This window comes from Lascolabacillus sp. (assembly GCF_028696275.1).
GTDB lineage: Bacteria > Bacteroidota > Bacteroidia > Bacteroidales > Dysgonomonadaceae > Proteiniphilum > Proteiniphilum massiliensis.
The window spans coordinates 77653-127886 of sequence record NZ_JAQVHI010000002.1; the positions used below are offsets into that span (position 1 = coordinate 77653).

Annotated in this window: 42 protein-coding genes and 2 tRNA genes; 19 read left to right on the forward strand and 25 right to left on the reverse strand. The window is 35.3% G+C overall.

The window, feature by feature from the left end:
• The 5 genes from PHO43_RS01305 to PHO43_RS01325 all read left to right on the forward strand — a co-directional run.
• On the forward strand, positions 1–2077 hold a 2077-nt coding region (locus PHO43_RS01305), incomplete at its 5' end, for an SbcC/MukB-like Walker B domain-containing protein (RefSeq protein ID WP_288011030.1).
• A 94-nt stretch (positions 2078–2171) separates the two neighbouring features.
• Positions 2172–3677, forward strand: a complete 1506-nt coding sequence (accC, locus tag PHO43_RS01310) for an acetyl-CoA carboxylase biotin carboxylase subunit (protein WP_045089676.1) — start codon at positions 2172–2174, stop codon at positions 3675–3677.
• Positions 3674–4177, forward strand: coding sequence for an acyl-CoA carboxylase biotin carboxyl carrier protein subunit (locus PHO43_RS01315; RefSeq protein ID WP_045089677.1), 504 nt, complete (start codon positions 3674–3676; stop codon positions 4175–4177). Before accC ends, PHO43_RS01315 begins: the two co-directional genes overlap by 4 nt.
• 11 nt (positions 4178–4188) lie before the next feature.
• A complete protein-coding gene (locus PHO43_RS01320) occupies positions 4189–5721 on the forward strand; it encodes an acyl-CoA carboxylase subunit beta (RefSeq protein WP_045089678.1) in 1533 nt (510 codons plus the stop codon).
• Between the two features lie 165 nt (positions 5722–5886).
• Entirely contained in the window at positions 5887–6231 is a 345-nt protein-coding gene (locus PHO43_RS01325; RefSeq protein ID WP_045090902.1) for a DMT family transporter, read from the forward strand.
• 983 nt (positions 6232–7214) lie between these two features.
• Here the strand turns inward: PHO43_RS01325 and PHO43_RS01330 are convergent.
• From PHO43_RS01330 to PHO43_RS01345, 4 genes are all read right to left on the reverse strand, one after another.
• Entirely contained in the window at positions 7215–7808 is a 594-nt protein-coding gene (locus tag PHO43_RS01330; RefSeq protein ID WP_053826246.1) for an RNA polymerase sigma factor, read from the reverse strand.
• 235 nt (positions 7809–8043) lie between these two features.
• Complete coding sequence (locus tag PHO43_RS01335) at positions 8044–9771, reverse strand: acyl-CoA dehydrogenase family protein (RefSeq protein ID WP_045089680.1); 1728 nt, start codon at positions 9769–9771, stop codon at positions 8044–8046.
• A 49-nt stretch (positions 9772–9820) separates the two neighbouring features.
• Entirely contained in the window at positions 9821–10840 is a 1020-nt protein-coding gene (locus PHO43_RS01340; protein ID WP_045089681.1) for an electron transfer flavoprotein subunit alpha/FixB family protein, read from the reverse strand.
• 50 nt (positions 10841–10890) lie between these two features.
• Positions 10891–11763, reverse strand: coding sequence for an electron transfer flavoprotein subunit beta/FixA family protein (locus PHO43_RS01345; protein ID WP_053826245.1), 873 nt, complete (start codon positions 11761–11763; stop codon positions 10891–10893).
• Between the two features lie 253 nt (positions 11764–12016).
• Between PHO43_RS01345 and PHO43_RS01350 the strand changes: the two genes are divergently transcribed.
• Positions 12017–13063 (forward strand): DUF6340 family protein, encoded by a 1047-nt coding sequence (locus PHO43_RS01350; RefSeq protein WP_154904817.1) that lies wholly within the window; start codon positions 12017–12019, stop codon positions 13061–13063.
• 298 nt (positions 13064–13361) lie between these two features.
• The gene (gene rho / locus PHO43_RS01355; protein ID WP_045089684.1) at positions 13362–15320 is read left to right on the forward strand and encodes a transcription termination factor Rho; all 1959 of its coding nucleotides are present in this window, start codon (positions 13362–13364) and stop codon (positions 15318–15320) included.
• A gap of 103 nt (positions 15321–15423) precedes the next feature.
• On the opposite strand, the gene truA is transcribed toward rho, so the two are convergent.
• The 8 genes from truA to PHO43_RS01395 form a co-directional block, all read right to left on the reverse strand.
• Complete coding sequence (gene truA / locus PHO43_RS01360) at positions 15424–16173, reverse strand: tRNA pseudouridine(38-40) synthase TruA (RefSeq protein WP_053826243.1); 750 nt, start codon at positions 16171–16173, stop codon at positions 15424–15426.
• A 13-nt stretch (positions 16174–16186) separates the two neighbouring features.
• Entirely contained in the window at positions 16187–16957 is a 771-nt protein-coding gene (locus tag PHO43_RS01365; RefSeq protein ID WP_045089686.1) for a 3'-5' exonuclease, read from the reverse strand.
• Positions 16958–16975: 18 nt separating this feature from the next.
• Positions 16976–18103 (reverse strand): DNA polymerase III subunit beta, encoded by a 1128-nt coding sequence (gene dnaN / locus PHO43_RS01370; RefSeq protein ID WP_045089687.1) that lies wholly within the window; start codon positions 18101–18103, stop codon positions 16976–16978.
• A 129-nt stretch (positions 18104–18232) separates the two neighbouring features.
• A complete protein-coding gene (xerD, locus tag PHO43_RS01375; RefSeq protein ID WP_045089688.1) occupies positions 18233–19132 on the reverse strand; it encodes a site-specific tyrosine recombinase XerD in 900 nt (299 codons plus the stop codon).
• A gap of 1 nt (position 19133) precedes the next feature.
• Positions 19134–21626 (reverse strand): ATP-binding protein, encoded by a 2493-nt coding sequence (locus PHO43_RS01380; protein ID WP_288011032.1) that lies wholly within the window; start codon positions 21624–21626, stop codon positions 19134–19136.
• A 10-nt stretch (positions 21627–21636) separates the two neighbouring features.
• The gene (locus PHO43_RS01385; protein ID WP_288011034.1) at positions 21637–22926 is read right to left on the reverse strand and encodes a sigma-54-dependent transcriptional regulator; all 1290 of its coding nucleotides are present in this window, start codon (positions 22924–22926) and stop codon (positions 21637–21639) included.
• Between the two features lie 21 nt (positions 22927–22947).
• On the reverse strand, positions 22948–23280 hold the full coding sequence (locus PHO43_RS01390; protein ID WP_052673158.1) for a hypothetical protein: 333 nt from the start codon (positions 23278–23280) through the stop codon (positions 22948–22950).
• Between the two features lie 61 nt (positions 23281–23341).
• Positions 23342–23653, reverse strand: a complete 312-nt coding sequence (locus tag PHO43_RS01395; protein WP_288008806.1) for an FtsB family cell division protein — start codon at positions 23651–23653, stop codon at positions 23342–23344.
• Positions 23654–23846: 193 nt separating this feature from the next.
• Between PHO43_RS01395 and PHO43_RS01400 the strand changes: the two genes are divergently transcribed.
• The 3 genes from PHO43_RS01400 to PHO43_RS01410 are packed head-to-tail and all read left to right on the forward strand — an operon-like array spanning position 23847 to position 27717.
• On the forward strand, positions 23847–25487 hold the full coding sequence (locus tag PHO43_RS01400) for a dipeptidase (RefSeq protein WP_288008808.1): 1641 nt from the start codon (positions 23847–23849) through the stop codon (positions 25485–25487).
• Positions 25488–25513: 26 nt separating this feature from the next.
• Positions 25514–27262, forward strand: coding sequence for a phospho-sugar mutase (locus tag PHO43_RS01405; protein ID WP_288011036.1), 1749 nt, complete (start codon positions 25514–25516; stop codon positions 27260–27262).
• On the forward strand, positions 27259–27717 hold the full coding sequence (locus tag PHO43_RS01410) for a methylglyoxal synthase (protein ID WP_045089694.1): 459 nt from the start codon (positions 27259–27261) through the stop codon (positions 27715–27717). The genes PHO43_RS01405 and PHO43_RS01410 overlap by 4 nt, the downstream gene beginning before the upstream one ends.
• A gap of 100 nt (positions 27718–27817) precedes the next feature.
• On the opposite strand, the gene PHO43_RS01415 is transcribed toward PHO43_RS01410, so the two are convergent.
• Positions 27818–29944: a S46 family peptidase gene (locus tag PHO43_RS01415; RefSeq protein WP_045089695.1), complete on the reverse strand. Its 2127-nt coding sequence runs from the start codon at positions 29942–29944 to the stop codon at positions 27818–27820.
• A gap of 68 nt (positions 29945–30012) precedes the next feature.
• The gene (locus tag PHO43_RS01420) at positions 30013–31515 is read right to left on the reverse strand and encodes a lipopolysaccharide biosynthesis protein (RefSeq protein WP_231623065.1); all 1503 of its coding nucleotides are present in this window, start codon (positions 31513–31515) and stop codon (positions 30013–30015) included.
• A 190-nt stretch (positions 31516–31705) separates the two neighbouring features.
• Between PHO43_RS01420 and PHO43_RS01425 the strand changes: the two genes are divergently transcribed.
• Both PHO43_RS01425 and bamJ read left to right on the forward strand, forming a co-directional pair.
• Positions 31706–33253, forward strand: a complete 1548-nt coding sequence (locus tag PHO43_RS01425) for a glycine--tRNA ligase (protein ID WP_045089697.1) — start codon at positions 31706–31708, stop codon at positions 33251–33253.
• Positions 33254–33272: 19 nt separating this feature from the next.
• Positions 33273–33815, forward strand: a complete 543-nt coding sequence (gene bamJ, locus PHO43_RS01430) for a BamJ family beta-barrel-assembly machinery protein (protein ID WP_052673159.1) — start codon at positions 33273–33275, stop codon at positions 33813–33815.
• 84 nt (positions 33816–33899) lie between these two features.
• Here the strand turns inward: bamJ and dacB are convergent, their stop codons facing one another.
• From dacB to PHO43_RS01485, 11 genes are all read right to left on the reverse strand, one after another.
• Positions 33900–35339 carry a D-alanyl-D-alanine carboxypeptidase/D-alanyl-D-alanine endopeptidase gene (gene dacB, locus PHO43_RS01435; RefSeq protein WP_288008812.1) on the reverse strand — a complete coding sequence of 480 codons (1440 nt, stop codon included), beginning with the start codon at positions 35337–35339 and terminating at the stop codon, positions 33900–33902.
• Positions 35340–35417: 78 nt separating this feature from the next.
• Complete coding sequence (locus PHO43_RS01440) at positions 35418–36209, reverse strand: polysaccharide deacetylase family protein (RefSeq protein WP_231623064.1); 792 nt, start codon at positions 36207–36209, stop codon at positions 35418–35420.
• A complete protein-coding gene (locus PHO43_RS01445; RefSeq protein WP_045089699.1) occupies positions 36155–37945 on the reverse strand; it encodes a glycoside hydrolase family 9 protein in 1791 nt (596 codons plus the stop codon). The genes PHO43_RS01440 and PHO43_RS01445 overlap by 55 nt, the downstream gene beginning before the upstream one ends.
• 267 nt (positions 37946–38212) lie before the next feature.
• On the reverse strand, positions 38213–38821 hold the full coding sequence (locus PHO43_RS01450; protein ID WP_045089700.1) for a porin family protein: 609 nt from the start codon (positions 38819–38821) through the stop codon (positions 38213–38215).
• Positions 38822–38994: 173 nt separating this feature from the next.
• Positions 38995–40260 carry a M16 family metallopeptidase gene (locus tag PHO43_RS01455; protein WP_045089701.1) on the reverse strand — a complete coding sequence of 422 codons (1266 nt, stop codon included), beginning with the start codon at positions 40258–40260 and terminating at the stop codon, positions 38995–38997.
• Positions 40235–40999 carry a DNA alkylation repair protein gene (locus PHO43_RS01460; RefSeq protein ID WP_074010704.1) on the reverse strand — a complete coding sequence of 255 codons (765 nt, stop codon included), beginning with the start codon at positions 40997–40999 and terminating at the stop codon, positions 40235–40237. Before PHO43_RS01460 ends, PHO43_RS01455 begins: the two co-directional genes overlap by 26 nt.
• 56 nt (positions 41000–41055) lie before the next feature.
• On the reverse strand, positions 41056–42012 hold the full coding sequence (locus PHO43_RS01465) for an NAD(P)-dependent oxidoreductase (protein ID WP_045089702.1): 957 nt from the start codon (positions 42010–42012) through the stop codon (positions 41056–41058).
• A 119-nt stretch (positions 42013–42131) separates the two neighbouring features.
• A tRNA-Asn gene (locus PHO43_RS01470) sits at positions 42132–42205 on the reverse strand.
• A 33-nt stretch (positions 42206–42238) separates the two neighbouring features.
• A tRNA-Asn gene (locus PHO43_RS01475) sits at positions 42239–42312 on the reverse strand.
• A gap of 87 nt (positions 42313–42399) precedes the next feature.
• The gene (gene miaA, locus PHO43_RS01480; protein WP_045089703.1) at positions 42400–43305 is read right to left on the reverse strand and encodes a tRNA (adenosine(37)-N6)-dimethylallyltransferase MiaA; all 906 of its coding nucleotides are present in this window, start codon (positions 43303–43305) and stop codon (positions 42400–42402) included.
• A gap of 60 nt (positions 43306–43365) precedes the next feature.
• On the reverse strand, positions 43366–43929 hold the full coding sequence (locus PHO43_RS01485; protein WP_045089704.1) for an IS1096 element passenger TnpR family protein: 564 nt from the start codon (positions 43927–43929) through the stop codon (positions 43366–43368).
• A 127-nt stretch (positions 43930–44056) separates the two neighbouring features.
• Here PHO43_RS01485 and PHO43_RS01490 point away from each other — a divergent pair, with 127 nt between their 5' ends.
• From PHO43_RS01490 to PHO43_RS01520, 7 genes are all read left to right on the forward strand, one after another.
• Positions 44057–44383 (forward strand): hypothetical protein, encoded by a 327-nt coding sequence (locus PHO43_RS01490; RefSeq protein WP_053826234.1) that lies wholly within the window; start codon positions 44057–44059, stop codon positions 44381–44383.
• Between the two features lie 44 nt (positions 44384–44427).
• Positions 44428–45882 carry an RNA polymerase factor sigma-54 gene (gene rpoN / locus PHO43_RS01495; RefSeq protein ID WP_053826233.1) on the forward strand — a complete coding sequence of 485 codons (1455 nt, stop codon included), beginning with the start codon at positions 44428–44430 and terminating at the stop codon, positions 45880–45882.
• Positions 45883–45891: 9 nt separating this feature from the next.
• Positions 45892–46500: a phosphatase PAP2 family protein gene (locus PHO43_RS01500; RefSeq protein WP_045089707.1), complete on the forward strand. Its 609-nt coding sequence runs from the start codon at positions 45892–45894 to the stop codon at positions 46498–46500.
• Between the two features lie 74 nt (positions 46501–46574).
• Positions 46575–46955, forward strand: coding sequence for a glycine cleavage system protein GcvH (gene gcvH, locus PHO43_RS01505; protein ID WP_045089708.1), 381 nt, complete (start codon positions 46575–46577; stop codon positions 46953–46955).
• A gap of 6 nt (positions 46956–46961) precedes the next feature.
• Positions 46962–47468: a 5-(carboxyamino)imidazole ribonucleotide mutase gene (gene purE, locus PHO43_RS01510; RefSeq protein WP_045089709.1), complete on the forward strand. Its 507-nt coding sequence runs from the start codon at positions 46962–46964 to the stop codon at positions 47466–47468.
• 10 nt (positions 47469–47478) lie between these two features.
• Positions 47479–48111, forward strand: a complete 633-nt coding sequence (locus PHO43_RS01515) for an SIS domain-containing protein (RefSeq protein WP_045089710.1) — start codon at positions 47479–47481, stop codon at positions 48109–48111.
• A gap of 4 nt (positions 48112–48115) precedes the next feature.
• Positions 48116–50179, forward strand: a complete 2064-nt coding sequence (locus PHO43_RS01520; protein WP_053826232.1) for a dipeptidyl-peptidase 3 family protein — start codon at positions 48116–48118, stop codon at positions 50177–50179.
• Positions 50180–50234: the final 55 nt, after the last annotated feature.

Genomic DNA, 50234 nt, shown 5'->3' on the forward strand with positions numbered 1-50234 from the left:
GTATGAAAAAAGAGATGAACTAAAACGTAAAGCTGATGAACTTGATACATTACTTAAAATAAAACAGCTTGATAAAAGTGTAAAGGAACTTGAATCGAGAGTTGAAAAGGGAGCTGATTTCTGGAAAAAAACCGAACGGAATGTTGGAGATTTAAAAGAAGAGAATGACAAACTTGATGTCAACTTAACTGAGTTAAGAAAAAACTTACCTGATATAGCTTTATTATCAAATATCAGAAACTGGTACAATGAAAAGAATTTAATTGAGCGACAGATTTCAGATATTAACAGAGAAATAGATAAGTATAAAGCTAAACAGAATGAATTAATCAATAAGAAAAATATTCTGCTCAAGGACTACATACAAAAAGGTGAGATTTCAGCAGATATGAGTTTTGATGACTATTATCATTATCTCGAAATATCTCTTGATAAAATTAAAAAGAGACAGAGTGAATTAAGAGTTCAGGAAGGTCATGTTTTAGTTAAAGCCAAATTGGGAGCTTATGCTGAAAACCTGCAGGAAAATTCGCCCTGCCCTCTTTGCGGTTCTCTGCATCACCCCGATATATTCAGAAGCGAGGATATAGAAGAGCATCTGGAGAGTATCAATACAGAAAAGACTGAATTAGAAAAAGAGTTTGATACCACTTCCTCAATAATAAGGCAATTGAATTTAATTGAAGCAGGTTACAACGAAACAGTATATCATCTCGAAGAATTAAGTAAATCTAAAAATCAAATTACCAACAACTTATCAGTTCATTTAAAATTATTTGTTTGGGATAAGTTCAGGAAGGTTGAAGAACTTGATTCCGCTTTCAGTGAGATGGAGCTTAAACAGGCTAAGATTAAATCATGTGAACTGGAACTACAAGAGAGAGCCAAAGAAATTAAGAATCTCGAAAAAACTCTTGAGCTTGCAAGGGTGAAGCTTGAAAATCTGAGAAAGGAGCTAACAGAAAATAAGACTGAATTACTGACCTTAAAAGGACAATTGAGGATAATCGAGGTTGAAAAATATAATGAGTTGAATGAAGTTGCGATTTATGAAGAACAGACTAAATTAATTAAAGAGCATGACCGAATTGAAAAAGCTTATACAATAGATAATGACAATCTTCAGGAAGAAAGAAAAAAGAGAGATTTATTAAAAGGAAGACTGGATACTAATGTTATTGAATTAGAGAATGAGAAGTCTGCTATTGTGAAAATAGAGAAAGATATTGATTCGGAGTTGGCAAATTCTGACTTTAAATCTGTTGAAGAGGTTAAAACAATTTTATCTGAGTCAATTAATATTCAAAACGAGAAAAAAAGAGTTGATCAGTTTTATAAAACTCTTTTGGAAAACCGTACTTCATTTGAACATATTAATAAAGAGGTTGGAGGGCAAATATATGATAAGGTTTATCATGATAAATTGAACAGTGAAATCAGGTTGATTAATGATCAGCTGGATATGTTCATTAAAGAAAGAGTTGAGATTGAAATTAATTTGAAAAACTTAAAGAAAAATATAGAAATCCATAATCAATTGCGCAAAGAACTTGAAGATGTTGAGCATAGATCGGAGAATCTGAAGACGATGAAAAGTCTGTTCAAAGCCAGTGGATTTGTAAACTATATTTCATCTGTTTATTTACAAAACCTTTGTAATGCAGCGAATGACAGGTTCTTCCAGTTAACAAGACAAAAACTTAGTCTGGAAATAACCCCGGAAAATAACTTCCAGATAAGAGATTATATGAATGGTGGTAAAGAGAGAAGTGTTAAGACTCTCTCAGGAGGGCAAACGTTCCAGGCCTCATTATCACTGGCTCTGGCTCTGGCTGATAACATTCAGAAGATAACTCAGTCGCATCAGAACTTCTTCTTCCTGGACGAAGGATTCGGATCGTTGGACAGAGAGGCTTTAAGTGTGGTTCTTGACACTTTAAAAACACTACGAAAGGAAAATCGAACTGTAGGCATTATTTCACACGTTGAAGAAATGCAACAGGAAATTGAAGTTCATCTACGCATTGAAAATAGTTCAGAAAGAGGCAGTATTGTTCATTACAGTTGGGAAGAGTAGTACTAAAACTGTATCCGATGCAAACAAATAGTATAAATATTTGTTCATAATATGTTCCTTTAAAAAAAATCATTAAGGCGTATATTAAAAATAAATGATACAGAAAATACTAATCGCAAACCGTGGTGAAATTGCTGTGCGTGTTATGCGAACATGTAAAGAAATGGGCATACAGACTGTTGCCGTTTATTCAGAAGTAGACAGAACATCTAGACATGTAGCCTATGCTGATGAAGCAGTAAAAATAGGTCTTGCGTCTGCTGCTGACAGTTACCTGAATATTGAGAAAATTATTGATGCAGCCAAAAAATTTAAAGCGGATGCTATTCATCCAGGTTATGGTTTTCTTAGCGAGAATGCTGAATTTGCCCGTCGCTGTAAAGAGGAAGGAATTATTTTTATAGGTCCTTCGGCAGAAAGTATAGAGGCAATGGGCGATAAGATATCGGCACGAAAGAAAATGATAGAGGCAAAAGTACCGGTAGTTCCCGGTACATCTGAGGATCTGAAGCCAAAGGATCTGTTCAGAGTTTGTCGTAAAATTGGTTTCCCGGTTATTATTAAGGCAACAGCAGGCGGAGGTGGTAAGGGTATGCGACTTGTTTATAAAGAGAAGCACCTGCAGGAAGCTTACGATGCTGCTAAGTCTGAAGCGATGGCTTCATTCGGGAACGATTCTGTTTACATCGAAAAATATATTGAATCGCCCCACCATGTGGAGATACAGTTTTTGGGTGATACTCATGGTAATGTGGTGCATCTGTACGACCGTGAATGTTCAGTTCAGCGTCGTCATCAAAAGATAATTGAAGAGAGCCCCTCCCCATTTATTGATAAAAAAACTCGCTTGGCGATGGGTGCAATTGCAGTAAAAGCAGCTAAATCTATCAACTATGTGGGTGCCGGCACTATTGAGTTTCTGGTGGATAATGATATGAATTTTTATTTCCTGGAGATGAATACCAGATTACAGGTTGAACATCCTATAACTGAGGAGGTACTTGGTGTTGACATCGTTAAAGAACAGATAAATATAGCAAACGGAAGAAAAATCAGCTTCAGACAGAATCAGCTGCATCAGCGTGGCCATGCGATTGAATGCCGAATTTATGCTGAGGATACTGAGAACAATTTTGCCCCTTCACCTGGCGTAATACACTCTATTCAAACTCCCAAGGGTTTAGGGGTACGAATTGATACACATATATATGCAGGTTACGAAATCTCTATCTTCTACGATTCAATGATAAGCAAACTTATAGTATGGGCAACCAACAGAGATGTCGCACTAGAACGTATGAGAAGAGTGTTGTATGAATATAAGATTACCGGTGTTAAAACCAATATTGATTATCTGCGTCGTATTATGGACAATCTTGAATTTGTACAGGGAAATTACACCACCCATTTTATAGATGAGAATACCAATAAACTTCAAAAAGGGAATGTACTGGAAGATGAGATAGAGGATATGGCTATTATTGCAGCTTATATTGATTATGTAGTAAACAATAACGATACACCAGTTGCTGCAAATGACAACCAGCCCATAAGTAAGTGGCGTGCATTTGGAAAACAAAAAGGAGTTTTAAGAATATGAGAGCCAAAATTGAAAACAGGATACGTGATGTTGAACTGATATCCAAAGATGGTAATAAGGTGGAGATTTCTGTAGATGGAAAAATATATGATATTGATGTTGTAATGTCAGAGAGTGGATTTTGTTCAATAATTCATGAAGGGAGATCTTATAATGCTGAAGCTGTCAGTCATTCAGATGGTAAATATACAATAACCACTAATTTTCGTCATTTTGACATTGAACTGTCAAATCCTCAGAAAAAATATCTCCGAGGCAGGCAGTCCTCAACAGATGAAGTACAGGAGACGATAATCTCTCCAATGCCAGGAAAAGTGATTAAGATTTTAGTGTCTGAAAATATGGAGGTTAAACAGGGAGATCCACTAATTGTTGTAGAAGCAATGAAGATGCAGAGCACTTATACTGCCGCACAGGATGCTATTGTTGAGAAGATCCATATTGAAGAGGGTGATTCGGTAGTCAGAGATCAGCTGCTCATTACTTTTAAAACCAATTAAAAAGATTTATAATGACTTTAGAAGATATATATAAAGATTTTAAAGAAAAAGATAAAGCTGCCGAAAATGGAGGCGGTGAGAAAGCCATAGCTAAACAGAAGAAAGCCGGAAAGCAGACAGCGCGAGAAAGAATCAACATGCTTTTAGACGATGACACTTTTGTTGAAATTGACAAGTTTGTACTGCATGACTCGCACAACTATAATATGCAGAATAATAGGGTTCCAGGCGATGGTGTTGTTACAGGATATGGAAAGATTGATGGGAGAATTGTTTACGTATATGCATACGATTTTACAGTTTATGGAGGTTCCCTATCTCGAACTAACGCAAATAAAATTGTAAAAATACAGAAGTTGGCTCTAAAAAACGGAGCTCCGATTATTGCATTGAATGATTCAGGTGGTGCCAGAATTCAGGAAGGTGTAATGGCACTAAGCGGCTATTCAGAGATTTTCAATAATAATGTAAAATCATCAGGAGTAATTCCTCAGATATCCGCAATACTTGGTCCCTGTGCCGGTGGTGCCTGTTATTCACCGGCATTGACCGATTTTATTTTTATGGTCAGGGATGAGAGTTATATGTTTGTTACTGGACCAGATGTAGTAAAAACTGTTACTCATGAGGAATTGACAAAAGAAGAGCTAGGTGGTGCTTCTGTACATTCTTCAAAGAGCGGTGTTGCGCATTTTGTTGGGAACGATGAAGAAGAGACTCTTATGATGATCAGAGAGCTGATTAGCTTTCTTCCATCGAACAATATGGAGGACCCTCCTATGACTTCTACTCGTGATACTAATAATCGAAAGACTCCGGATATTCATAAACTGATTCCTGAAGATTCAAATATACCTTATGATATTAAAAAGCTTATTGAGGAGGTTGTAGATGAGAACTATTTCTTTGAAGTAATGCCTCAATTTGCTCAAAATGTAGTAGTTGGATATGCAAGAATGGGAGGAAAGCCTGTTGGTATTGTTGCAAATCAACCAGCTTATCTGGCAGGGGTACTTGATATTGACGCATCTGACAAAGCAGCAAGATTTATTCGATTCTGCGACTGTTTTGATATTCCTATAATCACTTTTGTTGATGTGCCCGGATTTCTACCGGGAAGAGATCAGGAGCACAATGGAATTATTCGTCATGGTGCTAAGATTATGTATGCATATGTAGAGGCAACCGTTCCAAAGATAACTTTGATCACACGCAAAGCTTATGGCGGCGCTTATGTTGTGATGTCATCCAAAGAGTCAGGTGCAGATATCAATCTTGCCTACCCTAATGCTGAGATTGCCGTTATGGGTGCAGAAGGTGCAGTAAATATTCTTTACCGATCATCTGTTGGAGAAGATCGTCAGAATGCACTAAATGAGTATAAAGAACTGTTTTCGAACCCATACAGAGCAGCTGAGAAAGGTTACATCGATGAGATTATTCTTCCTGAAAACACACGTTTTAAACTGATTCAGGCATTGGAAATGACTGCTAACAAAACTGCAAGCAATCCTCCAAAAAAACATGGTAATCCTCCTTCTTAGAAAATTATTGGCAGGACTATTTTACTAAAAGACACTGTACTGGATAAAAAGCCCTATGAAGGGCTTTTTACTTTTGTATGTAACTATTTCAAAATTATAAAGATTTATATAATTATCTTTGCATGATTAATATAATAGTAATCAGTTAATAACTTCAATATGAACTTGAATTGGGTAATTTTAATTATTGGTGGCATATTTGAATCCCTCTTTGCCTTAAGTCTTGGAAAGATGCAGCAAACCACCGGTAAAGATATGTTAGGGTGGTTAATTGCCTTTATCCTATTTGTTTCTTTAAGTATGTTGCTACTTTTTAAATCGATGGGTGGTGAACATCCTATTCCCACAGGTACAGCTTATGCTGTTTGGGCTGGAATTGGTGCAGTGGGAACAGTTGTGCTTGGAATATTAGTCTTCAAAGAACCTGTTACATTTTGGAGAATCTTTTTTCTTAGTACACTTATATTATCAATAATAGGTTTGCAGTTAACCTCTACAGTAGCAAAATAAAGTCTTCATTATATTTTAGTTGTGGTTATATTTCATTTGATTTGAGTATTAATCTTAATTAATATGATACTTATTCTCGATTGATGTGAGTCCTGTAAATGATTTGAAGGGGCTTGTTGATAACTTGTTGATATGTTGTTAACAACCTGTTTATATGTTGTTTATAATTACAAGTAAAAATATTTGCTTTATATTTTGTATAAATATTATATTTGCCATGAACAAAAACGATAATGAGTTCGTTTATATTCAAAAGAAATAGGAGTTCTTTGACATTTTGTACAAATCAGTTAGATTCTTATTCTAGAGATGAATAAAAGTATTTATCCAGTGATGGATATAATATTTGTTCAATCTCCAATGTTTATGAAGTAATAAACTGAAAAGTTTAATACGTATGGACTGAATAAAAAATCTATTGCAATTGTGAACTTGTAACTACAGTTGTTTTTGGCTTGAGATGCACTATAGGATTTAAAAAGTTTTGTTTTATATCAAAAGTATAAATAGCTGTTTGTAAGTTCTTTGAGTAAATCGAAAATTAGAATATATTACAAACTCGTACTTATCTCATTATTGGGAGAAAACGACAGTAATAAATTCTAAGCTGAATATTATTTTACATTAGTATAATTCATTCTGCTTCACAATTTAGAAATTTATTATCAAACGATTAATTGTTATCGATCCGAATGATATATAATACTTCTCATAACTGTTTAATCAGCTTCAAACACTGATTAGGAAGTAATTAGAAGTATCTGAATTCTGAAGTATCCGCTCACAGATAAGTATTGAACCTCAAAGTTCAATTTCTAATCTTAGATTTTCGAGAAATTCTAAAGAATTGAATACATCTTCATAATTTGCGCTGAATGTGCAAAAAGAAGAGAACTCCTTCCATATAATTAAAAGCCCCTGTAAAAAGGGGCTTTTTTTATGAATTAGATTTAGATTTTGTATTGGTAAATTATTATCTGTATCTAGTTTATTGTTAGTATCATACGGTTGTCAGTTGCCATTTTTCGGATATTTAAAATTGCATACCGCATCCGACCAAGTGCTGTGTTTATACTTACACCGGTTATATCTGCAATTTCTTTAAAACTTAAATCCTTATAATAACGCATCTCCAATACTTCACGCTGTTGTTCCGGCAGATAACATATAAGTCTCTTAACATCCTCAAGTACTTGCGTTTTAACCATCTTTGATTCGATAGTTTCCTCGCAGAAAGAGGGATTGTTAAACAAGTCAGCCTCATTCTCATCATTGGAGATAATTTTCTCATTCTTTTTCTGCCTGAAATGGTCGATAATAAGATTATGAGCAATTCGCATTATCCATGATTTAAATCTGCCTGATTCAGTATATTTACCCTGCTTAATTGTTATTATTGCTTTGATAAAGGTATCCTGGAATATATCTTCTGCCAGACCGTTATCTCTAACAGTGTGATAAATGTAGTTGTAAACTAATTGTTTGTGCCTGTTTAATAGAGTGTCAAACGCTATATCATTGCCCTCTGAATAAGAAACTACCAGTTCCTCATCGGACATTTTAGAATAAATATCCATGCTTTACTTATTAAATTGTTATGTAAAATTTAATTGTGTAAAGAGGACTTATAGGCTATTAATTTTTGCGTTTGTTATTTATCTGTAACAAAGAAAAACAAAATAAATTCTAATTCCAAGAAAGAGAAATAAAAAAAACATATCGTATTGCAGCATATAGAGTGTTGAAAAAATAAAAAGGGGCAAACTTAATTGTTGCCCCTTATATTTAATTTAACTGTTTAAAACAGTTAATCTATTTTACTTCTGCCAGATCAGCAGGCTTATAGTATGCTATATCCTCTACTCTGGCTTCTGTAATAAATTTGTGGTTCTTTATAACTTCTATATGACCAAAGTGAATGTATACTTCAGCACTTCTACGGAACAGATCCTGATTTTTATTAGCATCCTGAAGAAGAAGATGCCCACAAATAATATGCGCAGCACAATCAACTAACCTGCGAGCGTGGAAATCAAGATATTCATCATCTTTTTGTGAAGTTACTAGCTCAGTGAGTTGTTCGTACATCTGAGTCATCTCAGCAAGCGTTCTCTTTAATGGCTCTAATTCAGGGACAACCGTCATTGCTTCATATTCTTTTATTCGTTGAAGGTACGTACCTGTTGTAACATGTCTGATAGCTGCTATAACCTGTAGTTGTGTTGTACCTTCGTAAATATTGGTAATACGTGCGTCTCGATAGAGTCTTTCACACTTATAGTCTTTCATATATCCTGATCCACCATGAATCTGAATTGCATCGTAAGCATTCTGATTGGCATATTCACTGCTCATTCCTTTACCCAGAGGTGTGAATGCATCAGCTAAGCGGGAAAAATATTTCATTTCATTCCTCTCTTCAGGTGTTAGCTTGCGTTCTTTACTAATATCCTCAAGTGTTTTATACATATCAACAAAACGACTTGTTTCATAAAGCAATGTGCGTGAAGCATCTGTTTTAGCCCTCATATTTGCAAGCATTTCATACACAGGAGGAAAGTTTATTATGGCTTTACCAAATTGACGACGCTCCATTGCATAGTTGTATGCTTCACGTGTTGCCGCTTCAGATATACCAACAGATTGAGCCATAATTCCCAGACGTGCGCCATTCATTAATGACATTACGTAGCGTATGAGTCCTAATCTTCTACTGCCAACAAGCTCTGCTTTTGCATTCTTATAAACTAGTTCACAAGTTGGTGCACCCTTTATACCCATCTTATTTTCTATACGACGTACATTAACACCTCCGCTGTTTTTGTCGTAAATAAACATTGATAAACCACGTGCATCTTTAGTGCCATCTTCCGAACGGGCTAACACCAGATGAATATCAGCATCACCGTTTGTGATAAATCGCTTAACACCATTCAGATACCATTGATCTTCTTTCTCGTTATATGTAGCCTTTAGCATTACTGCCTGCAAATCAGAACCTGCATCTGGCTCAGTTAGGTCCATAGACATGGTTTCTCCTTTGACTACACGAGATATATATTTATCTTTTTGCGCTTCGTCTCCAAATTCGTAGATTGTTTCACCACAGTCCTGCAACATCCATATATTCTGAAAACTGGCATCAGCACGACTTACTATGTCTGCACTCATCATATAAGGGACCATAGGAAAATTTAGTCCACCATATTTGCGTCCGAAACGCATCCCCATAAGCTCAGCTTTAATAAGCACATCAAGATTTTCTTGTGTATTGGTTGCATAAGTTACCCTTCCATCTGAAACAGTGGGACCAGTGTGATCTACCTCTTCAGCATTTGGATCAATTACTTCTCCACATATTTCTCCAACTACCTCAAGTACTTTGTCGTAACTGTCCATTGCATCTTCAAAGTCAATTGGTGCGTGATCGTATGTTTCGCTTTCAGTGTAATTTCTCTCTCTCAGTTCCACAATTCTCTTCATAAGTGGGTGCTGAAGATAGTGACGAAATTGTGGTGTATCTGTATAAAAGTTTGCCATATTTGTTTTTTGTTCAATTTCTTATTTCTAAGGTAAGATTTAGGTTTTCTTACTTACTGTTTTTCTTATAATATTTAATCATCTTAGGGATGACGTTTTCAACTTCACCTGTAATAACATAATCTGCAATCGAATTAATAGGTGCACTTGGATCATTATTTATAGAAATAATGATGGAGCTCTCTTGCATACCGGCAATATGCTGTATCTGACCAGAAATTCCGCATGCTATGTATACCTTAGGACGAACTGTAACACCCGTTTGTCCAATTTGACGTTCATGTTCAGCAAATCCTGCATCAACTGCTGCTCTTGAAGCTCCTACTTCGGCACCAAGTAAATCAGCAAGTTTATAAAGTAAATCGAAGTTCTCTTTAGATCCAACTCCATAACCTCCGGATACTATTATTGGAGAATTCTTGATATTAACTTTTGACTTCTCTATATGACGGTCGATTATTTTTACAATTAGATCTTTATCATTTACATAATCATTTACATCATATTTAATTGTTTCGCCCTTATAGAATGGATCGAAGATCTCTTTTTTCATTACACCTTCCCTTACCGTTGCCATTTGAGGACGATGATCCGGATTTACTATATTTGCTACAATATTTCCGCCGAATGCAGGCCTTATCTGATAAAGTAAATTCTCATATACTTTACCCTCTTTTTTGTTTTCATGATTACCAATCTCAAGTGAAGTGCAGTCGGCAGTTAGACCACTACCTAAAGAGGATGAAACGCGAGGACCTAAATCTCTACCAATTATAGTTGCTCCTAAAAGACAAATCTGAGGTTGTTCTTCTTTAAAAAGTTTCACTAAAATTGATGTATGCGGCAAGGTTGTGTAGGGTGCTAGTCGCTCATCATCAAAAACATGCAGCACATCAACGCCATAAGGGAAAATCTGTTCTCCCACTTTCTCGAGATTAATACCGGCAGCAATTGCTTCAACCTTGCACCCAAGTTGATTTGCAAGGGAACGCCCTTTGGTTAACAGTTCCAGGCTGACATCAGCTACTATGCCATCTTCAATCTCTAAATATACAAATAAGTTATTCATTCTTACTTTTTCTATAGTTTTCTGATTTTTTTACTAATTAAACTCTTTGCTCAGCCAATTGTGTGATTTTCTAAAAGTTCTTTTATTAGTTCTTCTATTTCAAAATCGCTGTCGGATATATGTTTACTCTCCTTAGTTTGAAAGACAACATTCTCTGTCTTCTTTACTTTAGTAGGTGAGCCTGATAATCCACACTGAACAGGATCAGCTTCAACATCTGCCACACTCCATTCGGTTAGATTTAGGAATGGGCGACTATCATAAATATCGATATAATCTAGATTTTGAACCTGACGTTCTGTAACTGTTTTTGCATGTTTGTACTTAAGCAACAACTTAGCATTTCTTGGTCTGCATGAACGCGCAGAACCGTTTACAGTAATGAGAACCGGAAGAGGACATTCAACAATTTCTACTCCGTTATCTAATCTGCGTTTAATTCTTATGCTTTTTTCTTCTATATTTTCAATACTCTCAGCATATGTAATTTGAGGAATGCCTAATTTTTCAGCAACTTGTGGTCCTACTTGAGCGGTATCTCCATCTATTGCTTGACGACCAGAAAATATAAGATCAAATTTCCCTATTTTTCTAATTGCCATAGATAAAGCATAAGAGGTTGCTAAAGTATCTGCACCTGCAAAAGCTCTGTCTGTTAATAGTACTCCATCATCTGCTCCTCTAAAAAGCCCTTCGCGCAAGATGTCTGCTGCACGCCCCGGTCCCATTGTAAGAATAGTAATTTTTGTTCCGGGAAAACGATCTTTTACTTCAAGAGCCTGTTCGAGCGCATTGAGATCTTCGGGATTAAAAATTGCTGGCAATGCAGCTCTGTTCACTGTACCATCGGCTTTCATAGCATCCTTCCCAACGTTGCGGGTGTCGGGGACCTGCTTAGCCAACACAATAATGTTAAATGCCATCTTTAAGATTGTTTCAATTATAAGTTTTTCATAAAAGTACAAATATACAAAAAATCACTTTTCATAATGTTCTTTTGATGATATAAATCAGTTAAAATTAAAGCAAAGTGCGAAGAAAAATAACAATTTATCAGGTTAGAAATATTATAAATAATCTATACCTGATTACAAAAACCTTTACTTCAACAAATATGTTAATTAAATGTGATATATTTGTTGTATTCTTTTTGTGCTTAACAGATCAACAGATAATATGAAAAAGATTTCTCACTATATTTTATTTTCAATCATAGGTATTTTGCTTTCAAGCTGCTCAGGCTTGAAATATTTAACAGTGGAAACACTTGAGCCGGCTCAGGTAAATCTTCCTGATAATATTCTAAGAGTAGCCGTCGTAAATAATGTTGTTCAGCAGCCAGATGAAATCGGTCATGATCTAATTAAGTTAGGTAGCAATAGTACAGAAAGAGAAAAAGCTTCATCCGACAGTATAGCAATTTTCTATACAGAAGCTCTAACTCAATTTCTTGATGAGGCAGATTATTATCAGCGTGTAACATATTATAGTAAACCTCTGAGAGAAGATTCTGATTTTTTTATGGAGAAACCCCTATCTCCTGAAAGGATGAATGAAATTAAAAGTGAAACAAGATCAGATGCTGTTATATCTCTTGATAAGCTTATTATTGAAACAAATAAGAGAGAGCATTTCAGACAGTTTGGATCTACATATGCTGATTTGAAGGGTAAGATTTATTCAATAATCCGCGTATATTTACCTACAATGAATGGGAAAATACCTGCTGTTCAATACACAGACAGTCTATATTGGGAAGGTTTTGATCTGCAGGATAATATAATGTTTACAGAAGTAAAACTGCCTTCAAGAGAAGAGGCGATGAAGTTATTAGCAATCCATGCAGCAGAAAAAATGAGCAATGTTTTTGCTCCTCATTGGGAAATGCAAGACAGGTGGTATTATACAATGCCGAATAAATATATGCGTGAAGGTGAAACTTATGCTAAAGTTGCAGACTGGAATAATGCTATAATTAAATGGGAATCGTTTTATAATTTACAATCAAACAAAACTTCAAAAGCTAAAGCAGCAAGTAATATAGCTCTTGCCTATGAAATGTTAGACAATATGGTAGAAGCATTTGAATGGGCTAAAGAGGCAAATAAACTTTTCAATGAATCAACCTCACCTAATTCACTGGAAAGAAGAAGGTCACAGTTGTATATGAACGAAATTGAAAGAAGGCGAAGTAATTCCAACAGGATTGATTTATGGGAATAATAACTTCCATTTTTACTAACGTTTGCTGTTTATCACATTTTACGTTAAATTAAGGCAGTTAGAAAAAAAATAAGTGAAGTTCTTACGTGAATTAAAAAAAAATGGTACCTTTGTCTTTGAATCTGCGACAGTAAAATAAACTCATACTACTGTTAATTATTTACAAATTCATTCAAAACTCAATTATATCCACCGAGCTTTTTTACGTTTTATGGAATAGATACCTCCGTAATTAAACCGGGATATAATTCGAACATATCATTTATTCAATAACCATAACGAATTTCAAATAATCTACATGGCTTATAACATTATTGAGCTTAATGAAAAGCTTACAACAGAATTACGGGTCCTTGCAAAAGAGATGGGAATAAGACGCCCTGATGCATATAAAAAAGAGGAGCTAATCTATAAAATTCTTGATGAGCAAGCAATTGCTGAAACTAAAAAACTAACCTCTGACAGTGGTTCCAGACAAGGTAATAAAGGAAGAAATGCTTCTGACAATAATACAAAGAACCAAAAAAACAGAGATAATAAATCTGAATCAAAATCAGCTTCAGTAAAAAAAGTAGAGTCAAAAAAAACTGAACCTGAAAAATCTGAAACTAACAACAAGGATCTGATTAAAAGTCAAAATCAGTCAAATAATGTTTCTGTTCAAACTGAAAAGAAAGATAACCAGCAGAGTGTAAAAAACACACCGTCAAAAAATATATCTCAATCTCCAAATAAAGCGGTAGAAAAAGTGGCAGAAAAATCAACACCTGAAATCATTAAAAACACAACTGCCAATAGCCAGGATAAAAAGGAGAATGTGAAGGAAATTAAGGATGACTCTGTACAAAAACCAACTGGAAGGCCAATTCAGCTGGTATTTAGATCATCTAAACATCGTAATGAAGAAAAGAAGAGTGCTCCTGCTCCAGTAACATTGCCACCTGTTGTAGCAGAGGACCCCGAGGCTGAATCAGAAAAAGCAGCAAGTGCTGCAATCCCACCAGTTGAAAAGATGTCAATTCTGGATCTTATAACACCATCCCCAATTCAGTCTAAACCTCAGCAACAAAATCAACAGACAAAGTCTCAATTAACTACTCAACCACAGAAACAGAAAGAAAAAGAACCATCTTATGATTTTGATGGAATTTTAACTGCTTCTGGCGTTCTTGAAATTATGTCTGACGGTTATGGATTTTTACGTTCATCTGATTACAACTATATGTCATCACCAGATGATATATATGTCTCTCAGTCGCAGATCAGACTGTTTGGGCTTAACACAGGGGATGTTGTAGAGGGACCAATTCGCCCTCCAAAGGAAGGTGAAAAGTTTTTTCCACTGGTTAAAGTAGATCGACTAAATGGACGCAACCCTGATGCTGTACGTGACCGCGTTCCGTTTGATCATTTGAAACCATTATTTCCGGATGAGAAATTCAATTTAACAAAAGGTCATAATGACAATCTTTCATGCAGGGTGGTTGATATGTTTACGCCGATAGGTAAAGGTCAGCGTGGATTAATTGTGGCACAGCCTAAAACTGGTAAAACAGTTCTTCTGAAAGATATTGCCAATGCAATTGCTGACAATCATCCTGAAGTGTATATGATTATACTGCTAATTGATGAAAGACCTGAAGAGGTAACTGATATGGAGCGTAGCGTTAATGCTGAAGTTATTGCGTCTACCTTTGATGAGCCTGCAGACCATCACGTAAAAATTGCTGAAATAGTACTTAACAAAGCAAGACGATTAGTTGAATGTGGTCATGATGTGGTAATTCTGTTAGACTCTATCACTCGTCTAGCAAGAGCATATAATACAGTTCAACCGGCATCAGGTAAAGTACTTTCAGGAGGTGTTGATGCAAATGCATTGCACAAACCTAAACGCTTCTTTGGAGCAGCAAGAAATATTGAAAATGGTGGTTCACTAACTATAATTGCTACTGCTCTTACCGATACAGGTTCTAAAATGGATGATGTAATATTCGAAGAGTTTAAAGGTACAGGTAACATGGAACTTCAGCTTGATAGAAAATTATCCAACAAGAGAATTTTTCCTTCTGTGGATATTATAGCTTCAAGTACACGTCGTGATGACCTGCTACTATCAGAAGAAACTCTTAATCGTATGTGGGTATTACGTAACTTCCTTTCTGATATGAACTCTGTTGAAGCAATGGAATTCTTACTTAATAGATTAAGACGTACATCTAACAATGAAGAATTTTTAATCTCAATGAATGATTGATAATCAAGTAAACTAACACTTTTATAAAAAAAATAACGCGGTAACTTTTAAGTTTTCCGCGTTATTTCTTTTTACTCAAAAACCTGTCCAACAATTTCTTATTTTATCTCCATATATCATCTGGATATTGCACATTATCCAAAAAAAGTGCATTTCCGGGAACAGAATCACCAGCAACTTGTCTGTTTTTAGCATTTATAATTCTAATGAGACCTTTCTCGTCGAGTCGTCCTCTGCCAGCTTCCAATAATGTTCCTACAATTGCCCTTACCATATTGCGTAAGAATCGGTCTGCTTTTATTTCGAAAACATATAAATTACCCATTCGTTTCCAGACGGCATATTCTATACTGCAAATATTTGTTTTTACATCAGTATGAAGTTTACTAAAACTTGTAAAGTCCTTTGTTTGTATTAATAATGGACAAAGAGCATTCATCTTATCAATATCTGGAATAAAATTCACTCTATAGGTAAGTTCATGATGAAAAGGATCTTTCTCTGTTGTTATATAATATTTATATGTTCTGGAAATAGCGCTAAAACGTGCATGCGCATCAGGCTTTACCTCATTTATTGAAAAGATTGCAATATCTTTAGGTAGAAAACTATTTAGTTTGAAAACCAAATCTTCAGATGAGAAAGGATCTCCAACCCAATCAAAGTGTGCTATCATTTTACTGGCATGTACACCTGCATCTGTTCTGCCTGCACCCACAACTTCAACTTCTGAACGAAGAATTGTAGATAGTGCATATTGCAGCTTTTCCTGCACACTTAAACCATTAGGTTGTATTTGCCAACCAACATAGTTTTTCCCGTTATATGAGAGTGTTATAAAGAAACGCGCCATTGAAAATTAATAATTAACCATTCATCTCTCTCAAACGGATCTTAGTAAGTACCTGTTTGGTGTTAAGCGTAAAATCTCCATCCATCATCCAAGAGTAGTAACTCGGTTCATTTTTTAACACTTCAGAGACAGGTTTCCCTTTGTGTTTCCCAAAGTTAAACACTTCTACCCCACTCTCGTTTAAAACGATACGACCTGCCAAGTCAACATTATTATTAAAACTTGAATATTCTTTTGATAAAGAATCCACACTATTCTCAAGATCAGGATATCGATCCAATTGAGACTTTAGAACCTCATATGTAGCAATTACATCAGCCTCAGCAGAATGTGCATTCTCTAATTTTTTATTACAATAGAATGAATATGCTGCCTCAAGAGTGCGTTGCTCTTTTCTGTGGAAAATTATTTGAACATCTACAAATTTTCGCTTACTTATATCAAAATCTACTCCAGCCCTCAGAAATTCTTCTGCTAACATTGGAACGTCAAAACGACTGGAATTAAATCCTGCCATGTCACATCCCTCCAACATTTCTGAAAGTGATTTAGCAATTTGTTTAAATGTAGGACAGTCCTTAACATCCTCATCTGTAATACCATGAATTGCAGTTGATTCAGGCGGGATAGGCATTTCCGGATTAATACGTCTGGTTCTCGATTCTTCTTTCCCGTTAGGATAAACTTTTAACAGAGATATTTCGATAATGCGATCACGTGTTATATTGATCCCGGTAGTTTCTAAATCAAAAAACACTAACGGGTTTTTCAGCTTTAATTCCATTTTAACGTTTTAAATTGATTAGTCATTTAACATCATCGGCATTAAAAGAGTCAGCATATCTTCATTAGTCTCTTGTTCTACAGGGAGAATAAGTCCGGCTCTTGATGGATCAGACAATTCAATTCTAACATCGGAACTTGGAATGTTATCTAATATTTCTATTAAAAAAGCAGCTTTGAAACCTATATTCATTACATTTCCTGTGTAAGAACATACTATTGTTTCCTCTGCAGCTGTGAGAAAATCAATATCTTGTGCAGTTATTACTATTTTCTCTTCTGATAATTGCAATTTAACCAATCCTATTGATGGATTTGAAAATACGGACACCCTCTTTAGTGCATTAAGCAGAGTTAATCTGTCTAATGTAACAGTATTGCTGTTATTTTGAGGAATCACTGAGTTATAGTTCGGATATCTTCCTTCTACAAAACGACAAATCATTTTATAATCACTCATTGTGATATATGCATTATTTTCATCAAAGTTTATTGTCACTGTACCTGTTTCCTTTGGTAAAAGAGCCTTTAATAGGTTAGCAGGTTTCTTAGGTAGAATAAAAGAAGATCGACCTTCACCCTTTGCTTCGGTGGTTGTAACTCGAACTAATTTATGTCCATCTGATGCTACAAATGTGAGGTTATCAGATGTTATATCAAAGTAAATTCCGTTCATTACAGGGCGGAGTTCATCATCAGCAGTTGCAAAAACAGTTCTGTTAATTCCAGACATTAGCATATCTGCTTCTATTGTGAGACTCATAGAAGTCTCTTCTTTCAAAGGTTTTGGTTCAGGATATTCATCACCTTTTAATCCTACAAAATTATATTTTCCGTTATGGTAATAAATAAAGACCTCCAGAGTTTCATCATTTATATCAAATGTTAAAGGTTGATCAGGAAGCTCTCGTAAAGGATCCAGAAGGTTTTTAGCATTGATTGCAAGACTACCTTCTCCTTCTGCATTATTCACTTCAATCCATGTTTCCAGACGTGTTTCACTATCTGCAGCAGTCAATGTAAGCTTATTACCCTTTAACTCCAGCTTAAAGCAGTCCAGTATAGGTAATGTACTTTTGGAATTAATGACTCTACTAATTGCCTGCAGATGATTCAACATCGTAGCGCTTGATGCTATAAATTTCATGTCAGTATGTTTTTTTTAATTCTTTAGCAAATATATGAAATATTCTTGGAGCTCCGGCTGTTTTAAGGATTTCTTTTTTTCTGTACTTCTCTCTTTAAATGCTCCTTTTTATTTTGATTTATTCATCTATTATCTTCTGTTTCTTGGATGATGTTCAATTATTTCCTGCCTTAAAAAAGTTCTGTCTATATGAGTATAAATCTCTGTTGTTGCTATTTTCTCATGTCCAAGCATTTCCTGAATTACTCTTATATTCGCACCTCTCTCTAAGAGATGAGTTGCAAAGGAGTGACGAAAAACATGAGGACTAACATCTTTCCTGATACCTGCAGCCTCTGCATACTGTTTAATAAAATAAAAAACAGTTATACGTGACAATGCAGTACCTCTTCGAGAACTTACAAAAACAATATCTTCATAACCCTTCTTTATATAGATCTGACCTCTATATATCAACCAATTATTTATCTCTTGAATTGCTGTTTCAGATATAGGAACAAGTCGCTGTTTATCACCTTTCCCCACTACCCTTATAAATCCTTCATCAAAATATAAGTCAGAAAAACGCAGATTAGTTATTTCAGAAACTCTCAGTCCGCAACTGTAAAGTGTTTCAATGATAGCATAGTTGCGTGTACCCTCCAAGGTTGAAACATCAATCACAGAAAGAATCGAATCTATTTCTTCAATTGATAATACAACTGGCAATTTCAATCCAGTTTTAGGTGAATCAAGCAAATCTGTTGGATTATCTTCTCTGTAATTATCCAGCATAAAATACCTAAAGAATGATTTTAGTGCTGAAATAACCCTTGACATGGATCTTGGAGAAAGATTATTATCATATAATCCAGCTAGAAACTCCTCCAGATCGGATGTTTTTATTGAAATAAGAGATAACTTTTCTTCTTCTATAAATAATAACAACTTATTTAAATCACGGATATATGCTTCAATTGTGTTTTTAGATAATCCTTTCTCAAAAAGTAAATATCTTCGGTATTTATCTGTGACATTTTTTAGATTCATATCATTTATTAATTAAATGACTGCTTAGTTCAACTCCCTCTTCAATACTATATTCTATAGCATTCATTAAGTAGTTTATATCTTCCTTACTTACATGTTTATTCCTCTCTAACTGTTCCATAATGCCGACTACCTTCTCATGTCCTATCATGCGAAACAGAGGCAGCATTTTATGTGAAATTTTGCTGATACTCACAAAATCATTATCCTTTATTGCATTCTTCAGAATCAACTCACTTTCCTTGGTTTCATTGATAAATGATTTTAGTATTTCACTTGATGCATCAATATCATCTTTTACAAACTCAATTAATGCACTTACACCATTTAGCTTAAGATTATAATCCTCAGAAGAGTTTATAAAAGAACTGTTTATATATTTTGAAATCTTTTCGTAAAGTTGATTAAAGTTGAAAGGTTTACTTATGAAATCTTTAAAACCGGCAGCTTGAATCATCGATATAGAAATATCAGATCTGGCAGAAAGTGCCAAAACAGGAATTTCGACATTTTGATCTCTAAGCTTTTCATTGACACTTCTCACCAAATCAAAGCCTGATTTATCTCCTAATTGAATATCTATGAGAATGATATCAAAATTATTACTATCTATAATACCTAATACATTATCCGGATTTGATTCAGTTGTACAATTAATTTCTTTCTTCTGGACTATCTCTGACATCATTTTCAATTGAACAGGATCATCATCAACATAAAGCATTGACACATCTTTCAAATCATCATATTTTGAAAACCCTTTCCGGTCTTTATCTCTATCTGTAATAACATTTAAAGGGATTTCAACAACAAATTCAGATCCCTCACCTTTGGTTGAAGTAAAACTAATCTCACCGTTGACAACCTTTACGAATCCTTTTGTAATAGCTAGCCCCAAGCCACTACCTTCAACATGTTCTCCTTTGTTATTATTTTTTATGAATTGCTTGAACTCGTTGAAAATATCCTCCTGATCTTCAATGTCAATTCCCTCTCCTGTATCTGCAACTGCAAAATTTAGAACTGTTTTTGAATCTGTCTCATGTGTATTAGCAAGAATTGTAATTTGACCATGAGAGGTGTATTTCACTGCATTTGAAATTAGATTACTGAAAATATGCCATAAAACGTAATTATCACCAAAACATAGCATGCCTTCGGGTATCTTATTTTCAACTTTAAACTCGAGACCTTTTTTATCAGCCAAGGGCTTGAAGCTATTTGTTGATTCCTCAATCAGAGAGTATAAACTAAATTCTGATTCCTGTAATTGCCAGCCCCCTTTATCAAGCTTATGAAAGTCGAGTAATGTTGAAACAAGCTGTAAAACATTTTGGGCTGATAATTTAATATTCTGGAGATAAAAATTGCTCTTCTTATTATCCTTTTCCTCAATCATAAGATCGATATAACCCAATATTGAACCTGTAGGAGCTTTAATGTCGTGGGATATTGTAAGCATCAGCATCTCCCTGTAGCTAAGCAAGTCCGTTATACGTTTATTGGATTGCTCCAATTGCATGCGATATCGATGACTTTTATTGATATCAATTAAAAATAATACTGCGAAAATTATTGCAAAAATTATAGAAAGCAAAGAAACAACAAACATTGTATTTTGTGACCTGGATATTGCTCGAGACCTCTCACTGATTAATAATAGTGATTTTTTAATCTCTTCATGTTCAATATTCTTTAACAATTCATCTATTTGAGAGGTGAGCATTCTGTTGGTTTGACTCATTACCTCCTGTCTTCTGATCAAATCTGTATGAATCTCTCTTTGTCTTCTTAAATCAAGTCTTTCTGAATAAATAACTTTATTAATAATTGTATCCACAATAAGTCGGAACTCTACATCAGGTACCAGGGTTTTGTTTTCAATTACTATTGTAGAGTCCTGTTTAGCATTAAAAACATCGCGGACACGATTAATAAAACTTTTTCGCTCACCTGTAATAACAATTGTATCACTTCTTGCTATATTTGGATTACTTATATTTATCTTTTCAAGATAATCTGAGATATCTCTGTTTAATTCTTTTGGAACATATCTACTATCAGTCTCTCTTATAATATTTGGAGATTTACTAATAGAGTCAAGTAATGAAGAAATATCTAATAAATTCTCACTTTTGATTTTCATTAAAAGACTGATACTGTCAAGTTTATTTTTTCTAATTTCATCATCAGTGTACTCTTTTAATCTTTCAAGGTTCTTTTTCACAGCAGGTATCAGAGAATCATATTTAGCATAATACTGTTCAGCTCCCTCAGAAGTCAGCAAGTCCTGCTCACTTTCAACCTCATAAAGCATAGAGAGAATATTACCTACTATAATCAATTCAGAGGTATCTTCATTTCGTACTTTCTTATTAGAAAAATCCACCAGATTATTATATAAAGCTATCAGACCTGTTATCATTACAGAAACAACTAAAAGATAGCTTAATATAACACTCACTTTAATATTTGAAGCCCCTTTTTTCTTCATTACATAAGGATTATACCTTTACATTATATAGCTTTATTTTATTATACAATGTTTTTCTGTCAATATTAAGAATAGAAGCAGCCATTGTCTTATTTCCTTTTGCCAATTCAAGTGCCTGACAGATTTTCTCTTTCTCGTAATACTCCTTTCTCAGACTTTGGATACTTCCTTTAATTGGCTTCTGACTTTCATCTTTCGATTTTTCATAATTAAAAAGGTCATCTATTAAATCAGCTTTTATTACGCTTTCTTCAGTTAGCAAAGCTGCTTTTATAATAATATTTTTAAGCTCTTGTATATTACCGGGCCAATCATACTCAACAAGTTGCTTCTGAATTACAGGGTCAATTTCTGTGATTTCTTTGTTTAATGTAAAATTTGCAAATCTGAGGAAATGTGTAGCAAAAAAGATAATCTGTTGCGCTCTTCCTTTAAGTGAAGGTAATATCACACAATCCTCTATTATGAGATTGTATAGTTTAGGTATAAGTATCTTTTGCAGATCTTCAGGCTTTTTCTCAGAACTCAAAATAACCTGAGTAAACTCTTCATCTCTGCTCTGTCTTGTAATTATTTTTAATAAATCATCCTGCAAAAAATTATTCAGCTGATCTATTTCTCGTACATAAAAGAGACCACCCTTTGCATTTTCAAACTTCTCCTTCAGTTTTAATTCTCCCTCTTTTATCTGACTTTTATTACTCTTTTTGCTAACAATATCATTCGCATCCAAACAAACAAGCGGTTTAGATCCATTAATCCCTTTTTCGTATATATATTTTACTGCTGAAAACTTCCCTGTACCTCTATCACCTAATATTAACAGGTGTGTGTTATTTTCTGCTGTATTGTTTAGTTGTCTGAATAGTTGTTTATAATCTTCATCTGGAGGTGTTATATAGTCATTCTTAGCAGGATTATTTCGATTCGAAATTTCAAGCTTTAAAAAAGCTTCATCAATTTTATTGAATAATTTCTCCGGATCAATTGGTTTTGATATGTAATCCACTGCACCGTTTTTCATTGCTTCAACTGCTGAATCAATATCTGCAAAACCTGTCATCATGATAACAAGAATATCCGGATCATATTTTTTAACCCACTTTAAAAATGCAAACCCGTCTGTATCTGGCATCATTATATCACTAAGGATCATGTCATATGGGGACTCCCTTACCTTCTCTTTAGCTTCTTCGGCATGAGAAGCTGTATCAACACTGAATCCTTTTTTAACTAACCAGGATTTCAACATCAGGCAAACGGTTAAATTATCATCAATTACAAGTATTGTTTTATTCATCTTTAATTAAACATATGTAAATTACCCCTTTTTTTCTTTTTCGAGCTCTTTAGGTAATACATAGGAGGAATATAACAAGAATATTCCGCCTGCCACCATAACTAATACCCATTCATTCCTGTTTTTAAACATCAGATAGGTAGCAGCAATCATTAACAGGCATGATAATATCTGGAAGTTATAAAGTCTTTTTCCTCTTATGCTCTTGCCGGAGTAAGGACTGGTAACTGTAATTACTGAAAACAGTGCAACAGAAAATGCCATAACCCATGAAGCCGCTAAAGGGTAAAACATAAATAGTAATGCAGATAAAAGGATTAATATCCCTGATATTTTAAATAAAATACTTTTCATAATTATTTATAGCTGATTCATATTTTCAAATCTTCAATGATCAAATGCAAAAGCTACTATTTTATTTATGATCAATAATAAAAATTTCTTCGTTTTCTTTTTTCATGAAATAATTCTCACGAGCAAACTTTTCAAGGTCATCTGTGTTTGATTGTAATTCATCTAATTTCTCTTTGTCTGACTTTGACTGGTTCTGATAAAATTCAATCTGTGCTTCCAGGTCTTTTATTTGAGATTCATTCCTTAATCTTTTTAGTATATTACTATCACTAAAAAAGAAGAGCATAAGAATAAGTACCAAAAGAATGATAATTTGAGTTACAGTTAATCCTGCCACTCTTTTAGTCCCAAATTTTTTAATATTATCTTTCATTCAGACTTGTTCACTGAAGGTTTGATTTATAAAACAAAAATAGATTTTTTTTTCTACTTTTGCTAATCAATGTGTGATAATTATCTAAAATATCACTTGTGCAGTTTAGGCTGTTTGCACAATAAAAAGTATCTTTACAGGCTAGTTAATAATTTTAGCTACAAAACAAGTTTAATATATATTTAAATTCAGCATGAGAAAAGTTTCTTTGATTATTCTTCTGGTTTTGTTTACCACAACCTTAACATTTCCATGTACTAATTTATTGGTAGGAAAGAAAGCATCCACAGATGGTTCAACAATTATATCCTATGCGGCCGACTCATATGGGCTCTATGGAGAGTTATATCACTGGCCTGCAAAAGAGTATAAACCTGGTGAAATGCTAAAAGTTTATGAATGGGATAGCGGTAAGTATTTAGGTGAAATTCCTCAGGTTCTGAAAACATACAATGTTATTGGTAACATGAATGAACATCAGCTGGCAATAGGTGAAACTACTTTTGGAGGAAGAAGTGAACTTACTGATTCAACCGGAATCATAGACTATGGCAGTCTGATTTACATTACGCTTCAGCGTGCAAAAAATGCCAGAGAAGCAATAAAGATTATGACCAGCCTTGTAAGCGAATATGGATATTATAGTTCAGGAGAGTCTTTTTCTATTGCAGACCCAAATGAAATATGGGTTATGGAGATGATTGGAAAAGGTCCGGGAAACAAAGGTGCAGTATGGGTTGCAGTCAGAATTCCCGATGATTGTGTAACTGCTCATGCTAATCAGGCACGAATCCAGCAATTTCCATTGAATGACCCTGAAAATTGTATCTATTCGCCTGATGTAATTACTTTTGCACGCGAAAAAGGGTATTTTACAGGAAAAGACAGCGAGTTCAGTTTTGCAAAAGCGTATGCACCACTTGATTTCGGAGCATTAAGATTTTGCGAGGCACGAGTTTGGTCGTTCTTCAACAATGTCAATAAAGATATGGGTAAATATGTTACCTATGCACAGGGATTAACTACAGATCCAATGCCTTTATATATAAAACCTGATAGAAAACTAAGTGTACAAGACATTCAGAATCTGATGCGCGATCATTATGAAGGAACTGAATTAGACTGGCGCTTTGACGTTGGTGCGGGACCTTTCAACTCACCCTATCGATGGTCTCCACTTACATATCAGGTAGACTCTGTTGAATATTGTAATGAAAGACCAATTGCTACACAGCAGACTGCATTTTCATTTGTAGCTCAAATGCGTTCATGGTTGCCTAATGAAATTGGTGGTATACTTTGGTTTGGTATAGATGATGCGGCTCAAACTGTATATTACCCATTTTATTGCGGTCACAACGAAGTACCTCATGAAATGAAGATTGGTAATGGTGATTTGCTTACCTTCTCATGGACATCCGCTTTCTGGATTCACAACTGGGTTTCAAACTTAGTCTATACCCGATATAGTGATATGAGCGAAGATATGAAAAAGGTGCAATCAGCTTTAGAAAATAGTTTCCATGCTTCACAACCTCAAATTGAAGAAAAAGCATTAAGTGTACTTGAACAATCAAATCAGGATGCTGTAAAATACCTCACCAGTTACACCAATAATCTCGTAACTGAAGGTGTAGCAGAATGGAAAAAACTTGGTGAATTTCTAATGGTTAAATATATTGATGGCGTAATTAAACAGGAGGAAAATGGTAAATTTAAACGAAATCCATATGGCCAACCTGCTAATCCTTTACGTCCAGGCTACTCTAACGAATACTACCAAAAAATAATCGATCAAACAGGTGATAAATACAAAGTTCAACCTGTAGAATAAAAAGATAAACATAATACATTTTTTATATGAAAAATGAGACTTTAATATCACTAGTAACGGATAAAGCTAATTCATGGCTGGAGGGTGATTATGATGCTGATACAAAAAAGGAAATTCAGCAATTGCTTGACAATGAAGACAAGAGCCCTCTTATCGATGCATTTTATAAAGATCTGGAGTTTGGAACTGGTGGACTACGAGGTATTATGGGTGCCGGTAGCAACAGAATGAATATTTACACTGTCGGTACTGCAACACAGGGACTTTCAAACTATCTTAAAAAAGAGTTTGCAAACCATGATCAAATTAAAGTTGTAATTGGACATGACTGCCGCAATAATAGTCGCAAATTTGCCGAAGTAGCAGCAGATATCTTCAGCGCAAATGGCATAAAGGTTTATCTGTTTGAAAACCTGCGCCCCACTCCTTTAATCTCTTATGCAATCCGTAAACTGGGATGCCAGAGCGGAATAATGGTAACCGCCTCTCATAACCCTAAAGAATATAATGGTTATAAAGCTTACTGGAATGATGGTGCACAAGTATTGGCTCCTCATGACAGAAACATCATTGCTGAAGTAAATCGCATTAAATCCAATAGTGAGATAAAATTCAAAGGTGATAAGAAACTCATCGAAATTATTGGTAAGGATATGGACAACGCGTTCATTGAAGAGGTAAAGAAACTTGTACTATCACCGGAATCAATTCAAAGAAACAGCGATATTAAAATTGTATATACACCTATTCATGGTACAGGTGGTACATTAGTTCCAGATGCACTGAAAGCGGTTGGTTTTACAAATATAATTCATGTACCCGAACAGGATGTCATAAGTGGTGATTTCCCCACTGTAGTTTCTCCTAACCCGGAAGAGCCTGCTGCTCTTGACCTTGCAATAAAAAAAGCAAGGGAGACTGATGCCGACCTGGTTATGGCCACCGACCCTGATAGTGATCGCATAGGAACTGCAATACGTGATGATAAGGGTGAATTTATTCTTGTTAATGGTAATCAGACACTTCTATTATGTCTTTACTATCTGATGACCCGGCGTGAAGAGCTGGGACTTCTCACAGGTAAAGAGTTTATTGTAAAAACTATTGTATCTACTGAACTTGCCAAAGTAATTGCCCAAAGCAAAGGTATTGAGATTTATGACAGTTACACTGGTTTCAAATGGATAGCTGATATAATCCGCAAAAACGAAGGAATAAAGAAATATATCGGTGGAGGTGAAGAGAGTTACGGTTTTCTTGCAGGTGATTTTGTCAGAGACAAGGATGCTGTATCCGCCTGTACACTATTTGCAGAGATAGCAGCATGGGCAAGAGATAACGGAAAATCTGTATATGAACTGCTTCAGGATATTTATCTTGAATATGGTTATTCAAAAGAGGTAGGAATATCTCTCGTTAAGAAGGGAAAAGAGGGTGCTGAAGAAATTGAAGCTATGATGAAAAACTTCAGAGCAAACCCACTCACCTCTCTTGGAGGATCTCCTGTTACACTAATAAAGGATTTTGGAAAACTTGAAGCGGTAGATTTTGTACGCGATGAACAGATAGCTCTCGAAATGCCTACAACTTCTAATGTAATACAGTACTTCACTGAAGACAATACAAAAATGTCTATTCGTCCTTCAGGAACTGAACCAAAAATAAAATTTTATATTGAAGTAAAAGGCTACGCTAAAACAAGAGAAGAATTAGAACAGGCTGAAAGAAAAGCAGATGAAAAAATAAATGAAATACGTGAAGAATTAGGTATATGAAACGAAAACTTACAATTGCACTGGTAGCACATGATCATCGAAAAGCAGATATGGTAGACTGGGTTATATATAACTCTGATTTCCTGTCTAATCACCATCTTGTTTGTACTGGAACAACAGGAACACTGGTAAGAGACGCGTTAAAAAATGAGGGTGTTAACCCTGAGTTCACAATAATGAATTCTGGTCCTATGGGAGGTGATGCCGAAATAGCAGCTAAAGTTGTTCGAAAAGAAATTGACCTTGCAGTATTTCTTATAGATGATCTCAACGCACAACCTCATGAAGCAGACATTATGATGCTGCTCAGACAGTGTAGGGTGCATAATGTACCTATCGCATGTAACAGGTTTAGTGCAGACCTTATGATAACAAGTTCTCTGTGGGATGATGAAAATTATGTACCATCTCCCCCGAGGTATGAAAAGTTCAATAGGGATGAATATCTTTTTTAGTCATTGATATTTTATATTAAACATTAATTTAAAAACCCCTCAAAAGCATTAACTTGCAAATGAGGGGTTTTCTGTTATTTTATTGATTCAATGCGATCTATTAATCTACCAGATTCAATTCATTAACTATATGTGGTGCTTCCATAACTTTATCCAGCATATATAAAACATATAATATATCAACACTGATCATACGTTGCATTTCAGGCTCGAATAATATATCTCCACTAAGAGACTCCCAGTTTCCATCAAAAGCCAGACCAATGAGTTCTCCTTTTCCATTAATAACAGGGCTTCCAGAATTTCCACCGGTAATATCATTTGTAGACAAGAAGTTTACTCTCAATTCACCATTTTCATCTGAGTATCTGCCAAAATCCCCAGAAAGGATAGCTTTAAGAATATAATCCTGAACATTAAACTCAGGGTCTCCTGGTTTCTGTTTTTCCAATATACCCTGTGTGGTTGAGTAATAATTATACCAAACAGCATCACGAGGCTGATAGCCCGCAACAGAGCCGTAACTCAAACGCTGTGTAAAATTAGCATCCGGATAAAATGCTTTGTCAGAATCCATTTCAATTAATGCTGCCATAAATTCACGCTCACCTCTCAGTACATTCTCATAAAAAGAGATCATCTTACTTGATAATTCATAACCCATATCTGCAGCAGATAGTGCGAGCTCCATCGCAGGATCTTTACTCAACACCTGTGTGTCTGCAGTCTGCAATAAAACCAGTAGCTCTTCCAAAGAAGTAAACTGAGTGTTATCAAACAGCCAGTCGGCATATCTCTCATAATCACCTTCAAAAAGAGAATCAATCTTTTGATAAATATCAGGCTGATATTCTTTCGGAACTCTGTCAGCATAAAGCTTCATCAATGCCGGTAAAACTTTTCTATCTAGTTTTGGTTCATAATTTTTATATGACTCTACCAATCTCTCGTTAATAAAATCCTGTTTATCCTGTTCTGTACCTTCTGCGTCAAATTGCAAAATAGTATTGGCAAATCTGATCAATTCAATTCCATTATTGAATGTTTCAAGGTAGTAAGTAGTATATTTAGCTAAATCACCAGAATTTGAATACGCTTCATTTAATATATCAAGTGTATTTCCGTATTTCTCTTTATTCACAGGATTACTATTTATCCATTCCTGTAATCTGTTCTCCAGTAATTTTTTCTTCTCTATCACTCCAAGGTTGGCTATTGCCTCATTCATACCCATAGAATTCTTCCAGTAGTTTGAGCTGCCTGCATATTTGTTAGCATACTTAATTCTTATAGTATCGTTTTGAGTCATTGCTTCCCACCAGATATCCTGCTTCACTCCCCTAACCTCTACACGTGGTTTATTTTCCGATTCCACACGCTGCTGAATACCCCAGGAGGACATATAACGCTGAGTGCTGCCAGGGTAACCAACTGTCATAGAAAAATCACCCTCCTTCACTCCATTTAGTGATACAGGTACTACATATTTGGGTTTATATGGTTTATTTGTATCACTATAATTTGCCGGTTTATTATTCTCATCAGAATAAACCCTGAACACTGAAAAGTCACCTGTATGACGAGGCCACATCCAGTTGTCGGTATCTCCTCCAAACTTGCCAACCGACTGTGGAGGAGTTGCTACCAATCTTACATCTCTGAACACATCATATAGTACAACATAAAATCTGTTCCCTGAATAGAAAGGTACAAAACGTGCACTTGTGAAAGGATCATTTTCATACTCTTTAATCAATTCGTTAGACAAAGAGTCAATAGTTAGTTCACGCTGAATTTCACTCAAAACCGATGGAAGATATGGTATTATTTTGTCAGTCACCTCCTCCATTGATCTTAAAAAAGATACAGTAAGTCTGTCGGCATACAGCTCATCATCCTGATTAGCAGCAACAAATCCATCTTTGAGATAATCATGCTCAACTGAACTCAAACGCTGAATTGAGCCAAACCCGCAATGGTGATTTGTGAATATAAGTCCTTGCTCCGATACAGCAACACCTGTACATCCTCCGCCAAATATAACAACTGCATCCTTTAAAGAAGGATTGGTATTGTGATAGAGCTGATCTACAGGTAATGTAAATCCCATCTCCTGCATTCTGGCAACACTCTGACTATTCAACTCCTTCAGAAGCCACATTCCTTCATCGGCATTAGCGGCCAAAGTCAAACAAAATATCGATATCGATAAAAAAAGTTTTCTCATAATTGATTCCTAATTCATTAATTATATTGTAAATTTTAATACTATATTATTTTATATCAACCACTTGATTAAATATCAGTTGGATTATTCTTTTTTAAGTAGTTCCCAATCACCGGCCATTCTGTCAATGGCAGCTCTTTTTTTATTACCACAAGCAGATATAATAATATTAAAGCTGTACTAATAGAGAGTCTGACCCAAAGATTGTCAACACAAGCGTAGGAAACGGTAATCCCTGCAAATAATAACATTGACAACATAAAGAAAAATCCGGCCGATTTCAAGTTATATGGTATAGGATAGTTTTTCTGACCCATAAAATATGAGATCACCATCATTATAAAGTTGGCAAAAAAGGATGCCCATGCACAAGCCATATAACTGTAAGCTGGTATAAATATAATATTTATTGCAATGGTTAAGATAAAGCCGAATATAGAGATATACGCACCCCATTTAGTTTGATCTGTCAACTTATACCACAACGACAAATTAAAATAAATACCAAAAAACAGTTCCCCCATAAGTACAATAGGAACCACCTTTAATCCAACATGATACTTTATTGGAAGTAGAAATTTAATAATGTCAATAAAGCCAATTGTAACTAAAAATATTAGTAAACCGAATATAATAAAATACTTTGTGGCGTCGCTAAACGACTGCTTATCATCATAGCTCCCCCTGTTTCTCGCAAAAATAAATGGTTCAAAAGCATAGCGAAATGCCTGAGTAAACATCACCATGATAACTGCAATCTTAAAATTCTGTCCATATATCCCCAGTTCGGTAAATGCAAAATCATTATTCGGATAAAACCATGGAAAAACAATCTTATCTACGGTCTGATTCAGTATTCCTGCAATTCCCAAAATAAGTATCGGAAAAGAGTACTTAAGCATCTGTTGTAATAACTGCTTATCAAAAATGAACTTAATTCTCAGCTCAGGTGAAACCATTAAAAACTGTATTACAGATGCTGACAGGTTCGAAATAAGTATATAGTCTACCCCATTATTTATGTCAAACCATGAGAATGCACCCGGAAATTTTGATTGAAGCCATGGACAAGCAAGAAAAAAGAAAAGGTTGAAAAGTATAGTCAAGACAACATTTAATATCTTGATCGTAGCAAAACGAATAGGTCTTTTCTTAAATCTTAATTTGGCAAAAGGAATGGTCCCTATAACATCTATACAAAGAATGGTAATCAGTAAGAGCAGCCAATGAGGTTTCATTTCTGTACCTCCTAATACAAACGCTGCAGGTTCTAAGAAAAACAGAGATATAACAAAGAATATCAGTGTAGTAGATAATATGCTGATAAAAGTTGTTGAAAAAACCTTTTCTGGGTCCTTCTCTTTATTGGCAAACCTGAAGTAGCCGGTTTCCATCCCATATGTAAGAGTCACCTGCAGCAGAGCCACCCATGCATAGAAGTTAGTTAATACTCCAATATCGGAAATTCTTGGCAACACGAATGCCCAATAAAGAGAAAGCAGCCAGCTAAGGAGTTTAGGCAGTACACTTCCAACACCATAGAAAATGGTTTCCTTAGCCAAATTTTTCATTCCGCCAGACATATAAACACTGTTATTCTGAGATTAGAAGACCGATAGTCATATATAGCTACAAAAGTACTGATTTTTCCGCTAAGACATAACCTGAAAGGGAGTCAATTATTTATCTTTAAGAAGAATGATTGTCAAAATATCGAAAAAAACCCTTTACTTTGTATGTTGAATCAGATAATTATTACACATGGCACTACAGGAAGAGGTATTTAAGAAAATAATATCACACAGTAAAGAGTATGGGTTTGTTTTCCCTTCAAGTGAAATTTATGATGGATTAAGCGCGGTATATGACTATGGTCAGAATGGCGTTGAATTAAAAAACAACTTAAAAAAATATTGGTGGGACAGTATGGTTCTGCTGCATGAGAATGTTGTTGGTATAGACTCTGCAATTTTTATGCATCCAACAATATGGAAAGCTTCAGGACATGTGGACGCTTTTAATGACCCGCTGATCGACAACAAAGACAGTAAAAAGCGTTACCGTGCCGATGTATTGATTGAAGATCACCTGGCTAAACTGGATGATAAGATTGAAAAAGAGGTTCAGAAAGCTGCAAAACGTTTCGGAGACTCTTTCGACGAGCAGATGTTCAGGGAGACCAATCCTCGTGTTCTGGAAAATCGTCAGAAACGTGATGAGGTTCATTCTCGCTTTGCAAAAGCTCTTAATGATAACAATCTCGAGGATTTGCGTCAGATTATCCTGGATTGTGAGATAGCTTGCCCTATAAGCGGTACAAGAAACTGGACAGAGGTAAGACAGTTCAATTTGATGTTTTCTACAGAAATGGGAGCAACCTCTGATGGTGCAATGAAGGTTTACCTTCGACCCGAATCTGCCCAGGGTATCTTTGTTAACTTCCTTAACGTTCAGAAAACAGGTCGTATGAAGGTTCCATTTGGTATTGCACAGATTGGAAAAGCCTTCCGCAACGAGATAGTAGCACGTCAGTTCATCTTCCGTATGCGTGAATTCGAACAGATGGAGATGCAGTTCTTTGTTGTTCCGGGAGAAGAATTAAAATGGTTCGAACATTGGAAGAAATTAAGAATGGAATGGCATCAGGCACTTGGATTTGGTGCTGATAAATATCGCTTTCATGATCATGATAAGCTTGCACACTACGCCAATGCGGCTACAGATATTGAGTTCGAAATGCCGTTTGGCTTCAAAGAAGTAGAAGGAATTCACTCACGTACAGACTTCGACCTTAGTCAACATGAGAAATTCTCAGGCAAAAAAATGCAATACTTCGATCCTGAACTTAATAAATCATACACTCCATATGTGGTTGAAACATCAATCGGTGTCGACCGTATGTTCCTTTCTATTCTAGCAGGTTCATATTGCGAAGAGACACTTGAAAATGGTGAAACTCGTGTAATGATGAAATTTCCTGCTGAGTTAGCTCCTGTGAAGCTGGCAATTTTGCCATTAGTAAGAAAGGATGGACTGCCTGAGAAAGCTCGTGAAATTATGGATGATCTTAAATTCAGTTTCTCTTGTCAGTACGACGAAAAAGACAGTATTGGTAAACGTTACCGCCGTCATGATGCAATAGGCACACCATTCTGTGCAACTATCGACCATCAGACACTGGAGGATAACACTGTTACTGTGCGTTACCGCGACTCAATGGAGCAGGAAAGGGTTGCTATCGACTCTCTTCAAAACATTATTGCACAAAAGACTGATTTGAAAAATCTATTGAAAAAACTTTCAGTATAAAGATTATAAAACCACAACAATGAAACTAAAACTATCATTACTCCTCAGCCTTTTTGCATTCATTTTGTTTTCTTCATGCAATGAAGAAGAAACATTTGATGAAAAGTGGAAACTCGATAACGAAGCTCAGTTCTCTAAAATATCTTCTAACTCTGAATACTCTAAGATTAACTCCACTTCAGGTATTGGATTTATAATGTATAAGGTGATTGAGTCTGGTGAAGGTGAGGTCTCACCCATATTTACAGATGTAGTAAAAGTACGTTACACTGGTTGGTATAAATCTGATTGGACAAAACCTGACAAATACAATGATGACAAAGGCAATGTAATCATCAACAAAGTTGTATTCGATACTACTTCAAAGAATGATGTTCCCAGAAGTTTCAGTGTGAACGGGGTTGTTGATGGTTTCTCAACTGCATTACAACATATGAAAGTAGGTGATAAATGGGAAGTATGGATGCCCTGGAGACTTGCTTATGGTGTGACCGGTAAAGGAAATATCCCAGGATATACGACTCTTGTATTCGAAATTGAACTGGTTGAAATAGTTGAATAACTCAAACAAAAAAGGAAACTCCAAAAAGAGTTTCCTTTTTTATTGTGATCAGTTACTCAGTACTCAAAACTATTGAATAAAGATCTATAAACTCAATAAGAATTGCTCAATTATTCCTCTGACTTGTGTATTAGTTGTATTAAACTTGTTTACCATTACCGCAAAAACATACTTTTTATTGCCATCAATTAAATAACCGGCATAACACTGTACTCCACCAATGCTGCCACTCTTTGCAATTATTTTTCCACTGTACTTTGTATTACGCATAAAGTTACGTAATGTTCCCTCCTGACCCGCTTTTGGCAATGAACTGATAAATGCTTCACTGTACCTGCTGTCATTATGCATATATGTAAGAATATCCGTAAGGAATTTTGGACTTACAAAATTTTGTGGTGCAAGACCGCTGCCATCGTGCATTAATAAAGATGAGATTTCTACTCCTTTACTTTTCCAGTATTCAGCTGTAACTTTAATGCCTGCATCCAATGCATTCTCATTAATATCTTTAACATCGTTTCTTCCAATTGTTCTTATAAGATGTTCAGCATAGTGGTTGTTGCTCTCAACATTAACCTCTCTTACAATTTCATACAAGGGATGGGATAATTGGGTAAATATCGACTGCCCTACTCTATAATAGGAGTACGTTTTCTTTGGTGAACAGAGTCTTTTTAAATAATCCTCCCTTGCCGTTTCAACATTGTTGACTTTATAACCTGCCTTATTTAGATAATCAGCTAAGGTCTCTCCTAAAAGCATCCCCGGATCCGGGATATCGCCTTTTATGCTAAATGATGTTCTACCGGCAGGAATATCTCCTCTTAAAGTTCTTTCGTATGAGAAAGGGGCACCATAAATATATCCGTTGTCGCGACCAGTATTGTTAAGTTTAAGTTCATTATTAAAAGTTAGTCTTTTAATTACAGGTTCTGTTCTCAAGATAACCGGACAACTATTTTTATCAACTGTATTAAAAAACAGGCGGTAACTATTGTCAAATATACTTATTCCATATGTGCCGGATGCATAATAATTACCAATATCAATCCATGTCCATTCAGGTGAAACACCCTCATAACCAAACAGATCATCTACGATATACAGTGAATAGTTTTGATTTTTCGAAAGAGTTTTACTCAACAACTGTACGCTATTTATAAAGAAACCATAACGATTTTCACTAAATACCTCACTACCTAATGTAGGGTCACCGGACCCAATTACCAAAATTCGTGAAGGATCATCAACATCAAGAGCTACTTCTGTACTATATCTGTAGTTATCACCCAGTGTCTCTAATGCAGTAGCTGTTGTAACCAGTTTTAATACCGAAGCAGGAGTTAGTGATTTCTCTGCATTATGAGAAACTATGCTTTTACCTGTTGTAATATCAACTACAGAGATTCCTACTGATGCATGTCTCAATAATGGATTATTTACTACATTTTGCACATTCTGCTGAGAGTAAACCAGACAGCTTATGGAAAATATAAATGTTGTATATAATATTCTCAACATATTTTCAAATTTTGAATTGATTTTAGACAACTTTAAATATCAGCTATTTACATGATAATAAAACAATTATATTCAATTTTATTTATTTGAGTCGGTCTTCCCAAGCAGATCATCAATTCTGACAAAATCATAACCTCTCTTTTTAATTTCGATTATCAGATCATCCATACGATCATATAGTTTATCCATTCTCTTCGGATCTGTACCAATATGAATCAAAAGTATAAAACCACTAAGCCCATTTTCATCCTTTTCTTCATATTTCAAAATATTATTATAGATTGTTTCAGATGACATATAGTTATTCATATCAGGTGTGGTATAATCAGCATTAGATGTTGTACCGGGAGTAAAATTAACTACCACTACTCCCATTTTTCCAGCCCATTCACTTATTTCTTTGTTATACCATTCATAAGGAGGCATAAAATATCTAGGCGACTCAATCGACAACCCAATGCTCTGCATTGCTAAATAGTTATCTTTCAAATCACTCTCAAACTCTTCACGTGTTACTAATGTTGAATCACGCTTTGTCCAATCGGCATAAAGCAGATGTTTGTCTGAGTGAGGTGCCATATAGTGTCCAAACTTCTGAAGTTTTCGGGAGATTTCTGGATACAACCTATAAAATTCACCAGTAAGAAAGAAAGTGCCTTTAATGTCATGTCTCTTTAAAACAGTCATTATTGTTTCTGCACCATCAGCAAATTCATGTCCTGTAAAAACGAGTGAAAGGTTTTTTATATTTCTATTACCTCGGATTATTCCGCCCTCAACTAAGGTTACTGCATTACAAGGACTAACGTTTTCAACTAATCTTTTTTTTTTGCATGCGATGCCAGATAGCCAAAATAATAGGTCATACATGCTGTACCATCCATAGTGGGTTCGTTGGTCGAATAATCAGCAAAATCATCGTGATATACAACATGGTCTGACTGAAACTCGGCATATTGATCATCATTTGCAAGATAAATACCTTTCAGACTACCAAAAATAGAACTGTAAATTGGTCCGTCAACAATACCCCCAGTTATAGGATAACCTTTAAGTTTTGTGAATGCTGAATGAGTATCTACAGGATAATCCCCATTTTCAGGATATCCAACAATCATCGATGTACCCCATGGATTGCATCCTAGCAGCCAGTCACGCATAGCAGTTTCAATTTCAAGATATGTATCATCACCTGTTAGTTCGTTATACAACCTGCACTGAGTAATGAAAGCAAGAGTCAGGTTATTTGAGCACCATATAAAAGGAATGCCATTCATAAAAGCATTTCCTTCGGCTCTGTCCATAACACGCTGTATACCACTCTTCATATTGCGGATAAATTCACTGCTGGCTTTCTTATCTGTGTCTTGAGCCGCAATCTGATAGTGACCCATATTAATAAAAGGATACCATTGATAGTGACGGGCAGAATCAGCGCCCATCCATGGTGTTACAGGTTCCTTGCGACCATAATTTATTGCATCGGTAAGATATTTATTTTCTCCCGTAGCTTTGAAAAGTTCTGATGCAGCAAGCTCCATATCATCAACCCAGTTGTCCTCTTCATAAAAATAGGGAGCACCACCGGGAGCAGTCTGACTTACCCCAGGATTAGCAGCACCATTGTTATACGCATCAAGGGATTTCTGTTTCAGCAGTTCTGAGAATTCCGGATAATATTCAGCCAGAATCTCTGCACCTAAAGAAAATGAGGAGGAGTACTTCCCTAATGTTGAAGCCATACCTGTACTCCTGTTTTTATAATTAAACAATCCCTGTGGCTCAGGACTAACAAAGTAGATAGCTCTCTCCTTTCCGGGACCCCAACCATAATCGGCCATCTGCTCACTTGGTATTGTAAAACCAATATGATCCCTGTCGTCAGCAAGCTGATTGAAGTAAGTATCAGAATCTGGATTCATCTTCACCAGCCAGTCTAATCCCCACTTTGCCTCATCCAGAATATCTGGAATTCCATTGGCCCCCTCATCACCATTTGCATCGTAATAGTCACCAAATGTGTCAGGATATTTGGAGTAGGCAAAAAGCATCTGGTAAACAGCATTAGCTGTTGTTGCTACATATTGCAGGTAATCTGATGCATCATGCCATCCACCTATGGTATTGTAATATAAACCATTCCTTTCACCTTTAGGGTCACCAACTGTAATACCATCATGAACATGACAGGAGTCTTTTAAAAATGGATTGTAACCACATCTTTGCTGACGCATATATTTCAGAGGAATCTCTGATGCATCAGCATATATATCATCACCAATTCGGAATGGAACAGATTGGATATTATTAATTCTGACAAAATACTTACCCGGTTTAGTAAATTCCGTAAAATCGAGTCTGGCCGAAGAATCGAAACCCCAGGTTTTACCAGTATTTCTAACTTTTGTTCCTTTGTATACAATCTCATTTGTGCTGTAATCAACAAGTTCAAATGATTTTTGGGTGACATCTGATTTGCTGATGAAGACTGCAACTTTAATGTCGTTTTCGAGATATCCAATCTGATTAACACGGATCCAGCTGTTTTGAGAAAATAAAACTGTTGTTATAATTGAAAAGAATAAGGTAATAGATATATTTTTCATACAAAGTAGAGTTTAGAATCTATATTAAACTACTATATTAATTGTTGCAAATATAACAATTAAATATTAATAAGGTATTTACCATAAAAAGACTTCTCAACATTCTTGTTTTACTCTTACATAAACCTAACTTATATAAGGAATATAAGAAGCAGATAAGAGTCAGTAAAGAACTAAATAAAAGTCAAGTTTACATTATAAGTAAACTTACAAGCACAAAAAAACCTGCATAATTATTTATGCAGGCTCTCTAAAATATCTTATAAATTAGAATTTGTATCCAACAGATAGGTAGGCGTTTTGATTTTTCACGTTTCCATTACTGGTATTCGAAATATTTACCAATCCCATATCCCATCCTAAGTCTACTAGAATTGGTCCGAATTCAGCTCCAACACCAAGGCCAAGTCCTGCATCAAAAGGTTTGTATTGTAACATTCCATCACCAAATATTTTATCTACTTCCAATGAACCTAATTCTCCTGCATCCAGTTTTCTACTTCCACCAACTCCATATGCAGCATAAGGTCCTGCATGAAACACAACTCTTGTTCCGGGAGTAACATCAATTTTATATGCATAATGAACAGGCAGCTGTATATACATAAGGTTTTCTGTATAGTCTAAATTTCCTGAATCATACTTATACCCTTTTGTAGTAAAAAACAAACCAGTTTGAATTGCCGAATTGAAAGAGAAGTCGATGTCAGCTAATAAGCCAACATTAAACCCAATTTTCACATTTTCATTATCCAGTTCATCTCCATATAAGTTGGACATATTAATTCCACCTTTAACACCTAAACTCACCTGAGCACTTACAGCTGTTACCATTGCAAACAATGCTAGTACCAGCATTAATTTGATTTTTTTCATAATTAAAATTATTAGTTAAGTTTGTTTGTTCGAAGATATATCTTCAAATACTGTTATAAAACACCTCCTGTAGGTTATTTGTTCATTAATAGAGAGATTTAGACTCAACAAAAAGTATATAGAGAAAATGTATAAGTTGATGCTATTTTAACAGTTTACTGTAAAACAGACCATTAAATATAGACAAGTTCGAATTCTCCGGTATTGAAAATTTCATTAGCCATTTCTAAAATCTGTGCTGATGTTACATTGTTTATTTTTGAGAAAATAATATCCAGAGAAGACGATTGGTTGAAATGCAGAAAACTCTTAGCCATAACAAGTGAGTTGCTTTCATTATTCTCAGCTGATATTCCCATCTGTCCCATCAGCTGACGTTTAGCCACGGTTAGTTGCATCGGTGTAAGTTCTTTGGTCATTAATCTCTTTATCTCTTTATTAATTAACTTTCGGCACTTTTCCCTGTTTTTAGGATCACATGCATAATATATAGACAAAAAGCCTGTGTCGGTATATAATGTATGATTTGATTCAACATTGTAAACCAGTCCATGTTTTTCCCTTAAGGAGCTGTTTAGCCGGCTATTCATGCTCCCTCCTCCAAGAACGCTGTTAAGCAGATAGAGTACATACTTATCAGGATTATACATGTTCATTGTTTTCCAGCCCAAAACAACGTGCGACTGTGTAGTATTCTTTTGAATTACCCTTGAAATTGGTTTTAAATAACCGGGAGACAGTCGTTTTTTTACTTCAGTATTCAAAGCACCAAAAACATTCTTTTTAAATGCAAAGTGTTTTTCAGCCTGCTTAATTACCTTTTCAAAAGGAGTTTTTCCAAAAGAAAAAAGAACCATATTCTCCATCTTATACTGACGGTTCACAAAATTGAGGATATTGTCTGATTTGAAACTGTTAAGAGTTTCTTGATAACCTAATATATAGTGACCAATTTCATGACCTTCAAACATAAGATTTTCAAAGTCATCAAATATCAATTCGGCAGGAGAATCATCATATGAGTTAATCTCATCCAGTATAACCTCACGCTCTTTACTTATCTGGTTTTCGGAAAACTCAGAATTGAAAATTATATCACTTAGCAGCTCCATTGCACGTGGAAAATGTTCCTGCAGGAAAGTAGCATATATAAAGGTCTCTTCCTTTGTAGTATATGCATTCAGGTCACCTCCTACATTCTCCATCCTATTCATTATATGATGTGCTCTGCGGTTTTTTGTACCTTTAAACAACATATGTTCCACAAAATGAGCCATACCATATTCTGATGGATACTCGTCACGAGTTCCTGTATTTATAACCAGTCCACAATAAGATATCTCCGATGGAAACTGTCTGTGAATTATTCGCAAGCCATTTTCCAGTTTATAGCTATTTAAAGTGTTTAGTATATTATTTTGTTCTGAAAACTTGTTCATTTTGTATTCTTGTCCCCTCTACCTGTTTTCCTATCTGTCTGTAGCTTAAATAATATTTTCTCAACTCATCAGGAAATTTCTCAATCGAGTATCTGAGCATTGTACGTGGCATAATAGCTGCATGTTTATTAAGAAAGTGTAACAATACAGCCTCATCTCTTTTCCCGACTTCTCGCAACATCCATCCACAAGCTTTATGCATAAGATCATGTTGGTGTGTGAGAAACATCTCTGATAATTCTAATGTATCATTAAAATCGTTATTTCGTATAAATGTTAATGTTGAAATTACTGCTATACGTTGATCCCAGAGCAGTTCGCTTTCTGCAAGTTGATATAATAGAGACCTATCTTCTCTGTTTTTGAGCCATTCGCCCACTATCTTATATGACGAAACATCAACCAGATCCCAGTTATTTATATGAATTGTATTTGCTAAGTAGTAGTTAAGTATCTCATATTTAACTATTTCATTGGCCTTTTTAAATTGATGTGTTAGAATTACCAAAGCACATAATCTGCACTCATGTAATTCATCTTCAAGCAACTTTTTATTTTCAGATAAAGGTAAGTCGGGATATTTATTTGCTACACTTCGAGTTTCAGGCACAGTGCATCCTATAAATTTATCACCATATCCATACTCTCCTTCGGCAGTTTTAAAGAAATAAGCAGAATGATTTGCTCTTTCGGGACTTCCTAATGCAATAAGTTTGTTTTTAATTTCTAGTGCGGACATATATACAATATTATTTATTACATATATATAAACAGATTGGATAATTTAATATGATTTTAATTTACACGTGAAATAGGATATGTACCTTCATAGAAACCTACAATATTCTGTGCCATCTCTACCGACATGGCAATTCTGTCCTCTAAAGTTTTAGTTCCTGCATGAGGTGCCAGCAGCACATTATCAAGCTCTAACAACTCGGGAAGAATATGGGGTTCATTCTCAAAAACATCAAGAGCAGCAGCCCATATTCTGTTCTCTTTTAATGCTTTTAACATTGCCTTTTCATCAACCATATCACCACGTGCTGTATTGATAAAAACTGCTGTTTGTTTCATCATATTAAACTCTTTCTCTCCAATCATATGATATGTCTCAGGAGTTGAAGGGGCATTGAGTGATATAAAATCGGCAGTTTTCAACAATTCGTCCTTTGAAACAAAACGGGCAGAATATTGCTTCTCTATATCCTCAGCCAGCCTGTTTCTGTTATTATATATTATATTCATACCTGAAGCAACTGCTCGTCGTGCCAGAGACTGACCAATTCTACCCATCCCTATTATTCCAAGAGTTTTTCCAAAAACAGGAAGACCAGCATCTGTATAAGTACCCCAGCTTACACCTTGTGGAGTACGAATCTTTCGGTCATAATACCCTATCCTTCTGGCTGCTCCAAGAAGAAGAGCAAAAGCAAACTCAGCAGTTGGCTCTCTTGTGGTTTTTGGAATATTTGTTACCACTATTCCCTTTCTTGTTGCATAATCTACATCAATATTATTGAACCCGACTCCAAAATTAGAGATTAATTCAAGATTTACACCTCTGTCCATTATTTCCTTATCTGTAAAAAAACTAAAATTTGGTACTAATACATCATATTCCGGTATTAATTCAAGAACCTCTTCTCTTGAAAAAAAAGATCTATCTTTGGGAAGGGTGAGCTCATATTTATCATTTAAAACAGTAAGCCCTTCAGGTTTCAGGCGGTAAGTAATTAACACTCTCTTCATCTTGAATTGTGAATTTAATTAGGAAATAGTTTGTCAACCGTTTTAACGGCAAAATAGCCGATTTTGTTGTAATTAATAATATAAAACAAAAAAAACGAGCCTTTTGACTCGTTCTTTTGCTCTTCCTCTTGGACTTGAACCAAGGACCCTCTGATTAACAGTCAGATGCTCTAACCAACTGAGCTAAGGAAGAATATTTCACTTTTTAATCTTAAATCTTTTTTTGCTCTTCCTCTTGGACTTGAACCAAGGACCCTCTGATTAACAGTCAGATGCTCTAACCAACTGAGCTAAGGAAGAATTATTTGCTTTTCTAAAAAGTGTTGCAAAAGTAGTACAATTTTCCGAATGTTCCAATAGTTATAAGAAAAAAAATACATATGTATTTCACTGTGGCAGCAAGTTCAGTATTCTTTCTACAACCATATCTTCTGAGTTTGACAGATTTATCCAATTTATATCTTTATCTTTTTTAAACCAGGTTATCTGCTTTCTTGCATAATTTCGTGAGTGTTGTTTAATCTTATCAATTGCAAAATCAAGTGTACACCTTCCATCAAAATATTCGAAAAGCTCTTTATACCCCACTGTATTTAATGAATTAAGATGCCTGATAGGATAAAAACTGCGCGCTTCTTCAATAAGACCTTCTTCAACCATATTATCAACGCGCCTGTTTATTCTATCATATAGTTGTTCTCTATCCATATTAAAACCAACCTTTACAATATCAAAAGGGCGTTCCTTTTTTGAATTAGTACGTAATGAGGAATAGGGTTTTCCTGCCATCAAACAAACTTCAAGAGCATGAATTACTCGTTTTGGATTTTTCAGATCTACTTCGGAATAAAACTGTGGATCCAGAATTTTCAGTTGCTGGCGAATAGGATCGAGGCCCTCTTTTTTATATAACTCCTGAATATCTTTTCGTAATGAACTATCAATAGTAGGTATATCATCAATACCATTACAAACAGCATCTATATACATCATAGAACCTCCAGTCATAACAATAACTCTATGATCTTTGAAGAGCTTCCGGAGCATTCCTAATGCCTCCTGCTCATATATACTTGCACTATAATAATCTTCGGGAGATAATATTTCAACGAAATAATGTGGTACGCGCTGCATCTGTGCTTGAGTAGGTGCGGCTGTACAGATACTCATACCCTTATAGATCTGCCTTGAATCGGCTGATAATATCGGACTGTTTAATTTCTCCGCCACGTTTAGACTCCACTCGGTCTTACCAACACCTGTAGGACCAAGCAATACGAGGAGGATATTCATTATAATTTTTGGATTTAAAGAGTTTAATATTAATAGATTAGGTAATAATATAAACTTAATTTAATAAATATCAGCTGAATCAGTATTTGATGAAATGTCGATCTCGTCCAAACCATCAAAACCTTCCTTATCTAATTCATCCAGATCAAAGTTTTCATCACCATAAAATGATTCGCCCAAATCAAAAGTTACTCCTTCATGCTTTACATCCTGTATTTCAGTAATCTGAACAGGTGGTTCACCTTCAGAAACAGTGCAGATAGCTTTTTTTAGATTTTTCCCGGGTATTATTTCTGATAACTCAATATATAAAGCACGTTCGGTCAGATATTCAAACACGAACATAAGTTTTTGTTTTTCATCCTCAAGAAAATCACTTAATACACACTCATCCATTGTAAATGAATCTTCATCTGAATCGGTATCCATTTCAACCAGAGTAATTTCCTGCTTCTTTCGCCATTTATTATCAGTGAGAAAAAATGAAGCCATCTCTTTATCACTATAACCGGTGCAATCCAATATGGATTTATATAAATCCAGGAATGTTGCATCAGCATCTATTTTAATTTCCCTTTTGAAGTTGTCAACTTCATCCGACAGAATTAGAAACTTGAATATCATTTCGATCTTTTTTTAAACATTGTTGACGTTTCAAAGGTAATAAAAAGTTTCAAATTCCAACATTCAACAGAACAATAAATAGGTGAACCTAATAAGTGGGAAATTGTTTTATACTTAAACAAAACTGATGAAAATAATGAGACCAAGATACTTGCCAATAGATCCGGAATACTTCGAAATTATTGAGGAGCAGATGAAAAAAGATGAAACAAGAGTGATTTATTTTACTTTTTCGGATGAGCCTGAACTGGGGGAGTCCAACGGCAGGATTATTAAAATCGAGAATAACAGGGAAGAAGGAGATTTCCTTATTTTCGAAAATGGAGAAAAAGTGAGATTGGACCGGATTGTGGTTATTAGTGGAATACCCGGACCTGCATATGATGAATATGATTCATATGCATTGGCACCATTAACCTGTAAGGCAGGATATGACGACTCATTTTGTGAGTAAGTTCAGAAATAATTATCTTTGCCATAGAAATTATATTCTCGTATATGGCTTTAAGGCAGCAACAAGAACTTAAACAGATACAACGGCTATCACCTCTTCAGATGCAGGTGATTAAGCTGATTGAACTTAATAATGTTGAAGTAGAGGATCGGATAAAACAGGAAATTGAAGAAAATCCGGCACTTGAAACAACTGATAATGACCTGTCTGAAAGTTCAGTTATTGATGATGAAATATCCGAAGCAGATAATTTGACCCAGGATGAAATGATTCTGGGTGATTATTTTTCAGATGATGATATTCCCGATTACAGACTTAACAAATCAGAGAGAAAGAGTGATACTGACTTTTTCGAGATCAGCTATTATGATGATAAATCATTGCATGATTATCTGTTTGAACAAATCGGACTAATGGATTTGGACTCAGAAAAACAGACAATAGCTGAGTATATTATAGGCAATATTGATGAAAACGGTTATCTGCAAAGAGATTTGCAATCTATTTCCAACGACCTGCTTTTTCAGCAACAGCTGGATGTAACTCCTCTGCAACTTGAGGATATATTATACGAAATTCAGGATCTTGACCCGGCAGGTATAGGTGCACGTGATCTTCAGGAATGCCTGCTGATACAACTCGGTCGAGAAAAACAATCTGAAGAGGTTGAAATTGCAACCACTATAATTACGGATTATTTCGAGGAATTTTCCAAAAAACATTACGATAAAATAATACGTCTGCTAAACATCACTCAGGAAAAATTAAAAGATGCAATTGAAGTAATTATTTCTCTTAATCCAAAACCGGGAAATACTCTTGGAGGGACAATGCAGACTGCAATGAATAATATTACTCCCGACTTTATAGTCGATTCGTATAACGGTGAAGTGACAATTCAACTGAATAACAGCAATATACCTAACCTAAGAGTTAATCGTAATTTTTCAGAAATGCTAAAGGGATATACTGACAACAAAACCAGTATGTCATCAGATGATAAACAGGCAATACTTTTCATGAAGCAGAAGGTGGATTCTGCAAAATGGTTCATTGATGCAGTAAGACAAAGGCAAAACACTCTGCAACGTACAATGGAAGCAATAGTAAGCATTCAGTATGATTTCTTTCTCACTGAAGATGAAACTATGCTAAAACCAATGATTCTAAAAGATGTGGCTGAAAAAACCGGATTTGATATTTCTACTATTTCAAGAGTCAGTAACAGCAAATATGTACAGACAAATACTAATATTTATCCACTGAAATATTTTTTCTCTGAAGCAATGCAAACCGTAGATGGCGAAGATATTTCATCGAGAGAAGTAAAATCTATATTAATGGAGAGTATAGAAAATGAAAATTCTGCAAAACCTCTTACAGATGAACAGCTTACAAAAATACTTAATAGCAAAGGCTATGTTATTGCCCGTAGAACTGTTGCAAAATACAGAGAACAATTAAATATTCCCGTGGCACGTTTGAGAAAAAAACTTTAACTTTGTCCGATGAAATCGATAGCACATGTAATCTCCACAGTTTTCCAGCCATTATTGATGCCGGCGTACAGCATTTTACTACTGTTCGCTTACACCTATTTTGGTGCAATTTATTCTCATAAATTCTGGCAAATAATTACTCCCGTACTGTTCTTTTCATTTATTATTCCGGCAGTACTTATAACTATATTATATAAACTGGGTATAATTTCGGATCTGTCACTTAAAGTTCGAAAGGAGCGTATTTATCCATATTTAATCACACTTATCTCATACACTGTAATGATTATATATTATTACAGAATGAATATGCCTACCTGGTTTATGATGATTATGGCTTCATCTGTTGCCATTATGATAATTGCCATACTTATTACATTTATATGGAAAATAAGTGCACATATGTTTGGCATTGGAGGTCTGACTGGTGGTGCAATGGCTGTTTGTTATTTCGTAGAACGCTCCAACCCCTATATTATGTTTATGGGTTTGTTTATTCTTGCAGGATTAATAGGTACATCCAGACTTATCTTAAAACGACACACACTTTCGCAAGTTATAGCCGGGTTTCTACTTGGTTTTATTGTGTCTTTTACGTTTGTTTGGATCGGCACATAAGCAAGCTTTTGTAATTAAATTATTATATTGTACATTTACAATTATTATTTATAAAATAAAAAAAATAGACTACTATGAATTTTCCTGAAAACTTAAAGTACTCTTCCGATCATGAATGGGTGAGAGTGGAAGGCAACGAAGCTTTTATAGGTATTACCGATTTTGCTCAGGAAGAGCTGGGTGATATTGTGTTCATTGATGTATCTACAGAAGGTGAAACTCTCGAACAGGGAGAAGTGTTTGGAAGTGTAGAGGCCGTTAAAACTGTATCTGACCTGTTGATGCCTGTTAGTGGTGAGGTTCTGGAAATAAACCCTGAACTGGATGACGCTCCTGAGATGGTTAATCAAGATCCATATGAAAAAGGATGGATAATAAAAGTTACAATTGAGAAACCAGAAGAGTTAGATGGCTTAATGTCTGCTGCTGACTACAAAAGTTTTATCGGAAAGTAAGATTATATGAAGCCTATAGTAAGTATCATTATGGGAAGCACTTCTGATCTTCCTGTAATGGAAAAAGCAGCCAAGTTTCTTGATGAGATGGAGGTGCCATTCGAGATAAATGCACTTTCAGCTCACAGAACTCCTGAAGAGGTTGAAATATTTGCAAAGGGTGCTGCAGAAAATGGTATCAAGGTGATTATTGCTGCAGCAGGTATGGCTGCACATTTGCCCGGAGTAATTGCTTCAATGACATCAATACCGGTTATCGGTGTTCCAATTAAAGCATCACTGGAAGGGATTGATGCACTGCTTTCAATTGTGCAGATGCCACCTGGAATACCTGTTGCTACCGTTGGTATAAACGGATCCCTTAATGCTGCTATACTTGCTTTGCAGATGATTGCCACAGGAGATGAGGCATTGCAAAATAAATTGGTAGAATATAAAATTTCACTTAAAAATAAGATCAAGAAAGCTAACGAAGAGTTGGCTCAGGTTTCATATAAATATAAAACCAATTGAAGTTCGTAAAATGACGTACGAAGAAATACAAACAATCCTAAAGAAGGAAACAAACGCAATTCTTAATATTCCTATTACTGACCAATACGAGAAAGCAATCGATTTAATTGTAGAGTACGTACATGAAAAACGAGGAAAGCTTGTTATTAGCGGTATGGGTAAAGCAGGACAGATAGGACAAAACATATCAACAACCTTCTGTTCTACGGGTACACCATCAATTTTCCTGCATCCCAGTGAGGCTCAGCATGGTGATCTTGGAGTACTGCAGGAGAATGATCTTCTGCTTTTAATTACAAATTCCGGTGAAACACGTGAGATTATTGAGTTGGTTGAACTTGCCAGAGGATTATACGAGCAAGTACCAATTATTGTAATTACCGGAAATAATTCAAGTGTACTGGCAAAAAAAGCAGATGTATTTCTGCTTACCGGAAATCCTGCTGAAGTTTGTCCATTGGATCTTACCCCTACTACATCTACAACAGTAATGACTGTAATGGGAGATATACTTGTTGTAGGTACAATGAAGAGAATTAATTTCAGTATTAGCGAATATGCAAAAAGGCACCATGGGGGTTATCTGGGAGATAAATCCAGAAATGCAGAAATTCGTGTTAAAGAACTTAATAAAGAGAAATAATTGTATGAAAAAAGTAGTTTTTATGCTAACAACACTGTTACTGCTTGCAGCCTGCAACGGCAAAAAAGAAGCAGGCTCAAAACCGGCAGCCGACGATGGTATCGACTCAACATTTGAATATAAGGTCGACCGGTTTGCAGATATTGAAATATTAAGATATCCTGTTCCAGGATTCAACAGTCTTTCACTAAAACAGAAGGAATTGATTTATTACCTATCACAAGCTGCTCTTGAAGGACGTGATATCTTATGGGATCAGAATAATCGTTATAATCTAACTATACGCAGAGTATGTGAAGGTGTGTATGAGAATTACATGGGTAACAAATCTTCCGATGACTGGAAACAATTTGAGACTTATCTTAAACAGATTTGGATGGCAAACGGTATCCACCATCACTATTCTGAAGATAAAATCATACCACAATTCTCACAGGAGTATTTTGTTTCTCTTGTAAAAAGCGTTGATCCGGGAAGAATGCCTTTCCGTGATGGTATGGCTGCAGATGAAACTTTAAATGAAATACTTCCTGTTATGTTTGATCCGGCAGTTATGCCAAAAAGAATGAATCAGACACCGGGAAAGGATATTATTCAGACTTCTGCCGTAAACTTCTATGAAGGTGTAACTCAGAAAGAGGTTGAAGATTTCTATAACGCCATGAAGGATCCGAATGACAACACACCAGTATCATACGGTCTTAATAGTAAAGTAGTCAAAGAAAACGGTGTAGTTACCGAAAAAGTTTGGAAGCTTGGTGGAATGTATGATAAGGCAATTGAGCGTATAATTGGATGGTTAGAAAAAGCATCTGAGGTTGCAGAAAATGACCATCAAAAAGATGTAATCAAAACTCTTATCGAATATTATAAAACAGGTAATCTTCAAACTTTTGATGAATATTCAGTTAAATGGGTAACTGATACAACTTCACGTGTTGATTTTATTAATGGTTTTATTGAGACGTATACTGACCCTATGGGACTGAAAGCCACTTGGGAGTCACTTGTTAATTTTAAAAGTATTGAGGCATCAGAGCGCACCAGAATTATCAGTGAGAACGCACAGTGGTTTGAGGACAACTCTCCAATAGACAACCGTTTTAAGAAAGAAGAAGTAAAAGGTGTTTCTGCTAAAGTAATTACTGCTGCTATTTTGGGTGGTGATACATATCCTTCAACTCCAATTGGTATAAATCTGCCAAATGCAGACTGGATAAGAAGAGATCATGGATCTAAATCAGTTACTATAGATAATATCACTTTTGCATATGATAAAGCTGCAGAAGGAAATGGGTTCAAGGAAGAATTCATGTGGAGTGAAAAAGAGATTGAGCTTACTAAAAAGTATGGAACATTAACTGATAATCTGCACACCGACTTGCATGAATGTTTAGGTCATGGTTCAGGTAAGTTGCTTCCAGGAGTTAGCTCTGATGTTCTTCAGGCATATGCTTCACCACTGGAAGAAACACGTGCCGATCTGTTTGCACTTTACTATCTGGCTGATCCGAAGCTAGTTGAACTTGGTTTATTACCTGACAATGAAGCTTATAAAGCTGAATACTACTCATATATTATGAATGGTGCTATGACTCAGCTTACCCGTATACAACCAGGAAAGGATATTGAACAGGCTCATATGCGTAATCGTGCTACTATATCTAACTGGGTAATTGAGAAAGGTAAGGCTGAAAATGTGGTAGCTTTTGAAAAGAAAGATGGTAAAACCTACATCGTGATCAACGATTATGATAAGTTACGTCAGCTTTTTGGAGAATTGCTTGCTGAAGTACAGCGTATTAAGTCAGAAGGGGATTTTGAAGCAGGTAAAAACCTGATCGAAACTTATGGAGTAAAGGTGGACAAGAATCTACATGAGGAGGTTTTATCAAGATACGAAGCTCTTAATATTGCACCTTACAAAGGTTTTGTTAATCCTGTTTATAAGCTTGTAACTGATGAGAATGGTAAAGTAACAGATGTGACAATATCTTATAAAGAGAACTACATAGATCAACAATTACGTTATTCTAAACAGTATTCTGTGCTTCCACTTAAAAACTGATTTTAATCAGACTACATACTTAGGATATTTATATTTTAGCACTGAGTATTGAATA

Excerpts from the sequence above, each read along its gene's own strand:
- xerD (WP_045089688.1), bottom strand. The coding sequence starts at position 19,132 with ATGAATCTAAAAAATGTCACAGATAAATACCGAAGATATTTACTTTTT.
- PHO43_RS01425 (WP_045089697.1), top strand. The coding sequence starts at position 31,706 with ATGGCACTACAGGAAGAGGTATTTAAGAAAATAATATCACACAGTAAA.
- gcvH (WP_045089708.1), top strand. The coding sequence starts at position 46,575 with ATGAATTTTCCTGAAAACTTAAAGTACTCTTCCGATCATGAATGGGTG.
- PHO43_RS01465 (WP_045089702.1), bottom strand. The coding sequence starts at position 42,012 with ATGAAGAGAGTGTTAATTACTTACCGCCTGAAACCTGAAGGGCTTACT.
- bamJ (WP_052673159.1), top strand. The coding sequence starts at position 33,273 with ATGAAACTAAAACTATCATTACTCCTCAGCCTTTTTGCATTCATTTTG.
- PHO43_RS01380 (WP_288011032.1), bottom strand. The coding sequence starts at position 21,626 with ATGAAGAAAAAAGGGGCTTCAAATATTAAAGTGAGTGTTATATTAAGC.
- PHO43_RS01385 (WP_288011034.1), bottom strand. The coding sequence starts at position 22,926 with ATGAATAAAACAATACTTGTAATTGATGATAATTTAACCGTTTGCCTG.
- PHO43_RS01420 (WP_231623065.1), bottom strand. The coding sequence starts at position 31,515 with ATGAAAAATTTGGCTAAGGAAACCATTTTCTATGGTGTTGGAAGTGTA.
- PHO43_RS01340 (WP_045089681.1), bottom strand. The coding sequence starts at position 10,840 with ATGAATAACTTATTTGTATATTTAGAGATTGAAGATGGCATAGTAGCT.
- accC (WP_045089676.1), top strand. The coding sequence starts at position 2,172 with ATGATACAGAAAATACTAATCGCAAACCGTGGTGAAATTGCTGTGCGT.
- PHO43_RS01345 (WP_053826245.1), bottom strand. The coding sequence starts at position 11,763 with ATGGCATTTAACATTATTGTGTTGGCTAAGCAGGTCCCCGACACCCGC.
- PHO43_RS01395 (WP_288008806.1), bottom strand. The coding sequence starts at position 23,653 with ATGAAAGATAATATTAAAAAATTTGGGACTAAAAGAGTGGCAGGATTA.
- PHO43_RS01485 (WP_045089704.1), bottom strand. The coding sequence starts at position 43,929 with ATGATATTCAAGTTTCTAATTCTGTCGGATGAAGTTGACAACTTCAAA.
- PHO43_RS01405 (WP_288011036.1), top strand. The coding sequence starts at position 25,514 with ATGAAAAATGAGACTTTAATATCACTAGTAACGGATAAAGCTAATTCA.
- PHO43_RS01450 (WP_045089700.1), bottom strand. The coding sequence starts at position 38,821 with ATGAAAAAAATCAAATTAATGCTGGTACTAGCATTGTTTGCAATGGTA.
- dnaN (WP_045089687.1), bottom strand. The coding sequence starts at position 18,103 with ATGAAATTTATAGCATCAAGCGCTACGATGTTGAATCATCTGCAGGCA.
- PHO43_RS01410 (WP_045089694.1), top strand. The coding sequence starts at position 27,259 with ATGAAACGAAAACTTACAATTGCACTGGTAGCACATGATCATCGAAAA.
- PHO43_RS01515 (WP_045089710.1), top strand. The coding sequence starts at position 47,479 with ATGACGTACGAAGAAATACAAACAATCCTAAAGAAGGAAACAAACGCA.
- truA (WP_053826243.1), bottom strand. The coding sequence starts at position 16,173 with ATGGCGCGTTTCTTTATAACACTCTCATATAACGGGAAAAACTATGTT.
- PHO43_RS01440 (WP_231623064.1), bottom strand. The coding sequence starts at position 36,209 with ATGTATGACCTATTATTTTGGCTATCTGGCATCGCATGCAAAAAAAAA.
- dacB (WP_288008812.1), bottom strand. The coding sequence starts at position 35,339 with ATGTTGAGAATATTATATACAACATTTATATTTTCCATAAGCTGTCTG.
- PHO43_RS01320 (WP_045089678.1), top strand. The coding sequence starts at position 4,189 with ATGACTTTAGAAGATATATATAAAGATTTTAAAGAAAAAGATAAAGCT.
- PHO43_RS01365 (WP_045089686.1), bottom strand. The coding sequence starts at position 16,957 with ATGGAATTAAAGCTGAAAAACCCGTTAGTGTTTTTTGATTTAGAAACT.
- PHO43_RS01400 (WP_288008808.1), top strand. The coding sequence starts at position 23,847 with ATGAGAAAAGTTTCTTTGATTATTCTTCTGGTTTTGTTTACCACAACC.
- purE (WP_045089709.1), top strand. The coding sequence starts at position 46,962 with ATGAAGCCTATAGTAAGTATCATTATGGGAAGCACTTCTGATCTTCCT.
- PHO43_RS01330 (WP_053826246.1), bottom strand. The coding sequence starts at position 7,808 with ATGGATATTTATTCTAAAATGTCCGATGAGGAACTGGTAGTTTCTTAT.
- PHO43_RS01490 (WP_053826234.1), top strand. The coding sequence starts at position 44,057 with ATGAAAATAATGAGACCAAGATACTTGCCAATAGATCCGGAATACTTC.
- PHO43_RS01455 (WP_045089701.1), bottom strand. The coding sequence starts at position 40,260 with ATGAACAAGTTTTCAGAACAAAATAATATACTAAACACTTTAAATAGC.
- PHO43_RS01335 (WP_045089680.1), bottom strand. The coding sequence starts at position 9,771 with ATGGCAAACTTTTATACAGATACACCACAATTTCGTCACTATCTTCAG.
- rpoN (WP_053826233.1), top strand. The coding sequence starts at position 44,428 with ATGGCTTTAAGGCAGCAACAAGAACTTAAACAGATACAACGGCTATCA.
- rho (WP_045089684.1), top strand. The coding sequence starts at position 13,362 with ATGGCTTATAACATTATTGAGCTTAATGAAAAGCTTACAACAGAATTA.
- PHO43_RS01500 (WP_045089707.1), top strand. The coding sequence starts at position 45,892 with ATGAAATCGATAGCACATGTAATCTCCACAGTTTTCCAGCCATTATTG.
- PHO43_RS01520 (WP_053826232.1), top strand. The coding sequence starts at position 48,116 with ATGAAAAAAGTAGTTTTTATGCTAACAACACTGTTACTGCTTGCAGCC.
- PHO43_RS01315 (WP_045089677.1), top strand. The coding sequence starts at position 3,674 with ATGAGAGCCAAAATTGAAAACAGGATACGTGATGTTGAACTGATATCC.
- PHO43_RS01350 (WP_154904817.1), top strand. The coding sequence starts at position 12,017 with ATGAAAAAGATTTCTCACTATATTTTATTTTCAATCATAGGTATTTTG.
- PHO43_RS01445 (WP_045089699.1), bottom strand. The coding sequence starts at position 37,945 with ATGAAAAATATATCTATTACCTTATTCTTTTCAATTATAACAACAGTT.
- PHO43_RS01415 (WP_045089695.1), bottom strand. The coding sequence starts at position 29,944 with ATGAGAAAACTTTTTTTATCGATATCGATATTTTGTTTGACTTTGGCC.
- PHO43_RS01460 (WP_074010704.1), bottom strand. The coding sequence starts at position 40,999 with ATGTCCGCACTAGAAATTAAAAACAAACTTATTGCATTAGGAAGTCCC.
- PHO43_RS01390 (WP_052673158.1), bottom strand. The coding sequence starts at position 23,280 with ATGAAAAGTATTTTATTTAAAATATCAGGGATATTAATCCTTTTATCT.
- miaA (WP_045089703.1), bottom strand. The coding sequence starts at position 43,305 with ATGAATATCCTCCTCGTATTGCTTGGTCCTACAGGTGTTGGTAAGACC.